General features: G+C 49.4%; 48 protein-coding genes and 1 pseudogene (2 of these 49 cut by a window edge). 17 read left to right on the plus strand and 32 right to left on the minus strand.

All coding sequences use genetic code 11. The features are described 5' to 3' along the window. The 3 genes from WFI24_RS17475 to gntK form a co-directional block, all read left to right on the plus strand. Positions 1-713, plus strand: the 3' portion of a protein-coding gene (locus WFI24_RS17475; protein ID WP_091013252.1) for a carbohydrate ABC transporter permease. The gene continues 154 nt to the left of window position 1, outside the view; 713 of the gene's 867 nt are visible here — the last part of the coding sequence; its start codon lies off the left edge, out of view; its stop codon occupies positions 711-713. 20 nt (positions 714-733) lie between these two features. Further along, a complete protein-coding gene (locus WFI24_RS17480; protein WP_036612996.1) occupies positions 734-1,561 on the plus strand; it encodes a carbohydrate ABC transporter permease in 828 nt (275 codons plus the stop codon). A 120-nt stretch (positions 1,562-1,681) separates the two neighbouring features. Beyond that, on the plus strand, positions 1,682-3,232 hold the full coding sequence (gene gntK, locus WFI24_RS17485; RefSeq protein ID WP_336762789.1) for a gluconokinase: 1,551 nt from the start codon (positions 1,682-1,684) through the stop codon (positions 3,230-3,232). Between the two features lie 227 nt (positions 3,233-3,459). On the opposite strand, the gene WFI24_RS17490 is transcribed toward gntK, so the two are convergent. Beyond that, the gene (locus WFI24_RS17490; protein ID WP_336762791.1) at positions 3,460-3,849 is read right to left on the minus strand and encodes a nuclear transport factor 2 family protein; all 390 of its coding nucleotides are present in this window, start codon (positions 3,847-3,849) and stop codon (positions 3,460-3,462) included. 399 nt (positions 3,850-4,248) lie between these two features. On the opposite strand from WFI24_RS17490, the gene WFI24_RS17495 reads away from it, so the two are divergent. From WFI24_RS17495 to WFI24_RS17505, 3 genes are all read left to right on the plus strand, one after another. Then, a complete protein-coding gene (locus WFI24_RS17495; protein ID WP_336762793.1) occupies positions 4,249-4,566 on the plus strand; it encodes an ArsR/SmtB family transcription factor in 318 nt (105 codons plus the stop codon). Between the two features lie 64 nt (positions 4,567-4,630). Beyond that, positions 4,631-5,446 (plus strand): hypothetical protein, encoded by an 816-nt coding sequence (locus WFI24_RS17500; RefSeq protein ID WP_336762795.1) that lies wholly within the window; start codon positions 4,631-4,633, stop codon positions 5,444-5,446. A gap of 117 nt (positions 5,447-5,563) precedes the next feature. Next, complete coding sequence (locus WFI24_RS17505) at positions 5,564-6,523, plus strand: MraY family glycosyltransferase (protein ID WP_145325010.1); 960 nt, start codon at positions 5,564-5,566, stop codon at positions 6,521-6,523. Positions 6,524-6,632: 109 nt separating this feature from the next. Here the strand turns inward: WFI24_RS17505 and cydC are convergent, their stop codons facing one another. The 4 genes from cydC to WFI24_RS17525 are packed head-to-tail and all read right to left on the minus strand — an operon-like array spanning position 6,633 to position 12,896. Then, complete coding sequence (cydC, locus tag WFI24_RS17510; RefSeq protein ID WP_336762797.1) at positions 6,633-8,567, minus strand: thiol reductant ABC exporter subunit CydC; 1,935 nt, start codon at positions 8,565-8,567, stop codon at positions 6,633-6,635. 1 nt (position 8,568) lies between these two features. Further along, on the minus strand, positions 8,569-10,479 hold the full coding sequence (gene cydD / locus WFI24_RS17515) for a thiol reductant ABC exporter subunit CydD (protein ID WP_336762799.1): 1,911 nt from the start codon (positions 10,477-10,479) through the stop codon (positions 8,569-8,571). Between the two features lies 1 nt (position 10,480). Next, entirely contained in the window at positions 10,481-11,536 is a 1,056-nt protein-coding gene (gene cydB / locus WFI24_RS17520) for a cytochrome d ubiquinol oxidase subunit II (RefSeq protein WP_336762801.1), read from the minus strand. Next, a complete protein-coding gene (locus WFI24_RS17525; protein ID WP_336762803.1) occupies positions 11,481-12,896 on the minus strand; it encodes a cytochrome ubiquinol oxidase subunit I in 1,416 nt (471 codons plus the stop codon). Before WFI24_RS17525 ends, cydB begins: the two co-directional genes overlap by 56 nt. A 383-nt stretch (positions 12,897-13,279) precedes the next feature. On the opposite strand from WFI24_RS17525, the gene WFI24_RS17530 reads away from it, so the two are divergent. The 4 genes from WFI24_RS17530 to WFI24_RS17545 are packed head-to-tail and all read left to right on the plus strand — an operon-like array spanning position 13,280 to position 17,586. Further along, complete coding sequence (locus WFI24_RS17530) at positions 13,280-14,572, plus strand: tetratricopeptide repeat protein (protein WP_336762805.1); 1,293 nt, start codon at positions 13,280-13,282, stop codon at positions 14,570-14,572. After that, entirely contained in the window at positions 14,569-15,564 is a 996-nt protein-coding gene (locus tag WFI24_RS17535) for a glycosyltransferase (RefSeq protein WP_336762807.1), read from the plus strand. The genes WFI24_RS17530 and WFI24_RS17535 overlap by 4 nt, the downstream gene beginning before the upstream one ends. A 1-nt stretch (position 15,565) precedes the next feature. Beyond that, entirely contained in the window at positions 15,566-16,918 is a 1,353-nt protein-coding gene (locus WFI24_RS17540) for a glycosyltransferase family 4 protein (protein ID WP_336762809.1), read from the plus strand. Continuing rightward, positions 16,915-17,586 carry a class I SAM-dependent methyltransferase gene (locus WFI24_RS17545; protein WP_336762811.1) on the plus strand — a complete coding sequence of 224 codons (672 nt, stop codon included), beginning with the start codon at positions 16,915-16,917 and terminating at the stop codon, positions 17,584-17,586. Before WFI24_RS17540 ends, WFI24_RS17545 begins: the two co-directional genes overlap by 4 nt. 195 nt (positions 17,587-17,781) lie before the next feature. On the opposite strand, the gene WFI24_RS17550 is transcribed toward WFI24_RS17545, so the two are convergent. The 5 genes from WFI24_RS17550 to WFI24_RS17570 form a co-directional block, all read right to left on the minus strand. Next, positions 17,782-19,818, minus strand: a complete 2,037-nt coding sequence (locus WFI24_RS17550; protein ID WP_336762813.1) for a glycosyltransferase — start codon at positions 19,816-19,818, stop codon at positions 17,782-17,784. Between the two features lie 89 nt (positions 19,819-19,907). Next, complete coding sequence (locus WFI24_RS17555) at positions 19,908-21,800, minus strand: glycosyltransferase (RefSeq protein ID WP_336762815.1); 1,893 nt, start codon at positions 21,798-21,800, stop codon at positions 19,908-19,910. Further along, a complete protein-coding gene (locus WFI24_RS17560; protein WP_336762816.1) occupies positions 21,757-24,039 on the minus strand; it encodes a glycosyltransferase in 2,283 nt (760 codons plus the stop codon). The genes WFI24_RS17555 and WFI24_RS17560 overlap by 44 nt, the downstream gene beginning before the upstream one ends. 80 nt (positions 24,040-24,119) lie before the next feature. Next, positions 24,120-25,274, minus strand: a complete 1,155-nt coding sequence (locus tag WFI24_RS17565; RefSeq protein ID WP_336762818.1) for a DUF6385 domain-containing protein — start codon at positions 25,272-25,274, stop codon at positions 24,120-24,122. Positions 25,275-25,318: 44 nt separating this feature from the next. Then, positions 25,319-25,816: a DUF6385 domain-containing protein gene (locus WFI24_RS17570; protein WP_336762820.1), complete on the minus strand. Its 498-nt coding sequence runs from the start codon at positions 25,814-25,816 to the stop codon at positions 25,319-25,321. Positions 25,817-26,015: 199 nt separating this feature from the next. On the opposite strand from WFI24_RS17570, the gene WFI24_RS17575 reads away from it, so the two are divergent. After that, complete coding sequence (locus WFI24_RS17575) at positions 26,016-26,549, plus strand: hypothetical protein (RefSeq protein WP_336762822.1); 534 nt, start codon at positions 26,016-26,018, stop codon at positions 26,547-26,549. 30 nt (positions 26,550-26,579) lie between these two features. Continuing rightward, a complete protein-coding gene (locus WFI24_RS17580; protein ID WP_336762823.1) occupies positions 26,580-27,161 on the plus strand; it encodes a hypothetical protein in 582 nt (193 codons plus the stop codon). 111 nt (positions 27,162-27,272) lie between these two features. On the opposite strand, the gene WFI24_RS17585 is transcribed toward WFI24_RS17580, so the two are convergent. The 7 genes from WFI24_RS17585 to trhO form a co-directional block, all read right to left on the minus strand. Beyond that, entirely contained in the window at positions 27,273-28,619 is a 1,347-nt protein-coding gene (locus WFI24_RS17585) for an MFS transporter (protein WP_336762824.1), read from the minus strand. A 69-nt stretch (positions 28,620-28,688) separates the two neighbouring features. Beyond that, on the minus strand, positions 28,689-29,867 hold the full coding sequence (locus tag WFI24_RS17590; RefSeq protein ID WP_336762825.1) for a winged helix-turn-helix domain-containing protein: 1,179 nt from the start codon (positions 29,865-29,867) through the stop codon (positions 28,689-28,691). A 117-nt stretch (positions 29,868-29,984) separates the two neighbouring features. After that, the gene (locus WFI24_RS17595) at positions 29,985-30,779 is read right to left on the minus strand and encodes an ABC transporter ATP-binding protein (RefSeq protein ID WP_336762827.1); all 795 of its coding nucleotides are present in this window, start codon (positions 30,777-30,779) and stop codon (positions 29,985-29,987) included. 2 nt (positions 30,780-30,781) lie between these two features. Continuing rightward, the gene (locus tag WFI24_RS17600) at positions 30,782-31,642 is read right to left on the minus strand and encodes an ABC transporter permease (protein ID WP_442956236.1); all 861 of its coding nucleotides are present in this window, start codon (positions 31,640-31,642) and stop codon (positions 30,782-30,784) included. A gap of 270 nt (positions 31,643-31,912) precedes the next feature. Further along, a complete protein-coding gene (locus WFI24_RS17605) occupies positions 31,913-32,962 on the minus strand; it encodes an ABC transporter substrate-binding protein (RefSeq protein WP_336762830.1) in 1,050 nt (349 codons plus the stop codon). A gap of 328 nt (positions 32,963-33,290) precedes the next feature. Further along, a complete protein-coding gene (locus WFI24_RS17610) occupies positions 33,291-33,938 on the minus strand; it encodes a helix-turn-helix transcriptional regulator (protein ID WP_145324748.1) in 648 nt (215 codons plus the stop codon). Between the two features lie 12 nt (positions 33,939-33,950). Continuing rightward, complete coding sequence (trhO, locus tag WFI24_RS17615; protein WP_124116691.1) at positions 33,951-34,838, minus strand: oxygen-dependent tRNA uridine(34) hydroxylase TrhO; 888 nt, start codon at positions 34,836-34,838, stop codon at positions 33,951-33,953. 415 nt (positions 34,839-35,253) lie between these two features. On the opposite strand from trhO, the gene WFI24_RS17620 reads away from it, so the two are divergent. Beyond that, positions 35,254-38,253: a tail fiber protein gene (locus tag WFI24_RS17620; protein WP_336762831.1), complete on the plus strand. Its 3,000-nt coding sequence runs from the start codon at positions 35,254-35,256 to the stop codon at positions 38,251-38,253. A 51-nt stretch (positions 38,254-38,304) separates the two neighbouring features. Here the strand turns inward: WFI24_RS17620 and WFI24_RS17625 are convergent, their stop codons facing one another. Genes WFI24_RS17625 through WFI24_RS17635 form a run of 3 tightly spaced genes read right to left on the minus strand, consistent with a single transcriptional unit; the run spans position 38,305 to position 41,693 of the window. After that, complete coding sequence (locus WFI24_RS17625; RefSeq protein ID WP_336762833.1) at positions 38,305-39,411, minus strand: TolB family protein; 1,107 nt, start codon at positions 39,409-39,411, stop codon at positions 38,305-38,307. Positions 39,412-39,471: 60 nt separating this feature from the next. Then, positions 39,472-40,986, minus strand: coding sequence for a sensor histidine kinase (locus tag WFI24_RS17630; protein WP_336762835.1), 1,515 nt, complete (start codon positions 40,984-40,986; stop codon positions 39,472-39,474). Beyond that, complete coding sequence (locus WFI24_RS17635; RefSeq protein ID WP_336762837.1) at positions 40,983-41,693, minus strand: response regulator transcription factor; 711 nt, start codon at positions 41,691-41,693, stop codon at positions 40,983-40,985. Before WFI24_RS17635 ends, WFI24_RS17630 begins: the two co-directional genes overlap by 4 nt. Before the next feature lie 392 nt (positions 41,694-42,085). On the opposite strand from WFI24_RS17635, the gene WFI24_RS17640 reads away from it, so the two are divergent. The 3 genes from WFI24_RS17640 (at position 42,086) to WFI24_RS17650 (ending at position 43,301) form a co-directional block, all read left to right on the plus strand. After that, the gene (locus tag WFI24_RS17640; RefSeq protein WP_100528243.1) at positions 42,086-42,415 is read left to right on the plus strand and encodes a hypothetical protein; all 330 of its coding nucleotides are present in this window, start codon (positions 42,086-42,088) and stop codon (positions 42,413-42,415) included. 178 nt (positions 42,416-42,593) lie between these two features. Beyond that, the gene (locus WFI24_RS17645; RefSeq protein WP_336762840.1) at positions 42,594-43,016 is read left to right on the plus strand and encodes a sigma-70 family RNA polymerase sigma factor; all 423 of its coding nucleotides are present in this window, start codon (positions 42,594-42,596) and stop codon (positions 43,014-43,016) included. Between the two features lie 84 nt (positions 43,017-43,100). Next, the gene (locus tag WFI24_RS17650) at positions 43,101-43,301 is read left to right on the plus strand and encodes a helix-turn-helix domain-containing protein (RefSeq protein ID WP_100528241.1); all 201 of its coding nucleotides are present in this window, start codon (positions 43,101-43,103) and stop codon (positions 43,299-43,301) included. Positions 43,302-43,382: 81 nt separating this feature from the next. Here WFI24_RS17650 and WFI24_RS17655 read toward each other — a convergent pair. The 11 genes and pseudogenes from WFI24_RS17655 to lspA all read right to left on the minus strand — a co-directional run bounded on the left by WFI24_RS17655 (position 43,383) and on the right by lspA (position 56,184). After that, positions 43,383-44,278, minus strand: a pseudogene (locus tag WFI24_RS17655) (helix-turn-helix transcriptional regulator). Between the two features lie 177 nt (positions 44,279-44,455). Beyond that, positions 44,456-45,865, minus strand: a complete 1,410-nt coding sequence (locus tag WFI24_RS17660) for an MATE family efflux transporter (RefSeq protein WP_145324756.1) — start codon at positions 45,863-45,865, stop codon at positions 44,456-44,458. 237 nt (positions 45,866-46,102) lie between these two features. Then, positions 46,103-46,966 carry a carbohydrate ABC transporter permease gene (locus WFI24_RS17665; protein ID WP_336762931.1) on the minus strand — a complete coding sequence of 288 codons (864 nt, stop codon included), beginning with the start codon at positions 46,964-46,966 and terminating at the stop codon, positions 46,103-46,105. A gap of 54 nt (positions 46,967-47,020) precedes the next feature. Then, entirely contained in the window at positions 47,021-47,902 is an 882-nt protein-coding gene (locus WFI24_RS17670; RefSeq protein WP_336762843.1) for a carbohydrate ABC transporter permease, read from the minus strand. Between the two features lie 38 nt (positions 47,903-47,940). Beyond that, positions 47,941-49,263 (minus strand): extracellular solute-binding protein, encoded by a 1,323-nt coding sequence (locus tag WFI24_RS17675; protein ID WP_336762846.1) that lies wholly within the window; start codon positions 49,261-49,263, stop codon positions 47,941-47,943. Between the two features lie 117 nt (positions 49,264-49,380). Beyond that, positions 49,381-50,169 carry a response regulator transcription factor gene (locus tag WFI24_RS17680; protein WP_336762848.1) on the minus strand — a complete coding sequence of 263 codons (789 nt, stop codon included), beginning with the start codon at positions 50,167-50,169 and terminating at the stop codon, positions 49,381-49,383. Continuing rightward, the gene (locus tag WFI24_RS17685; RefSeq protein ID WP_336762850.1) at positions 50,159-51,919 is read right to left on the minus strand and encodes a cache domain-containing sensor histidine kinase; all 1,761 of its coding nucleotides are present in this window, start codon (positions 51,917-51,919) and stop codon (positions 50,159-50,161) included. Before WFI24_RS17685 ends, WFI24_RS17680 begins: the two co-directional genes overlap by 11 nt. 335 nt (positions 51,920-52,254) lie before the next feature. After that, positions 52,255-53,082: a carbohydrate ABC transporter permease gene (locus WFI24_RS17690; RefSeq protein WP_336762852.1), complete on the minus strand. Its 828-nt coding sequence runs from the start codon at positions 53,080-53,082 to the stop codon at positions 52,255-52,257. Continuing rightward, positions 53,082-53,948: a carbohydrate ABC transporter permease gene (locus WFI24_RS17695; protein WP_336762854.1), complete on the minus strand. Its 867-nt coding sequence runs from the start codon at positions 53,946-53,948 to the stop codon at positions 53,082-53,084. The genes WFI24_RS17690 and WFI24_RS17695 overlap by 1 nt, the downstream gene beginning before the upstream one ends. 24 nt (positions 53,949-53,972) lie before the next feature. After that, a complete protein-coding gene (locus WFI24_RS17700) occupies positions 53,973-55,163 on the minus strand; it encodes an ABC transporter substrate-binding protein (protein ID WP_442956237.1) in 1,191 nt (396 codons plus the stop codon). Between the two features lie 529 nt (positions 55,164-55,692). Continuing rightward, a complete protein-coding gene (gene lspA / locus WFI24_RS17705) occupies positions 55,693-56,184 on the minus strand; it encodes a signal peptidase II (protein WP_336762858.1) in 492 nt (163 codons plus the stop codon). A gap of 228 nt (positions 56,185-56,412) precedes the next feature. Here lspA and WFI24_RS17710 point away from each other — a divergent pair, with 228 nt between their 5' ends. Then, entirely contained in the window at positions 56,413-56,892 is a 480-nt protein-coding gene (locus WFI24_RS17710; protein ID WP_336762860.1) for a heme-degrading domain-containing protein, read from the plus strand. 75 nt (positions 56,893-56,967) lie between these two features. Here the strand turns inward: WFI24_RS17710 and WFI24_RS17715 are convergent, their stop codons facing one another. Continuing rightward, on the minus strand, positions 56,968-57,671 hold the 3' portion of the coding sequence (locus WFI24_RS17715; RefSeq protein WP_336762862.1) for a nucleoside hydrolase. It continues 244 nt past the right edge of the window; the window shows 704 of its 948 coding nt (coding positions 245-948); its start codon lies beyond the right edge, outside the window; it ends in the stop codon at positions 56,968-56,970.

The following is a 57,671-nucleotide window of genomic DNA, read 5'->3' on the forward strand; positions in this document are numbered from 1 at the left end:
AATACATGCTGACCGATGCCGAGTTCTGGCAAGCCGTGGGCAACACGTTCATGATCTGGATCTATTCTACGATTCCGATGCTCTTCTTCGCCCTGATTATTGCCTTTCTGCTGCATGCACCATTTGTGAAGTTCCGCACCCTGTTTCGGGTTGGTTATTTCCTGCCGAACGTCACGTCCATCGTGGCGGTGGCCATCATCTTCGGTGCCTTGTTTGCCAACAATTATGGCTTTCTCAATTATCTGTTACAGTCGGTCGGGCTACCGGTTGTGGAGTGGCTAAATGCACCATGGGGCATCAAAGTCGCAATCTCCTCCATGGTGGTCTGGCGCTGGACCGGATATAACGCCGTCATCTATCTGGCGGGATTACAGAGTATCCCGCAGACATTATACGAAGCGGCCAAGATTGACGGCGCATCAGCGATACAGTCCTTTTTCCGAATTACGATTCCGATGCTGCGTCCTGTGATCCTGTTTACGGTCATTACATCAACGATTGGCGGTATGCAGCTGTTCACCGAGCCGCAAGTATTGGTAGGTAACGATGGTGGTGCGGGTGCAGCAGGTATGACGATTGTACTGTACCTCTACCGTGAATCCTTCATTAACAATTACTTTGGATATGGGGCTGCTGTTGGCTGGGGTATGTTCCTCATTATCGCCCTGTTCTCGATTGTGAACTGGAAGCTTGTTCAAGGCAAATCATCCTGATGTGATAAGGGGGAGCGCACATGGCGACCAAACACCTCAAATCGCTGGTGTTGTATACCGGTCTTATCGGGGGCATGCTCATATCCATGTTCCCGTTCTATTGGCTGATTGTAATGTCCACCCGGACAACGTCCGATATCTACAAGTTCCCGCCCCAGCTCTGGTTCGGGGGTGAACTGTGGAATAACATCACGAGGGTGTTGCAGCAGATTGATTTCTGGGGAGCTTTTCTGAATACGTTGTTTGTGTCAGGCCTCGTAACGATCCTGGTGCTGTTTTTTGACTCACTGGCGGGATTTGCGTTTGCGAAGTTTGAATTTCCCGGCAAAAAGTGGCTCTTCATCCTGCTGCTCGCCACCATGATGGTACCTTCACAGCTGTCGCTGGTGCCTTCCTTCGTACTGATGGCTACGTTCGGCTGGGTCGGTTCCTTCAAAGCCCTTATTATTCCGGGCATGGTGAACGCCTTCGGCATCTTCTGGATTCGCCAATATGCCACGGAGTCCATTCCGAACGATCTGCTGGATGCAGGCCGGATCGACGGCTGTAATTTCTTCCGTCTCTATTGGAACGTGGCGCTGCCAATCTTGCGACCTGCCTTTGCTTTCCTCGGCGCGTTCACCTTTATTGGAGTATGGAATGACTACCTGTGGCCTTTGATCGTCCTGACAGATGAACGCAAGTATACGTTGCAGATTGCGTTGTCTCAATTGAACGGACTGTACAATACAGACTATGCCATGGTTATCGCGGGTACATTGCTCGCCGTTATTCCGCTTATCGTCATGTTCCTGTTCATCAGCCGCCAGTTTATCTCGGATATCGCGGCAGGAGCAGTGAAGGACTAAGATTGTGGCATTTTGATCCATCCCTCAAGTCTGATATTCTTATCTATAGATGAAATACAGATGCCATATAAGTTGGATGAATAGCGCCACCTTATATATTCAAGAAAGAGGGATGACAAAATGGCTTCTTCACCCTATATGATCGGCGTAGATATCGGCACGACCTCCACCAAGGCCGTCTTATTCGAACAGAACGGAACCATTGTGGCTCAAGGCAGTGCCGATTATCCGCTGCACACCCCCACACCTGCGATTGCGGAGCAGGATGCGGAAGATATTTTCAAAGCAGTCATCGAATCCGTTAAAGAGGCCACGTCCAAAGCGGGAGTGAAGCCTGAGGATATCCTGTTTGTATCGTTCAGTTCAGCGATGCACAGCATCCTGCCAGTCGATCAACACGGCAAACCGCTGATGCGGGCCATGACATGGGCAGATAATCGTAGTGCCGAGTGGACTGAAGTACTCAAATCGGAGATGAATGGTCACGAAATCTATCTGAGAACAGGCACGCCGATTCATCCGATGTCCCCACTCACCAAGATCATGTGGCTCACACGGGATCAACCGGAACTGTTCAGACAGACACATAAATTCATATCCATGAAAGAATATGTCTTCTATAAATTATTCTCTGAATACGTCATCGACCACTCGATGGCCTCAGCCACCGGACTCATGAATCTGGAGAAACTCAACTGGGATGCAGAAGCGCTTCATGTGGCGGGTATTACGCCGGAGCATCTATCCCGACTTGTACCGACCACACATGTGCTGAAACAGGGATTGCATCCGGAATACGCCAAGGAGATGGGCATTGCGGTCACCACACCATTTGTCATCGGAGCCAGTGATGGCGTGCTCTCCAACTTGGGCGTGAATGCCATTGACCCAGGCGTCGTGGCCGTAACCATTGGTACTAGCGGAGCGATTCGTACGGTCGTGGACAAACCAGTGACCGATCCAAAAGGACGTTTCTTCTGTTATGCGCTCACGGAGGATGCATGGGTCATTGGCGGACCGGTGAATAACGGCGGTGTTATTTTCCGCTGGATTCGGGACGAGTTTGCGGCTTCCGAGGTGGAAACGGCGAAGCGACTTGGCATCGATCCGTATGAAGTGCTCACTCGTGTCGCCGAAAATGTACCTCCGGGTTCGGAAGGTCTCTTGTTCCATCCGTACATGACGGGTGAGCGGGCTCCGCTCTGGAATCCGAACGCACGCGGATCGTTCTTCGGTCTGACGCTGCACCATAAGAAGGAACATATGATTCGCGCTGCACTTGAGGGTGTATTGTTCAACCTGTACACCGTCATGCTGGCGATTGAAGAAAAGATCGGTCGTCCGAAAAAAATCCAGGCGACTGGCGGCTTCGCCCGCTCCGAGTTGTGGCGACAGATGATGGCGGATATTTTCGATCAGGATGTCATCATTCCCGAAAGTATTGAAAGCTCCTGCCTCGGCGCAGCTGTGCTGGGCTTGTACGCCCTTGGCCGCATCGATTCCCTGAGTGCCGTCTCCGGCATGATCGGATCAACACATCGGCACCAGCCTGACCCGGAAAGTGTCCGCGTGTACCGTGAACTGCTGCCGATCTTCATCCGCATCTCCCGCAAATTCGAAGAAGAGTATGCAGATATCGCTGCTTTTCAGAATAAGACGATGCAAAGGTAAGAATGACGTGAATGTACGTTTATGAAGACCCTCCCGCCATGTTTTAGACATGCGGGAGGGTCTTTTTCATGTACATATCTTCATGTACGGTTTTTATGTACCAATTCTCTTGCAGAAACTGTGTTATTGGATAGATAAAACCTTCGTCCTCAGTGCCTTTCAAATTAGCTAAGTATGCCACACAAAAAAAGCCACACAGTTCGAAAGACTGTATGGCTTCTGCGCTATTACTGATTATACTTGCTGAACGCATTCTGATCGGCTTGCACATTCTCCAGGTACACGATCTGCCCTGCATCATTCACACGAGCAATATCAATGCCTGCTTTGGCATATACGGTTCCGTCAGCCGCTTGTCCGCATACCGCCCAATTGGTTTGGTAGCTGCCATCAGGCTGTTGCACCCACGCGTCCCACATATGTTTTACGTCTTTATTGTACTCGTAGAAGGCCTTCATAAAACCGTCGAATCCTGCTCGACTGGTGCCGTTAAGCACAATCTCTGCGTCCGGTGTGAAAAGAGATAACAAATCCTCCATGGCACGCTCGTCTGTACGTGAAGCATCAAATAAACGGAAATAGTTGTTCAACAGTGTAGTGGTATTTATAGTACTCATTCATATTCCTCCTAGAATAACAAATCCGATTTCCAATCTTTCAGTTCGAATATTTTCGAACTAAGCGAAAAGAAATGTAACACAATTCTTATACTGCCTGCGAGGAATATATAAGTTGAGACCGACTTTTACACTAACACGGAGAGTACAGAACCAATCTGAAGAAGCGAAGCGTGCGCTTAAAAGCTTTCTGAAAGAAAGCTACATCGGAAGCATACACTATCCCCAGATTTTCTTTATTCCCTTGGACCATGGGAATAAAGAAAATCTGGGGATAAGAGCGATCGAAAGATGGTACTGCAATCGGAGTAAACAAGTGTAATAGTTACAGTTCAACTTCTATAGTTCGAAATTTTTCAAACATTGAAAGAGAAAGCCGAATGTGCTAACGTCATAGATATGAGAACTCCAACGATACCTATGGCTTCGGAATTCAAGCTGACCACGGTCTGCAATGCATTGGGTGATCCAATCCGCATGAAAATTGCACACTGTCTGGCCAGCTCTGGCGAGAAAAACTGTTCCGCCTTCGAAGTAGACCATATTTCCAAATCCACGTTGTCCCATCACATCAAAATTTTACGTGAAGCTGGCGTGATCCAGCCGCGTATTGAAGGTAAACAGCACTTTTATTCCCTACGAAAGGAAGAACTAAACACACGTTTTCCAGGACTAGTCGAGATGATTCTGAATACATCCGCGGAATACGCACATTGAGCAGGTCTGAGATAGAAGAATCACAATGAACATAATCGCAATTCAGATACAGGAGGCTCAACACATGGACAAAAAAGCAGCAAAGATACTGCTGAGCACATTCTGGGGAGGCGGCGGCTGGAAAACAACTTCCGCATCCTTCTCTGGAGATGAATTTGAATATGCCAAGAGCAAAGGCGTTATGTTCGACCCACTCACGATCACGCATGATGAGATTGTCCAGCGTCTGTACGCCATGCATCAGGATGACTCCTTCAAGGAACGCGTGATTTCGGCCTTTCTACATAGTCTGTCCACCAAAAAAGTCTACCTGCGCAGCGCATTATCCAGCTGGGCTTTAACATCGAGCATGCCTTTACACACCTACGCGGAACGCCCTGCCCTTCACGCTAATACCAGTGCCTGTGGAGATTGCAATTTCCTGCGTTTGCAGTCAGACATGGAATATTCCAACGTAGACTTGAACGTCCTTAATTTTGAACGGATCAAATGGGGTGGCGTACGTCATGGTTGGTTACTCTACTGCCTGATGGATCTGGAATTACTGCTACAAGACAAGGATGCAAACTATGAAGTAACACCTGAAGATCAGGCTATCCTTGTAAATCTTCTTGAAGCAGCACAGACAGAAGATCCCAAGGACAGTGCACGTTCACTGGAGAAAAAGTGGAAAGATCTCTTCCCTTCCAGCAAACAGGAGCGGGACGCCCTACTGGAAATTTGGGCCGCAGCCGGTATACTAATCCCTGGAGATAAACCGAGAAAAGGCAAGGGGGGCTCCAATGATTTCGTCTTTGCAGCAACTTGGCAAGGCGATGATGGATATCATGTAGAAACTGCATATCATTATTTCGGCTCCTATCTTCCTCAAAAGCAATAGAATCCGATTTCTGCTCACCTTTGGGTGCGTCTGGTTACAATAATGACATCGACAGATTTCCTGTTTAACTCGTATAATAAGGGGAAATTGGTAGATGGGAGTGAAACAAGCGAGTTTATGGTATACATACTGGCTTTTATAGTGTCTTTTGCTGTCGTGGTTCTGCTTATTCCGCCGCTTGGTCGACTGGCTCATCGGCTCGATTTTGTGGACAAGCCCCGGGAAGATGTGGAGCGTAAGCTGCACAGGCAACCTATCCCCCTCACGGCGAGTTACGCGATATTTACTGGATTTTTCCTGACATACATTGCTCTGACGAAAGAAATCACATGGGAAACGGCGGCCCTGGTCGCTGGTGGTATGCTTCTGCTAACGATTGGTACCGTCGACGACTGGTACAAAACAAAAGGCAAAGATTTTCCTGCCCTGCCCAAGATGCTCGTACAGGTCTCTGCGGCAGTACTCGTATTTGCTTCTGGAATTGCGTTCACCGGATTCGTGAATCCCTTCAACGCGGAATATGTCATGCTTCCAATCTGGCTGCAATTCATTCTAACGATCCTGTGGATCTTCGGGGTGACAACAGTCATCAACTTCTCGGACGGCATGGACGGACTGGCTGGCGGATTATCGGCCATCTCGGCGATTACCCTGTTCATCGTGGCCCTTGCCAAAGGGCAAAGTGATTCTGCACTCATGTCGATCATTCTGGTCGGTGTGACGATCGGTTATCTGAAATACAACAAAGCTCCTGCCAAAGTGTTCATGGGCGATGCAGGTGCTACGTTCCTCGGCTTCATTCTGGCGGTTATTGCTCTGGATGGTGCATTCAAACAAGCAACCATGCTGTCCATTTTCATTCCGATTTTGGCGCTGGGTGTACCGATCTTTGATAACATCTTTGTCGTTATCAAACGCTTCATTCAAGGTAAAGCGATCTACCAGGCCGATGCGAGTCAAGCCCATTATCGGCTGCTGCGTGCAGGATTGAATCATAAACAGGTTGTTGCTGTGCTCTATCTCGTCAGCACTTGTCTGTGTCTGTCCTCCATTATTTTAATGTTGGTGGAAATGTAATTATCCGCAACGAAAGCGGTCATATCGAAATGTAAAAAGAGACGAGTCCAAGATTCCTTGGCTCGTCTCTTTGCTATGCTTATATGGTTCGGCGCTAACAGGCTCCCACTTATCTCGAAGCTACCGGTGGCAACGGTTGTGCCTGTTGCTGCGGACCTGTCCATCCTGGCCGATCGAGTTCGATGAGACGCCGGTATCGCTCTTCCCCAGTCAGCAGTTGTTCGTGAGAACCCTGCATGGCAATCTGTCCATTTTCCATAAAAATAAGTTCGTCCATCTGTTCCGCACCAATCAGGTGATGGGTGACCCAGATCAACGTCTTGCCTTGCAAGCTGTCCAGGATGGTCCGCATCAGTTCGCGTTCCGTCACCGGATCAAGCCCTACGGTTGGTTCATCCAATATAATAACAGGTGTCTCCCGAAGCAGTACCCGGGCCAGAGCGATCCGTTGCCTTTCCCCACCGGAGAAACGTAGACCCGTTTCCAGCATCGGCGTATCATATCCCTGCGGCAAGGATTCGATCAGACCGGATAAACCTACTTGCGCAGCCACCTGACGAATCTGCTCATCTGTTGCATCCGGACGTCCAATCCGCAAATTATTCGCTACCGTAGTGTCGAACAGGTGCGGGCTCTGATTCAGCACTGCGATAACATCAGTGACACTTTCACCCAAGGTCTGCACAGACATATTATTGATCAGAACTTTCCCCGCAGACGGAAGCAAAGCCCCCTGAATGAGTTTCAACAATGTCGATTTGCCGCCGCCGCTTCGTCCAAGGATAGCTAGACGTTTGCCTTGTGGCAGATGAAGAGACACATCCTGTACGGCATAGGAATCATCCGCTGCATAACGGTAACTAACGCGATTGATCTCGATGTCTGCTCTTAATTTTGGCGGAATGCGAAGACGAATTCGTCTATCCCAAATATCATTCGCAGCTGGCAAGAACTCCGATGGCTGTCCAGCCAATCCGTTGCCGTTTTTTACTGCAGAGATCGATTCGCCCGTCCCGTCAACATCATCCGCCCCATTCTGCACCGGAAGATGCTCTTTCCCTTCCAGCTGTTTCAAGCGGTCCAGCGACTCCCGGTACTGTGGAAGGTGCTCCGCAGCATCTCCTACTGGCAGGAGCGTTTCCGTGAGCGGAAATAACACCAGTACAAACGCAGCAATCATCACAGCCGGCAATTGTCCAATAGAGGCGGCATTTCCGGCCCATAACGTAACCGATACCACCAGCAGGCCAATGACAGACTGGGCCATCAGATCACGCCAACGTGTCCAACGCCGCAACTTGCGACGAATCGCGTCGACCTCTTCCTCCGCCTCTTCCTGCTGCTGAACAAATTCGGCTGCTCGCCCACTTGCAAGCCAATCTCCCAGTCCAAGCACACCGTCGGTCAGACGGGTGTACAACCTACTGTTTTCCTTTTTCAGCCGCACACGCCATTTCCTCATTACTTTCAGGGAAATTGCAGGTAGCGCGGCAACGAGAACTAACATATACAAGCCCATCCACACCGCGAATACCAGATCAACACTGCCAAAGGCAATTACAGCCCCACCATACATCACAAGCGCGGTAACGGCGGGAAAAACGGTACGCAGATAGATATCCTGCAGCCGCTCCACATCATCGGCGAGTGCTCCAAGTACATCTCCGGTCTGCATTCGAGAACGCAAGAACAGGGCCTGTGGCTCCAGAATGCGATACAGCTTCACCCGCTGATCGGCTAACACCCGCAGTACGGCATCATGTCCTGCCAATCGCTCGATATATCGAAAGACAGCTCGGAATATTCCAAATGCACGTACACCTACAATGGGGACATATACCATCAGAATATTTTCGGGACGCAGCGCAGACTTGGAGATCAGAAATCCGGAGGTGAACAGCAACAGCACCGCACACAAGGCAGCGCATGTGCCCAGCGCAATGACTGCAATGAATCTCCAGCGGTACTGTGCCACATACGGAGCGATCCAGCTATTTTTTTCTTTTTTGTTACGGACGTTCTCCATATGTTCATCGGACTTCATTTTATATCGCCTCCATCTGGGCCTGAATCATCTGATAATATACGCCTTGTCGTGCCAGCAACTCCTGATGTGTTCCCGTCTCTGCCACCGTGCCGCCGTCCATGACAATAATTCGATCCATATGCGGCATCCAGTGCAGACGATGGGTTGCCAAAAATACAAGTTTGCCATCAAACAGCGGCAGCATCGTCTGTTTCAGTTCATACTCCGTTTCCACATCCAGATGTGCCGTCGGTTCATCGAGCAGCAGAATGTTCCGTTGACTAAGCAAAGCTCTTGCCAGCGCCACCCGTTGCTCCTGCCCACCACTGAGTTGTCTGCCCCCAGCACCAATGGGCTCATGCAGTCCACCGGGTAATGAGGTAAGAAGCTTGGTTAATCCGGCAGCGCTAACTGCCTTCGCCACTTCCGCATCCGAAGCCTCCGGCATGTAGAAACGAACGTTATCCGCCAGACTTCCGCTGAAGATATACGGATGCTGCGGGATGGCTGCTGTCTGTCTTCGCCAGGATTCAAGCATATCCTGTGTCACAGGTTGTCCGTTAGCTAATACTTGGCCTGAAGTAGGTAGCTGAAACCCAGCCAATACGTCAATCAACGTGGACTTGCCTGCTCCGCTGGCGCCGATAATACCGATTTTGCCAAGACCTGTAATCTGAAAGGTAACATCCTTTAACGAATATGGGCCTTCATCATCGTGTCTTACCTGTACATCCGTTAGTGCCAATCTGCTATTCTCATTCCAGGAGGTCACCGAGGAAGAGGAAGGAACAAGATCATTAGTAATAGAAGCAGGATCAGGATCAAGATGTCCCGCAGTCATTTTGTCGTTCAACACGACGCGTATGGTCGAAGAGCTCGCTTTCCTTTTACCCAAAGATAACGATGATGTAGATCCCGTCTCGTCTTTTGTCGTGTCCGTATGCACAACAACATTCGCATAGGCTTCTTTCTGTTTCCGTTCAGCGGCTTTCCCACGTTCAATCATCTGATTAATGGCTGCTCCTGCTTCTTTGCCATCCAATGTGGCATGGTAATCGGCGCCGAGCATACGTACAGGCAGGAAATATTCCGGGGCAAGAATGAGTACCGTCAGTGCAGGACCAAGCAGCATATGTCCCTCCGTTAGACGCAACCCCAAGCCAACTGCCACCGAAGCAACAGACAGCATCGTGAAGAAGTCGAGTGCAAACGAAGAAAGAAAGGCCATACGCAGCGTAGACATCGTCGCCTTCCGATACCGCTGACTGACCCGCAGAATAGACCCTTCGTGTGTTTTGCTCTGCCCCAATGTTTTCAGCGTTTCCAGACCCCGCAAGGTATCGACAAAATGGTTAGCGAGTGCTTTGTAGGATCTGAATTGCCCGTCTATCTTCCGCTGCGCAGTGAGGCCAATCAGAATCATGAACACGATCAGAATCGGGAGTGTCAGCATCAGAATAACGCCGGACATCAGATCCAACTTGAATACGTACAACAGAATGACGATAGGGGTAAACCCCATGCCCAGCATGCGAGGAATGAATAGTTCCAGATACGTCTTGTATTGGGCTGTTCCCTCACGTGCCAGCGTAACCAGATGGCCTGTGCCCTCCGTCTTGGCATAACGCGGTCCAAGCCTGAACCACTGCTCCACCATCTGTCTGCGCAGATCGGTTCCTGTCCTCTCCGCATATCGTGAGGTCACGAGTTGTAACCAGAAGGATAGGGCATAGCGGGCGGCAAAAGCAGCCAGGAACAGCAGCAGTACAGGGTACTGCTCCGTTACGGATGAACCTTCAAACAATGCCGTGATGGCCTGTGCCAGCCATTTGGCTTGCATCATGATCGTCATCGCCTGTAGCAGCACCAGCGCTGAGGCCAGCGCAAGTACCGGCCGGATGCCCGGCAGCTTCATCAGCCCCCGTCCCATATCAGTACTCCAGGTGGTGCTGCTCGTTCAGACGTTTGCGGAAGATATAATAACTCCAGATCTGATAGCCGAGAACAAACGGCAGCAATGTGCAAGCTACAATTGTCATTACTTTCAAAGAATAAGCACCGGATGCCGCATTGTACACAGTCAGGTCATATGCCGCTCCAAAGGAACTCACCATCACTCTTGGGAACAGTCCGATAAATACCGAGGCAAAGGCAATTGCAATCACTGCCCCTGTCATACCGAAAGCCCAGCCTTCACGCTTCTGACGAACGAAGTAGGCCGCAAGTGCAAGCGAAACTGCGCCAAGTACAACCATGATCCAAAGAACCCAGCCGCGTACAGCGAACACATCGGTCATGAAATACGTCATTAACGCGTAAACAGCGAGTAGTGCAGCCAGCGGCAGCATCAATTTTTGTGCTGTCTTCAAGGCACGCACTCTGAGATCACCTACTGTACGTAGTGATGCAAACAGCAATCCATGCACCAGACACAGCAGCGTTACGCTCAAGCCCCCAATTACAGTGTACGGATTAACGATATCGAGGAATCCTGCACGCAACTGCATCTCCCCATCAATGGGCAGACCCTTCATCAACGTGGCAAAGACAACCCCGAACAGGAACGGCAAGAGCGCGCTGGAGACCACAATGATGATGTCCCACGTTTTGCGCCAGCGCTGCTGTTTCATTTTACTGCGGAATTCGAAGGCAACTCCGCGACCAATCAAGGCGAGTAACACCACTACAAGTGGCAGGTAAAAACCACTGAACAACGTCGCATACCAGTGCGGGAAGGCAGCAAACATCGCTCCCCCTGCCGTAATCAGCCATACCTCGTTGCCATCCCAGAACGGACCGATCGAGTTGATCAGGGTCCGGCGTTCACGGTCCGTTTTGGCGATAAGGCCTGTAGACATCCCCACACCAAAATCAAAACCTTCCAAAAAGAAGAACCCGACAAACAATACGGCAATCAGCAAAAACCACAACTCACTTAGTGACAACGGAATAACCTCCATCCACGCCGAACGGATCGGCCGACTCATCGTGATCTTCCGGCTTCTCGACCGCAAACGGTCCTGCCTTGATCTCACGTACGAACAGGTAAACCATCACGATTCCGAGAACCGTATACGCAGCGGTAAAAGCGATGGTCGAGAACAGGATCATTCCTGCGGATACATTCGGTGAGACCCCGGCTTCGGTTGTCATATAACCAAATACTGTCCATGGCTGCCTTCCAACCTCGGTCATAATCCAACCTGATGTATTGGCGATAAACGGCAAGGAGATGGCAAATACCATCAGACGCATAAACCACTTTCCAGCGACCTCGAGCTTCTGGCGCATGGCCAGGAACGTACCGTATAGCGCCAACGCAATCATCAAACCACCCGCAGCGATCATGATGCGGAAACTCCAGAACGTTGTCCGTACCGGCGGAATGTAGTCCCCCGGTCCATACGTCTGTTCATACTCAGCTTGAAGCTCCTTCATGCCTTTGACACTGCCGGAGAACTTGCTATAAGACAGATAACTGAGTAACCCTGGGATTTTGATCTCACCCGTGTTCTCCTGTTTGTCCGGATCGATAAAGGCGACCACCGTCCATGGCGCCGGATCTTCTGTCGTCGTCCATGTGCCTTCACTGGCTGCCATCTTCATCGGCTGTGTCTCCACCAGATATTGCGCCTGGAAGTGTCCGGAGAAAGCCACACCGAATGAGGAAACAAGCGCGATAATGATCGCAATATTGAACGATTTGCGGAAGATCTCTACATCCTGCTTTTTCATCAATTTGTAAGCACTGATCCCGGTTACCACGAAGGCTCCTGTCATCAATGCCCCAAAGATTGTATGCGGGAACTCGACGAGAAGTTGACCATTCGTAATTAGTGCAAAGAAATCATTCATCTCGGCTCGGCCGTTGTTGATCTCAAACCCGACGGGATGCTGCATAAATGAATTGGCTGCCAGAATCCACAGCGCGGACAGGAATGTGCCGACGAACACCAGCCAGATACAGGCCAGATGCACTTTTTTGGACAAACGATCCCACCCGAATATCCACAATCCAATAAATGTAGACTCCATAAAAAACGCCAGTAGGGCTTCTATAGCCAGTGGCGCACCGAACACATCCCCGACAAATCGGGAGTACTCTGACCAGTTCATGCCGAACTGGAACTCTTGCAGAATACCTGTGACTACCCCGACGGCAAAGTTAATTAGGAACAGCTTGCCCCAGAACTTGGCCATCGTTTTGTAGATCTCCTTACCCTTAACAACGTACAACGTCTCCATAATCGCAACCAACAGTACAAGACCGATGGATAGCGGCACAAAAAAGAAATGGAAAATCGTTGTAAGTGCATATTGGATACGCGATAACATAATCGGATCCATACCGTTACCCCTTCTTTCTGTTCACTTCGCAGTATGCGTATCTGGCATTGAAGCTGCACCTTCGCTGTCTGTCCACCAAATACGTTGATGAACGTATTGTGCCAGATTACCTATTTTATACATGTGAGAATTATCACAATCTACGTGTTTAGAGTGAAAAAAAGTGACCTCGGTCACACAAAAGATAAAATTCAGCCTATTATCACAGCTTGCCCACTTCATCTATTCATGGAAGATACTCATGTTTGGGATGGAATGCCCATATGTTAGTCTCAGGCATATCATGCGAAGTACCGTGAGGGCTTTACATATAAAGTGAAAGCATGAAGCACATGCAAAGAGAATGAACCACCATAATACAGTCAAGGTGAGGTGAAGCATTCATGGAAAAACCTGCGCCATTACCAAGTGTAGATCCCGAATCCAGCCCGATTGAGGACAATACAGCCCAGTCGCCTGTCCGGTATATTCTCTTCCCTCGCAAAGGGGGCTGGTCCTCCTTTCCTTATCCCGATATCGCTGCTCTGCTGTCGATCGAGGGAGATGTCTATTATGTCAGCAGCCTGACGCAGACAGAGGATGTACCTGCGGCCATCACCGTCATCTCCCTCCCTGAAGCTGAACAACTACTGCTGGAACCTCGCACCGTAGCAGTGGTCACCCATCCCTACTGGCTAATGGCTACAGCTTCACTGGAGCCTGAGCTATGTATCGCCCTGCTCCCTGAGCCTGCTGGAAACGAAGCAGAATCTCCACTATGGGAGAGCAGTATTTCCAAACTGGTCGGTATCGCCGATCTGGTAGGTACCTCCTCCGAAACACGGTATTTGAAGCTGTTATTCCAAGGCGTACGCGCCATCTGGCTGGGCGGAGAAGACCCTACACCCGCGGGTACGATGCAAAAGGATGATCTCGAAATACCTCTCCGGGACTACGAACTGTTCTTCCTGCATGCGCTGCGGCAGATCCTGTCAGGAACGCTGGATAGCGTCACCCTGCTTCAATGCAGTGTACGTGCCGACTTCTACCGCCAGTTAAGAGCCAAAGCAGGGGCACATGAGACGATATCCTTTTTGTTGGCAGCCTATGAGTATCTGCTTGAGGATCCACGAGCCACCACATCACTTCAGGAGGCCTTCACCCACGCGGTTATGAACGGTCGCAGTGATTGTGTAGTCTCCCATTATCGATTCCTGTCTGCCATTCATGCCCGGGCCGGGCAGTTGGAAGACGCTCTGCTAGTGTATGGAATCAGTGCAGGCGACGAACAGGAACGGCATCATTATGAACAGCTATGTCGCTGGTTTGAGGCGGGAGAAGATCAACTTGTGCGAGCGGAATTGCTACGTATTAACGATGATTACGGATACGCTCTTCGTATCCTGGACGAACTTGGCGGAGAAACCGCGAGACATTGGAAATTCCGCATCTACCGGGAGACTGGGCGTGTGGAAGAGGCACTGGCTCTCGTGCACGCAGTCGATATTCAGGATGATGCCAGTCGCCGGGATTATCAGCAATTATCGGGAAGTGCGCTGGCACTGCGAGGGGAACGACACGGGGCCGTCCGACATTTCCTCGAGACAGCACTGGAGGATGAAGATGCGCTGGCCCGGATTGTCGAGTTGGAGCTGTTGGATCATGCTGTGCAGCAATTGCTTGGGGAGGTGCCATGATGCTGGACCCGAAGAAGCGTAGACAACAGGTGAATGGGCCGATGGTGCACAGGGATATCCGAACCGAAACCACTTTCACGCCAACGGAAACAGTGGATAGGTCACATATAAACGTATTGGAAAATGGCGATCACACGCCAGATCACGCACAACAATCACATGGCTCCCGAAGCCAAGTGCATCTCTGGACTGACGCACAAGGTCAGTTGGATCAGGATACTGCTGCAATAGACGAGGAAACGAGCGTATTCAAAGAGCCTTTCTCCATTCGTCGGGTTCGCAAAAGCAAAGGCAACAAGCTCACCGCCATGCTCCAGGTTCGCAATGAACGCGGCCGATACCTTGAAGAAGTATTGCATGATCTGAGTGAGTTCGTAGACGAGATCGTTATTGTGGACGATGCCAGCACAGACGGAACCCCGGATCTATGCAAAGCCTACCCGAAGGTAGTTCGTCTGGAGGTGCTGGAGAAACCGTTATTCGCCGAGGAATGGCGACTTCGCAATACCTTATGGCAAGCAGCAGCGGGAACACATCCCGACTGGTTGCTCTCGGTTGACGCGGATGAGTTATACAGCTCAGAGGCCAAGAAAGCCATACGCGCTCTGATTAATCAGGAGTATGCTGACTGGTTTGCATTCCGTTTCTACGATATGTGGGGCGGCCGAACCCACTACCGGGAAGATGATCTTTGGTGTCTGCACAAACGGCATACCGCTTCACTTGTACGGTATATGCCTGGATATCCTTATTTTTATCCACAGCAGAATCATCATGTTCCCCGTCTTCCCTTGTCCTGTACTGTATTGCCTGGGGTCAGCACGGAACTGAAGGTACAGCATCTCGGTTGGGCTGGCTGCCTGGAGGACCGGGTTCGTAAATATTTGCGCTACAAACGTATTGATCCGAGCGGTGAGTGGGGCAATCTTGCACATTACGAGTCAATTCTTGATCCGGAACCTCGGCTGATTCCCTGGAAGGAGGGACAGTGAGATGGGCGTGGTGAGTATTCTGACGCATAGCTTCACCGATGGATACAATCGGGAGTTCGGGCGGGTATTTGGCGGTGGACTGGAGCGCTACATTCTGGATCTGTGCAGTGTCATCCGTGGACTCGGGCACATTCCCGAGGTTCATCAGCTCTCCTATTTTGAAGCGTTTCAGACGCGGACGGAGCAAATCGATGTATTTGGCTATGCGTACGACATGAACGATGTGCCCGAAGCCTTCGACCGGATGGCAGCCGCAGCGCGCGGCCCAGTGATCTATGCCAGTTGTCTGTGGCAACCTATCACCTATAAACCCGGCAGTCTTGGCATCTGTCACGGCATTAACTGGGATCGTCCCGGACTGCCACTGGAGACCAAACAGCAAGTGGCGGAACATATTCAGTTGGCTCTGGATGGACTTGTACGTATTGTGTCTGTCGATTCCCATTTTCAGACCTTTTGCCGGGCTGCATGCACCTATACCGATCCAAGACAGGTTGTCCTGATTCCCAATGCCGTGGATACGTCCTATTTCACACCAGCCCCGCCAACGCGCACCTTGGAGCAGGAACGTGAAGACGAATGGCTTGCTGCTTGGAAGAGCGATCTGGCGAGTCATGAGGAGAATGTTGGTGCAGTTATATCAGGCGTGCAGGTTGCAGAGGGCAAGGGTAAAACGAGTGTTGATGGAGCGGACAGTGGGAAGCATGAAGGAGATTGCGACCGAGAGGGACCGGTTGAAAAGAAAGCTGTGGATGCTCGTGTAACCTCAGCCCGTCCCCTTCGCATTATATATCCGCGCCGCATTAGCATGGAGCGGGGCATTATTCCGATGATGCTGGCAGCAGATAAACTGCTCGGAGCCTTTCCCGATCTGGAGATTGAATTTGCAGGGGAACTGGTCGAAGGCAGTACGGTTGGGAGAGCCTTTCGTTATTGGCATCGTACACATCCACATGCAGATCGAATTAACCAGCGCACGTATGATTTTCGGGATATTCGAGAGGCCTACCATCAGGCAGATATTGCCGTAATTCCAACGGTTTTCTCAGAGGGTACCTCCTATGCCTGTCTGGAAGCGATGAGCTGCGGACTTCCCGTGATTGCGTCCAATGTTGGTGGATTGAATGATCTGATTCAAGACGGATTTAACGGGCTGCTGGTACCTCCTGGCGAGCAGGAATTGACTGCCGCACTGGTACGTCTCGTTCAGGATCGAGCCGAGCGTGAACGACTCGGGATCTACGCGCGCGAGACCGCACTGTCCTATGATCTTTCCAGGTGGCGGAGCCGGTGGAGTACGGTGTTGGAATCTTTTTTGGCAGAGACAGGATTGAAGGAGGGAATTCGGGGATGATGGATACGCCCAAGGCAACGGAATTCATGGAGTCAAGATACATTCGGCAAAGTGACCCTAAAACGGACACACTGGTCTTCCCCCTGCATCCGGCATGGTGGAGCCGTCCTTATGAATATGAATGGGCCCAGCGTTTTGCACGTCCAGATGATGTCGTCCTTGATGCAGCCTGCGGCATCTCCCATCCGTTCAAATTCTGGCTTGCAGAACACTGCCGTGAGGTTCATGCTTGCGACTGGGATGAACGTATTTTGTCTGAAGAAGCGATCAGGCTGGATATTGCTGCGGATTTTGGCGAGCAGGCCGCTCAGATTCTGCCGGAATCGGCTCTCGTCAGGTTACATCGTGCGCAGGCCAATCTGGCCCAGCTTCCGTATGAGTCCGGTAAGTTTGATCGGGTGTTCTGTATCTCCGTCTTGGAACATCTGGATACGGGCACGATGCTGCGGGCTTTTCGTGAATTCGCTCGGGTGCTGAAACCAAACGGACAGTTAATCGCTACCTTCGATGTGCCCGAGATGCGGCCAGATTTACTGGAGACGATCATGGCTGTTACCGGACTAACCATTGAAGATAAGCTGAACGTGGAAGAACCGGATGATGCCATCTGGTCTGACATGTACGGCACGCCGATCCGCTGTTTTCGAGCGGTGATATGCAAAGGTTGAGACTGGTTGCATGGCATTGAGTTAAGGCAGGTGGAAAATGGAGGGCTTGAGGGCTGATCCATTGCAACGGAACAATGCACGGTTCGGGAAATACTCCGATTATCGACAGCTCCGTTGCTATTTCACGTTCAATCGGAGGATAGCTATAGAAGCATATGAGATACATGGGAATGGGAATTAGGATATAGAATCAGATCAAAGGTGTACCAGTAGCATATTGCATTGGTTGGTGTATCCCTTGGCAACGTCTGCGCCGGGTGCTGTCAGGCGCAGCAGAGTTTGCAGGCCCGAAGGGATTGCCGTTGCCGGGCGACCTGAGGCGGCAGGTTGCCGCGCAGTGAGTTGGGCAGATTCGGCCCAATCAAGCGCCAGGTTCTGCCGCCCGGCGAGCAGCGCGAGCGTGCCCGCAAGGAGCGCGTGAGCCGTGCGCTCCAGGGCGGGCACTTCGTCCGCACGGGGCTGCTGCGCGCCTTCAGGCGTGCCGCATAGCGCAAGCAGCCCTTCGCGGACGCTCGCGGGTGCGCGCAGCAGCCCGCAGCGTGCCGCAGGCGGAAGCGCTGCGAGCAACGCCAGCGCACCGCGAGGCGGCAGGGCCTGCAGCAGGCGCAGCCATGCGGCCCAGGCGCCTACGCCGGCGAGCGCTTGCGCAGCGGCGAGCACGCCAGGCGCAGGCGCGGCCGGGCCGGCGGGCGTTGCGCCGCGGGGCGGGCTGCCGCAGCTGCACGCCGTGGCGTTGCTGCGAGCCGTGGCCCCGCGCAGCAGCAGCGCCTCGGCGGCGCGGGCCGCTGCGGGCAGCGCTGCCTGCTGGCGAGCCGCCGCTCGGGCGTTGCGCCCGCCGGGCTGTTTGCGGCCCAGCGCCCACAGCGCGAGCGCCGCCTCTGGCCCGTGCTGCGCATGCGCCGCCCAGGGCTGCAAAACTGCCCGAGCCGCGGCGTCCTCGCCCAGCTGGGCGAGCGCAAGCCCGGCGGCCAGCGGCTGTGCCCGCAGCGGGGCAGCAAGCGCAGCCGCATGGCGCAGCAGCCACTCCGGCCGATGCGCAGCCAGCGCGGCCGGGATCATCGCTTGCCATGCCGCAGGCGGCAAGCTTACCCGGGCGGCTGCGCTGGCAATGGCATGCGGCCGTCCCGTGGCAGCAGCCAGCAACAACAGCCGCTGCCATGCTGGCAGGCTGCCGGGCTGCACGCCCAGAGCAGCCGTGTACGCCGCTGCTGCCTCCGTCCAGCGGCCAGCCCGTTCATGCGCCATGCCTTCCAACGTCAGGCTGCGGTAAGTTCCCGCACCAGAAACCGATGTATATCGGTTGGCTGTGGAAGCAGCGGATTTAGCCTGTTTTAACCAGTTCAAGGCCATATCCTCTCTCCCTTGATCCATTTCCAGTACAGCACCAAACTCCAACAAATCCGGAAAATCCTCATACATGGGCGCCCATGTTTCCACCACTGCACACGCCCTCTCCGGGCTGCCCATCTCTCGCCAGGCGTAAGCCGTTTTCAGCACCAGATCCGAGTGATATCCGCACTCAGGCGTAAGCTGTGCCAATAATGGCTGTAACAACCGGAGTGCTTCATCATACTTTGCTTGCTGAAACCACTCTGCAGCCAAGGCATATATTAGTTCCGGTTGATCGCCCTCCTGATTCAACGCGGAACGAATCAACTTCATATTCCGTACACCTTTATTTTTGTCGACGATTGCCTGCTCCAGATATCCGTAATGAATGACCTCAAGTCCAGAATGAAGCACACCTTGCGGAGCCAGGGAGAGGATCGAAGAAGCAATTTCCTCATGAATCCTGCCCTGAAAAGCAATTCGCGGATCGTTTCGGAACAAGCGACACACTGCATCCGTCACACACTCTTCACCGGACACACCCAGCAGACTTGTGACCTGTATCCAGTATCCCCACACGTCATGCCTGCTCTCAGCTAACAACTGCATAAGTTCTGCCTTCATCTGTGTGGTCTGTACCCATACTTCATCCGCATCAAGTACCAGAATCCACGGATTCGTGGCAGCAGCGAGGGACAGGTTACGGGCTTCACTGAAATCTCCGTTCCATTCTGAGCGGATAACCACGGCACCATGGAGACGTGCTATTTCAATTGTATCGTCTACTGATCCTGTATCCACGATGATGATCTCATCCACGATATCCCTGACTGCGTTCAGGCACTGCTGGAGTGCTTCACCTTCATCCTTCACGATCATGCACAAACTAATCCCTGTGTCCATATGCATCACCACCCCTCACCAACGGAGTTCAGTCCCATCCAGTACCCATCTGCATTCTCACTTTAACTCTCGCACCTGCTTGATACTGTTCAACTCTCGAACCCATCCGCTCCTGGCAGTTCAAGCCGAATATGTTGAACAACAGGCCAACAACGGTGTCGATTTCCATTCGTATGTTGGGCGAATACCTCCAGATGATGATCCGCAGCACTAACCAATCCTTTCACCAGCGAACTGGTTCCTGCGCGGGAATCCGAAGCCCCAGGGAACGACTCGATTTCGTTCACATTCAGATTCTCTTTCTCTTTCTCTCCCACTCTAACGCTCTCCCCAACAGATAGATCATCTCCAGCCAATTGCTGCCGACACATCTGAATCAGGCTGTGCAATTCTTTCCATTGCCCGGACTGGACGCATCCCTCCATCATCAGTCCGAGCGCCTGCCAGCCATCATACTCTGCTCCTGCAACCGTTCCGCTCACGCTGGATTCCTCATTCGTTCCTTCACCCAACTGCGAACTACGCTTCAACCACAAGGTCAATGGATCGTCTCCACTGACTTCCTTCCCCTCGATCCATTCCAACCGTTCGAGCCATTGGGCAGACGGGACCGCGAGCAGCCCCTTTTTCCGCTTTACAGGTTCCAGCTTCAGACGCGCCTTGTTCCATCTTCCCCGCTGGATTTGTAGCATGGCTTCAGCCACGGACAAACGCTCCCTCATCTCTCCGGAAGGTTGTGAGGATAAGGCCGATAACAATTCTAGAGCCGCATCATAACAACGACTTTGCTCCAGAATGCCCAATACTTTATGTGTAGCCTCTTTCGAACCGAGCGCAAAACGCTCCGTCACAAGCTCCGGGATCTGATGTTCCTGCCCGGAGACTCGCATAATTCGGAATATCCGATAGAGCGGCGGTAACAGACTGGATTTGGCGCGTACCGCTTCCACGTAAGCATCCACCGCACCTTCCAGATCAGCCCTTCCTTCCAGTAATCGTCCTAATGTATACCATGTCTGATAGGTTCCGATGCCTTCTTCGGTATGATAGATGGCTGGAGGTGGCCCCATGCGGACCGCTTCACGCAGCGACAATTCAGCCCGATCTGCATCACCCAAAGCGTCTGCACACATCCCGCGATGGTGCATCAGATCGGTGTACTCTGGAAATAGTTCAAGCGCTGCATCAATTCGATCCAGTGCTTCCTGCCAGCGATTCAGGTGCTGGAGACAACGAACTTCATATTTGAATAGCAAATGCGCGTAACTGGTCACGGTAGGATCAATCCCCATCCGAGCCACACCAAACATCTCCAACGCCCGCTCCGCTTCCCCCACACGCAGATACTCAACGCCCAGATTATAGTAATGGAACGGTTGATCCGGTTCTTCCTCCACCGCTTGTTGCAACAGACGAACATTGCGGTTCACCTTATCTTTGCGCTCCACAATCGCCGTCTGATACCCGTAATGATGGATGACCATGTCCGTCACATGAAAAACAGCATCTGGATTCCCACGGCAAATCGCCGCCGCAATCTGCTCATGAATCCGCCCTTGGAATCGATGCTCCGGAGCATTACGAAAGAGACGCAAGACCGGATTCACGGTCCCCCCTTGCTGACCCGTACCTGTGTAGTTATGAATATTTAAAAACAATCCGTCACATCCGCTGACCGTCGTCCAGCTTCTGATCTGCTCCCGCGCAGTCGCATCGAGCGCCTCGTCCGCATCGAGGAAAAGAATCCAGTCGCCGGAAGCCCGCTCCAGGCCAGCATTCCGTGCTGCGGCAAAATCATCGCACCACTCAAATCGGACAACCACCGCACCATGTTGCTGCGCAATCTCCGCGCTGCGGTCCGTCGAACCAGTGTCCACTACAATCACTTCATCCACCGCTCCCTGAACACTGGCAAGACAATGGGGTAGTAATTCTTCCTCATCCTTCACGATCATGCATAGGGAAATCCGTTCCGCTCGCAAGCTGATTCCTCCTTTCCTTCGCATGGAACATCGTACGCCATGGGATGCCTTCGGCTGTTCGCAGCCTTTGCTCCAGTGCAGTATGTTGTGCCGCAAGGGACCCTGCCGAAGGGGAACGAACCAGCTCCTGTCGAATTGCTTCCATCGCTATCTGCAAGTAACATACAGCTGCTCCAGCTCTGGCCTGTTGCAGATCAGGTATACGCTCCAGCGCCTGCTCGAACAGAGACAATGCCTGATCAGGGTAACCTTTGGCAACCAATGTTTCACCCAGCCAGAATAACCCTTCTGCATCAAGCTCACTCTCGGTCATGCACTGAATCAGGATGTTCGCGGCTACCAAGGTGTACCCGTGACAATATAGCAGGCTTGCCAACTCCCGCCGTACCGTTACGGATGTTCCCTGATGCTCACGCATCATGATTGCCCGCAGCTCATGCAGTTGCTCAGCAAGCGTAAGCTGCCCTGTCTTTATGGCCTGCTGCACAATTTTCTCCGCCACCAGCTGTGCCTGCCGACCCCATTGTAGAAGCTTCTGTTCTTCTGACTCAGGTTCCATGTAGCGTGGCTCTTTGGGCAACTGATGCAGCAAACGGTCCATGACCTTCCATACATCCTTTTCCTCTGGATACGTAGTTGCGAGGAAAGTCTCGGTTAATCGTAATCCATTGGCCCAGCAAGCCAGTGCCCAATTCATTCTGTGTTCTGCCTGCATGCTGACCCCATCCATACCCTCAGCGTTCCAATGTTCTTCCGCCAGTTGCAAGGCATCCGAAACCCTGTTCGCACATAACAACCAATGTATTCGATCCACTACATGGATACGAGCGCTACGCGCAATGGAATCCAGCATATTCAATGACTGCTCATATGCCCCGCAGCCTGCGAGAACATGAATCACATGCACCAGATGATCCTCATTCGTCACGGCGCATGGATGGGACATTTCACCACGAACCAAATCACCGTGCCCTGACTCTCCGATCCCTCTACATCTGGCGAGCAATGTTTCTGCTATGTTCTCATCCGTTTCTCCGGACTGTTGCAGCACATCTGCCAACCCCGCCCATGCCGGAGCATACACAGACATACTATCCAGAGCCAGCCCGTACAGATGTGCGGACTCATTCAGGAAGCCCCGTTTCTGTGCAAGTCTGGCCATGGCGGTATACGCTCTGTAACTGTCAGAACCCGCTTCCGTTACATATGACGCGTCTAACGTGCTACCGCTATTCCTCTGTCCATCACTATCCAGCGCCACCCGGCAATCGGTCGCTCGCGCATAGGATTGGTATGCACGTTCCTCCAAACCTTGCTGCTCCAACGTCTCCCCATACAACAGGTGCAGATCAGCATAAGATGGGTAACGATGCCTTTCCACAGCCAGAAGCGCATGCGCCTCTTCATATCGTTCCAATCCCACAAGGACTTTCCCATAATCTCTAACCAGTGTAGGACGATATGGCGCGTGCAACTCTGTCAGGCGCAACGATTCACCGAACGCTTCAGTTGCCTGTTCAATCTGACCAAGCTGGCAATAGGTCACGCCCAGATTATACAGGTGAAAAGGCTGTTTCGGATCATCCTGTAATTCACGCTTAATCAGTTTCAAATTACGTCTTGGCTTATGCTCCTCGGCAATCGCGGAATCCAGATACCCATCATGAATGAGACATAGTGGAGCAAGCGGTTCAGTCTCAACCAACAAATGTTCTTCATCTATATAGGTCTCGCTCTTATCCATATCTCCAGCCTCATACCGGACAGGCTCGCATGGGCCACTACGAACCAATTGCTCATGAATACGCCCCTTGTATCGATATCCCTGATGAGCACGGAACAGTCTCACTGGCTGAGAGATAACGCTCTCTTCTACACCTTCACCGTATCGGTTCTCTATAGTTATACGCAATCTTGTAATGCTTTTATGGACTTTAGGCAAATAATTCAGTAGTTCTTCCAACCCCTGCGTAACATACTCATCGGCATCTAGACACAGGACCCATTCGGTGCTCGCCAGAGGTAAACTGATATTCCGCGCATGTGCAAAGTCATCCTCCCAACGGGCGTGCAGCACCGTTGCTCCGTATGATCTGGCGATCTCGGATGTACGGTCGGACGAGCCTGTATCGGTAATAAAGCATTCCGTGCCGATATGCTTCAAGCTGTCGAGACAGCGGGGCAGGTGATGTTCTTCATTTTGCACAATCATATGGATTCCAAGTAAACGGTTCTGCAAATGTAACCACCTCCAATACGAAAAAAAGTACATGAAGTCCACCAAAGGAACTCCATGTACCTATATGACAAATGAATGGGTTATGTGCCTTGTCCATTGAAGAACACATCAATCGTACTTGGTGCACCAACTAGGCTGGAGCGGTAGGATAGACGTGTATATTTGAGAAAACGCTGCGGAACCAATACATCCACTGACCCGGACAAAATGCCCGTTACTGTCGTCACATCCGTGTACCAGTTCGAACCGTTCGCACTGATCTCAACGCGAGCATCTACCCGGTTTACACCCGGTCCCCTATTGTATACAAAAAAAGAATACGTACCAAATACACTGGTGGTCACTGCTGGAAGTGGTGTAAAGGTGTTAGCCGTCGGGGTGCTAATGAGCTGTGACTCCTGAAAACTCTTCTGTGAAATGGACGTCACACTGCTGAGTGTCCCTGCTGTGATGGTTGCCCCGAGTATACCTGTTATCGTACCCGCTGTGATAGTCGCGCCAAGTACGCTGGTGATTGTTCCGGCTGTGATCGTCGCACCTAATACACTCGTGATTGTACCATTCAGTAAGTTCGTTAACGTACCTGCTGTTACCGTAGCTCCGAGTACACTCGTGATCGTACCCGCTGTGATCGTTGCTCCCAATACACTAGTGATCGTACCATTCAGCAAGTTTGTCAATGTTCCCGCTGTCACCGTGGCCCCGAGCACACTGGTGATGGTTCCCGCTGTGATCGTCGCTCCAAGTACACTGGTGATCGTACCATTCAGCAAGTTCGTCAGTGTCCCTGCAGTTACTGTGGCCCCGAGCACGCTGGTAAGTGTACCATCAAGCAAGTTCGTGAGTGTTCCTGCTGTTACGGTTGCCCCGAGTACACTTGTAATGGTTCCGGCCGTGATGGTCGCGCCCAATACACTGGTAATCGTACCATTCAACAAGTTCGTCAACGTACCTGCGGTCACTGTAGCTCCAAGCACACTGTTGATCGTACCTGCCGTGATGGTCGCTCCGAGCACACTCGTAATTGTGCCGTTCAGAATGTTGGTAATGGTTCCGGCATTAATCGTAACAGTGGTCAGACCGGAGATGTTACTGATTGTTCCATCCAAAATGATCCCAACCACGTTCCCGCTCGTATCGGTTCTAACGGGCTGGGCTGTGCCTGTACTATCCTGGCCGAAGATCAACGTCCTCAGATTATCCGGGTTCGTATTAAACGTTGTAAAGTTAGGCATGTGCCTCGTCCTCCTCCCTGGTCAAATCTGTGTAATCTACTCCCTTACGGCATACGCTGCGCCTGAAAGTAAACATCGAGCCGGGTCGGCTGATCCGGTTCAACGGATCGAATTGTAAGCCGGGTATAATGCAAAAATCGCAAGGGTACCAGCGCTTTGGTCTGTCCTCCCGCGATCACCTCCTGGCTGTCCACAGCATAGTCCACGGCATTGGGACTGATCTGGATCTGGACAAGAGCCGGATGTTTGCCGCGATTGACAATGCCATAGGTATACATGCTGAGGGATGAGGTGTCTTGTGCCGGGAGTGAGTGTATGCTGTTACTGGTCTCGGCTCCGACATACGTATGCTCTGTAAAACAGTGAATAGCACCAGGGAGTTTCGTACGTGAGGAAGCACCCTGCTTGAACCGGGGACGAGTGATCCGGGAACAAGGAGGTTTCAGCAATTTAGCGCGGCAGGAAAGACGGGAGCGGCGGCGACTGACATATTTAGTTGGTTGCTTCGTTCTCTTCTTGCTTCGCTTCGCTGTTCGACTCATCTCGATTTCCCCTTAAAAAATGTGCTTACGCATCGTATGCCCGGATTGGAAATACGGGCACGGCAACCGCCGTTATTTCCAGATATACGGTTCAGTCCCCAATCCATTCTTCTTCATTACACATACACTGCAAGTACAATGAAATGCGATTCAACCGGATTATTTCTCAAAATGAACTGGTCTATGGGAGGTGGATGAGATGACCAACTATAATGTATTCAACCAATCCAATGGTCCCCTGTTTACTCAATTAACCAATACCTTCTCAGCACCTGGAATTGAAGCTTCCCCAGACAGCGCTGCTGCTGCTGCCGGAAGTTTCTTTGCCCTAACGACCAACAATTCCTCGATTCCTTCCAACCAGAACCTTCTACTACAAGTCGTGAATGCAGTAGGCAGCGGAAGAACTTTGCGAATCTCCGGCCTCACCGGAGGAACTACAGCAGCAGCTACCCTGGTCATCTACTCTGGTGGAACGGTAACTGGTGGGAGCACACCTGTACCCGTCAATACACTACTTGGAAACACGAACACCAGTGTAGTTACCACAAGGCAGAATACAGGTACATTGGGTGGTGCCTTCACGAGCCTAACCAGTATCCCGCTGACAGCAGGTATGTATTCACTCAATCTGAACGGCTCAATTATTGTTCCACCGGGACAAACTTTATCTATTAGTGTAGGCACAGGGAGTCAGACAGGAGCCATTAACCTGTTCTGGTGGGAATTCTGAGTGTGATTATAGTAGAAGGTGGTGCAACCAGTGCCAAACAATAATGTATTCAACCCGTTAAGCCAGCCCGTCTATACGTCGAATACCAACACATATACCTCTCCCGGCATTGTTGCCCCACCTGAGAACGATGCCGGCAATACAGGCAATCTGTACAATGCAGGTTCCACCAATTCCACAACACTGGGATTGCTGGGAGGAAGCGTGATCGCTACCGTACAATTGGCCAATCCAGCGGGAAGCGGAAAAACCCTTTATGTATCACGGCTCTCTGGTGGAATTACGGTCTCACTCAATCTGTTATCTTCCTTCAGCGGTTCCATGAGTCTGAGCGCGAATGGAACACTGACATCACCCACCACACTCACACCGGTAAACAGTAACCTCTCCAGCAGTAATACCAGTATTGCAACGGTACGATTCTCAGCGGCAGCTCCATCAGGTGCTACCTCATTGATGGCGATGCCTTTGCAAGCAGGTCCTTTTCTATCCAATGAATCTGGAAGATACGTCGTTCCTCCAGGTCAGGCAATCAATCTCACTGTTAGCGGTTCACTTTCGGTTGGAGGACTAATGGCCTCCACGGCTTATTTTGCCTGGTGGGAAGTGTGACCGCTCAATATCCGACATTCCAGCACAGCAAACAGCCGCCTTCGGTGACTATCGGAAGCGGCTGTTTGTCTGACTGTAGATACAATGTTGTTAGGAATCGGGTCAGAGCAGTCAGGCCGATTCCTGCGGAACGATCTCTTTGGCTTCAGACATGGAGGGCTGCTTCACCCCCCACAAGATACGCTGCAGCAGTATGCCGGCCAAACCAATGACTAGTGTAGCGAGACCGATATACTGAAAAGTGGGACTCGGCCCTGTGGCACGAATCAGGGCACCACCGGCAATCGGTGCAATAACAAGCACCACACTGGATAACGAGTTTTGAATACCAAAGACACGTCCTACATAGGCAGGAGGGGTTTCCTTTTGCAGCAAATAATTCAGTGTTACCATAAAGAGCCCATTGCCTATCCCGATGCAGAGGCCCCAGATGATGACCCAGATTTCGGGTGTATCTGGGCCGATCCACCCCAAGGCAGCGATTCCGGCACCCACGAACAGATATCCTCCACCGAGCCCCCACCCATACCCCATTCTCGGCAGCCGATTTATCAATAGAATGATGACCACGGCTCCAGCACCTGCCGATGAACCTAACCAACCTAGCAACGATTCATTACCCGGCTTGATCTCCCGGAACAGGGTCGTAAACTGATAATCAATCATGAGAATGGCCATGAGTCCAAAACAGCCAAACAACATCGTACTTAGTACGACACGGCTGCTCCGTATAAACCGCCAACCTTGCTGCCACTGGGTAAACAAGGATTCTGATGCACCCTCTGTGCCATCAACACTTCCGTCTGGTTCAACAGGCTCCGATTTCTCCACCAACCGCCGCAAAGGCCACAGCACTGCGCCCGACAACAGACGGGTACAGGCATTAATGACAATACAGATCTGTGGTGAAAAAAAGGCCAAAATGACTGCGCCCAGAAGCGGTCCTGCCACTTTCGAGCACTGGCTCACAAAACCGTTCAGGGAAGATGCCTGGAACAGATGCTCCTCTGCCACCACCTGACGGGTTAACGCCTGCTGGGCTGGAACATGGAATACATTCATCATGGCCCGCAGGGCAAGAAGTGGAAGCAACCATACTGGGCTTGGCGCAAACAGAATGGCAATGGTCAGGGCAACCGTAATCACATCACACAGCATCATGATCCTCACTTTGTGAAGTCGATCAGCCAGTGCACCTGCAACGGAGCCCAGCAATATACCCGGGACAGCCATACATACTGGAATAAGCGCAATGATCAGCGGGTCCGCACCCCATCGGTAGGCCACCATCACCTGGATGGCGAGTGTATCGAACCAGTCTCCAAACGTAGCCAGAGAGTATGCGATAAACATGCGGACAAACCGGAGGTTGGTCCATAAGCTTTTGGAGGGTTCAGCAGATGGAGCTGGTACTTCGGTAGATTCATTGGATGTGGACTCATTTGAAATGACGGTCATACATGTACTTCCTCCCTTGATTACAGCCAATTGTGGTCTGTATGTTCCTTGGCTGTAATCATAAGGGAGTTATATCAGAGGAAGATCAGAGGATGGGGATACAGGAGCCAAAAAGTGACGTACCTTATCTACAATTTGTTGTCCATATGCGGGAACACCGTAACTTTTACCGATCTCTGCATACACTTGACGATATTTGCTGCGAAGTCTGCCTTCAATTCGATGGTGCTCCAGGAATAGGAGGATCTGATATGCAGCATTCAGATATAGTGGTGCGTTTAGCGACATTTTCAACACATCCAGACCGTCATCCATTCTTAACTCTGCCTCACGAATCCGTCCCTGTCGAAGCAACCATAGGCCTTCCATCACCTGAAAACGTCCGATCTCTCGCAGATAGGGTGCATCCTTCAACCCTCCTCGCAGGACTGCCATCTGAACCTCAACAGCTTCGCCGTTGCCACCCCATAGTTCCACATACAACGCTGCAAGTGCTACAGGCAGTCTGAAATTCTTGAGCTCGTCTGTCTCTATTACACGGTACGTTTCTTCCAGCTGTGCTTTGGCCCGTTGATATTGGCCTACCTCTACATAGACTTCGATTATGTTCAAAATGCGGAGTTCCCGAAGCTGATCGGCAGACAAAGCAGATGAATTCAATGCCTGTTCATACATACGTAAGCTTACGGATGGTTCAATTAGCGAGTGAACATAGATTAATAACCAGTACAAGCGTTCTTCGAAAGCAACTTCTTCCGTTGTAAGCAGCCATGCCAGATCTCCCTGTATAAAACGGATATACAACTGATAATAAGGCACAATCTGAATGCCGAGTGCTTCCTGCTGTTGCACCAGGGTCTGTATGGCGTTTCCCTGTCCAAACAAGTGATATTTACGAAGTAATCCGTGAATGGCTTCCTGCATTTCTGGGTCCTGAGCAGAAGGGCTAGGAGGTAGAACGGACTTGTTTTCCTGCACAGCAAGCCGATAACCGTATCCCCTTACCGTATCCAGACTAATCTCGTCCCAGTGCTTCAGTTTCTTGCGCAGACGATAGATATGATCATCCACGGTGCGTTCAACCGGATATTCCAGCGGCCATACCCGGTCCAGTAATTGACTGCGAGTGAAGGCTTTATCCTTGTTTTCATACAAAAAACGAAAAAGTGCAAATTCCTTCGCCAGCAGACGAATGGATTCCGTTCGCCTTGTTACCGTATATGTCCCCTCATCCAATTGCAAAGACATGCTTGGTTCCTCCTATATATTCTTCTCATCGTGTGTTCAACATACCACAAAAACCCTTTGAGAGAACGCAAAAGGTTTCTGTCGTGTATCTATTCTTCGAACGAGCTGATTCTTGTCTTAACCGAGTACAACACGATCATCTGCCATTTTTTTGCCGCTAATCCGTTCGAATTCACCAAGCAACTCAGGTACCGTCAACGTACGCTTGCGCTCTTCGCTGACATCCAGAATAATTCGGCCTTTGTCCATCATAATCAAACGGTTACCCAGTCGAATCGCCTGTTCCATATTGTGCGTTACCATCAGCGTAGTCAATCTCATCTCACGCACAAGTGTCTCTGTCAGTTCCGTGATCAGTTCGGCACGTGAAGGATCAAGAGCCGCCGTATGCTCATCCAGCAGCAGAATCTGTGGCTGGGTAAACGTCGCCATCAGCAGACTGAGTGCCTGCCGCTCCCCGCCTGACAATAAACCGACTTTCGCGTTAGGCCGCTTTTCCAGTCCGATTCCCAGCTTCTCCAGTTGCGTGTTGAAAATCTCGCGTCTGGCACGGGTCACGCCAAAGCCCAGTCCACGCCCCTTGCCACGTTTGTATGCCATCGCCATATTTTCTTCAATGGACATATGCGGTGCTGTTCCTGCCATCGGGTCCTGGAACACCCGGCCAATCCAGCTGCTGCGCTTGTGCTCAGGCAAGTTTTTAATTGAACGGTCATTGACCAGTACATCACCCATATCCGGCTTCATCACACCCGATATAATGTTCATCAGCGTCGATTTCCCGGCTCCGTTACTGCCAATCACCGTCACAAAGTCTCCCGGATTCATCGTCAGATTCACACCAACCAGCGCGGTCTTCTCATCCGTTGTACCTGGGTTGAACAGCTTGGTTACTTGCGTAATCTCCAGCATGATCACATACCTCCCTTCGCCTGTTGGCCCCCGGATCGCATCAACTCTTCTGTTCGTCTGCGAGCCAGACTTCGCTGCTTCATGGAGCGCTGCATCGTTGGGAATACAAGAGCGATAATGACGATCACAGCGGTGATCAGTTTCAGATCAGATGTATCGAACCACTCGACTTGAAGGGCAAGCGCGACCACAATCCGGTAGATGATCGAACCAACGATCGCTGCGAGTGTGGCCCAGAATACCGTTCTTGCTCCAAGAATGGCCTCACCGATAATCACCGAAGCCAGTCCGATGACGATCATACCGATGCCCATCGTGATGTCCGCAAAGCCGGATTGTTGTGCAATGAATGCGCCAGACAGGGCAACCAATCCATTGGATAAGCTGACACCTACAATCGTAGTCACATCCGTATTTGCACCAAAGCTGCGAATCATGCGTTTGTTATCACCTGTCGCGCGTAGCGCCAGTCCAACATCTGTTTTCATGAACAGATCGAGCATGATTTTAAATACCAGCACGACGATGATAATTAGCACCATGACATGTTCGCCCGAGAATGGATTATCCATGCCCATAATGGATTTATTCGGTGCGCCAAGGATACGCATATTAATGGAGTAGAGCGCGATCATCATCAAAATCCCGGATAACAATCCGTTAATTTTGCCTTTGGTATGAAGCAGACCTGTACATGCCCCAGCCACCATGCCTCCAGCCATTGCCGCCAAACAAGCGAGCCAAGGAGAGAAGTCATTGGATATCATAACCGCCGCGATTGCGCCTCCTGTTGTAAAACTTCCGTCTACGGTAAGGTCAGGAAAATCGAGTATGCGGAACGTAATATATACACCAAGTGCCATCAGTGCGTATAAAAGCCCCAGCTCGATTGCTCCTTCAATTGAATTCCAGCTTATACTCACGCTACTTCCTCCTGTCTATCGAAAAGAATGAGGCGAACCCGTTGCACGTTCGCCTCGCATCCTTACTGCCGGATAACGATCCGGTCCAATTATTGAATCAATCTCATAATTCATTAAATTATTGTTTCTGTAACTAGATATAGACAAATTGAATCGTTTTGATCTATATCTACCCTTGATTGAAGTAACTAAAGGTATTATGAATTGATTCTATTGAATAATGTTGTTGTCCTGATCTTGCACTTCTGCCTTCATCTCATCCGTAACCGTGATGCCTTGGGCTTCAGCCGCTTTCAGGTTCAGGATCAGATCCAGTTTGTCCGGAACGGTGACTTTCATGTCGCCCGGTTTCGTACCATTCTTCAGAATGTCCGCAGCCATCTCACCAACCTGATATCCATGGTCATAGTATTTGAAGCCAACGGTTGCGAAAGCTCCTTTTTCAACGGTATCCCGGTCACTGGAGAAGAACGGAATTTTGTTGCTGTTCGCCGTTTGGATAATAGTGTCAACCGCACTCACGACCGAGTTATCGAGCGTGATGTAGAACGCATCTACTTTGCCAACAAGGGAATCCGTTGCCTGTTTGACTTCAGATGTATTCGTAACCGGTGCTTTCACCAGCTTGATATTATGTGTCGCCAGTGCTTTTTCTGCGTTATCTGCCATAACCACCGCATTCGGCTCACCTTCGTTAATGACCAAACCTACCGTTTTCACATCAGGCAGATTTTTGGCGATAAAGTTAGCCAATTGCACGATGGCCTCCGGATTCGTGTCCGATGCACCTGTGATATTTCCGCCCGGCTTATTCATATCAGTCACCAATTTGGCACCCAGTGGGTCCGTTACCGCTGCGAACAATAATGGCTTGTCCTTCACTTGTTGAGCCAAAGCCAGTGCAGATGGTGTTGCGATACCGAGTACAAGATCATTTTTGGAATCACCCGAGATTTTCTGTGCAATGGACAGGTTGTTCGTCGAATCACCTTGCGCGTTATTGTAATCGATTTTGAGGTTCTTGTTCTCTTCAATGCCTGCTTCCTTCAGGGCTGCGATGAATCCTTCACGTGTAGCATCCAGAGATGGATGTTCAACAATCTGCGAGATGGCAATCTGGTATGATTTTTCCTCGCTGCCTCCACCTGTTGTAGTCCCCGATCCTTCGGATTCCGAACCTGTACCGCTGTTATTTCCGCAACCTGCCGCAACGATCATTGAAGCAACCATCATCAGTGACATCCAGAATTTCTTTTTCATGTGTGAGAACCCCTCTCCATCTTATAAAATGTAGTTACCCTTACCATATCGCCATTCCACTGGCACGATAGGGCGGGACAAAACGAACGCTTCAACGCATTGTTGCTTTGATCGACAAAAGCAGACAAATACAGACTTTCCTCATGCGACTGAAGTCCATGACCCGTGTTGCTGTAATATTGTTTCCCTAATATTAAGGTGCGTCCCGTTTTCCGTCAATGGTTGAACCGCTTCCAAATTAGTTTCATCGTATGATTGTGATAGAAAACATTACATAACGGCAAAAAAGCAACCCGCAAGTTATGCGAGTTGCCTATGTCTTATTCAACTAATTCCCCGACGCTTCGCGAATCTCATACTTGCACCTTTTGCCGCCATCGGCGTAACATTCGGTACGCTCCACCTCAGCTTGAAGCAACGAGCGGAACAGTTCCAGTTCACAGCGACAAGCTTGCTTGTAGACACTCGCGACTTGTACAATCGGGCAGTTCATTTCCGTAATAACGTAGGTTCCATCTTCTTCTCTGGACGCATCCGCCATATATCCGTTGGCATTCTGAATACGCGCGAGTTCCTCCACCCGTCCGGCCAGATCCTGGCCCTCCATCTGTGGTAATCCGCTGCGAAGCAGCTTGTCCCGGCGACTCTCGAACAACGTATCCACCACACCGCTCCCGGCTGAGTCAGACAACTCTTCAAGCAGTTCCAGCGTCAGGGACGAATATGATTTTGGAAAATAGCTGTCCCCGCGCACCGTTAGATGGTACACCGAGGACGGACGTCCAGCCGTAGCCCGGGCTTCCCCAACCTCAATCCAGCCATCCTGCTCCAATGCCGTCAGATGACGACGAATGGCCATGCCGGTCAGACCGAGCTCAGCGGTCATTTCCCTCGCAGTCATTGTGCCTTGCTGCTTCAGCATGAACAAAATCCGTTCACGCGTCGTTCGTTCCTCTTCGCGCTTCACGATCAGCACCTGCTCTCCTGCTTATGCGTGTACCGGTGCTGCCTCCCGGCAAGCATCCGAGCAAAAGCGGTTATGCGTCTCTTCGCAATCCTCACAGCTTACGTGCTGCAGGTTGCAGGTTGGACAATTAATATATCGGTCATGTGTCGTTCCACAGTGATAACAGCTGGCAATGACGATATCTTCTTCTGTCCGGTTAATCGGTACAGAGATCCGCTCGTCAAACACGTAACACTTGCCATCGAACAGATGGCCTTGCACTTCCGGATCTTTACCGTACGTGACAATACCACCGTCCAGTTGAGCCACGTCCTGGAATCCTTCATTGATCATGAACCCGGTCAGCTTCTCGCAGCGAATGCCGCCAGTGCAGTAGGTAATGATCGTTTTGTCCTTCATGTCACCCAGGTTCTCCCGAATCCACTCCGGAAACTCACGGAACGACTCGACATCTGGACGAATGGCCCCGCGGAAATGACCGATTTCGTATTCATAGTCATTGCGACCATCAATAACGATGACGTCATCACGTTGCAGATGTTCATGGAACTCTTTCGGTGAAAGACGTTTGCCGCTAATCACATTTGGATCAAGGTCTTCGTCCACGCGGAACGTAACCAGCTCTGCTTTGTGACGAACAAAGATCTTTTTGAACGCATGCTCTTCCACATCATCAATCTTGAACACCATGTCGCTGAACAGCGGGTTGGCATGCATGTCTTTCATGTACTGTTCTGTCTGTTCAGGCGTTCCGGATACGGTACCGTTAATGCCTTCGGATGCGATCAGAATACGGCCTTTCACACCCAGGTCCTTACAGTATTGCAGATGCTCTTGTGTAAACGTCTCAGGGTCTTCAATCTTCACGAACTTATAATATAAAAGCACGCGGTACGCGCTGTTACACATGTATATCACCTGTTCCTATTCCATGTTGTTATTAGCCGGATCATCCGGCAAGACGACTACGTTGCACCCTTACTGTTAAAAAGAAAATAAACAGCCGCCCGAAACATCGTCTCGAACTGCTGCCTGACATTCGACTTTTATTCCTGCATTCTAGTTTATCGGAAGCGGAATAGCTTAGTCAATATAAATGTATAGAAAGGGATGAAAGATATGGAACATTTCAACCATAAATGATTTGTCTCTGGAAAATTCAAAAAAATATTTCGAATTTGAACTAAAATCGTATTCATTTTTGCTTTCATATCCATTAAACTATGCTCATCATTATATGGCTTACCACTATGAATTAGGAAAGTACAGTGGACGGGAATAACCATAACGTAACATATTTAAATGGAAAATGGGGAATGAGATCGTGCGTCTAACACTATTCAAAAAAGTAAGCATCCTGTGGTTGGTATTCCTGCTCGGATTCAGCGGTCTATGGAATACGTCAGGGTTGATACAACGGGCTCAAGCCGCCGCAGAAAAACCCTTCATTGGAGAAATTCAGTTATTCCCTTACAACGCCGCTCCCGACAACTGGATGCTAGCGGATGGACGAACACTTCCATTGGATCAGAATACAGCTCTGTTTTCATTACTAGGCAATAATTATGGCGGAGATGGAGAAACAACCTTTGCATTACCTGACCTCACGGATGTTTCACCCGAGGGACTGGGATATTACATAGCTATCACTGGAACCTTTCCACCTCGTAATGAGGACTACGATGTTATCAAAAATGCTGTGTTTGGTGAGGTTCGCCTGTTTCCTTACTACTTTACACCCCAGGGGTGGTTACGTATAGAGGGTCAGTCTCTCCATATCTCTGATTACACTGAACTTTTCAATATGATTGGCACAACCTTCGGTGGAGATGGGACGGAAACCTTCCAATTACCTACATTACCTAAAATTAAAGGCGACATCATGCATTACGCTGTATTTATGGATTCGACATACCATGCCGAGATTGACGGTACGGGAGGCGAGTATACAGGTGAAATCATTCCCATGCTGGTTAATCTCTCGCCTGCACACTGGATACTTGCAGATGGATCTTCACTGCCTATCAACCTAAATCAGGCTTTATTTAGTCTATTAGGCACCAAATTTGGGGGTGATGGCCAGGTGAGTTTCAGAGTACCTAATCTGAACAACACACCATCCGCATTGGTGTATTATGTTGTCCAAACAGGCAAATTCCCTCATTTTGGAGGTGACATTCCGCCCTATGCAACAGCAGATACTTACACTACCAGCCAAAACACAGCTCTGACTGTGCCATCACCGGGATTGATGGCCAACGACAGTAATGCTTCTACCGCCTCTTTAAGCACTGAACCGCTGAATGGAACCGTGGAACTTGATTCTAACGGTGCATTGGCCTACACTCCGAATACCAACTTTGTAGGAACAGACCATTTTTATTACACTGTCGCCAATCCATGGGGTTCGAGTAATGTTGCATTAGTTACCATAACTGTTGAACCAGGCACATCTCCAATAGTCAGCGGCTTAGCTGACGATGGAATATATAATCAAACGGTAATCCCCACTTTTAATAGCGGTACGGCACTTCTGAATGGTGCTTCATTCACAAGCGGCACTGCAATTACAGCCGACGGAGAATACACCCTGGCAGTTACCAATAGTGTGGGTACGACAGCGATTCACTTTACGATTGATACCCAGGATCCAGTCGTCACGGGTATTGTGGAGGACGGGGTATATAGCGTCAATCCAGTAATTACCTTTAATGAAGGAACCGCCACACTGAATGGTTCCCTCTTCCTTAGTGGAGATACAGTCCGATCCGATGGAGAGCATGTATTGATTGTTACAGATCGTGCAGGCAATACCACAACCATTCCATTCCGCTTTTATGCGCCGCGAACCATGACCTTTAATAGTAACGGCGGTACTAATGTAATGGAACAAAAGGTTCCTTACGGTGACAAGGCTATCGCTCCACCTGATCCAACCAAAGCAGGGTATACCTTTGCTGGATGGTTCACGGATTCAGATCTGAGTCAGGCTTTTGATTTCAGCAGTACAACTGTAACCACTGCTCTCACCCTGTATGCGAAATGGACGGCAAACTCCTATACCATTAAGTTCGAGCCTAACGGTGGTACAACCGTTGCAGATCACTCAGTCAATTACGGTCAGAAACTTTCAGCACCTGCTTCGCCAAGCCGTTCCGGCTATACGTTTGCAGGCTGGTATGCAGACCCCGAGTTGAAGACTCCATTCAACTTTGCTCAAACAGAGATTACAGCCGATCTGATCTTATATGCCAAATGGAGTGTTAATTCCACGCCACCATCAGGTGGTAATAATGGTAACAGCAGCGGCGGAGGCTCTGGTAACCAGAATAACAACGGGTCGAGCGGTAATCCTTTTCCACCTAACACAACTAATTCGTCCGCTAATGGACGTTTAACACTTGCAGCAGGGCAGGCTGGGCAAGTGAGTTTGGGTGATGGCATCACTGTAACCATCCCATCTGGAGCAACTAATCAAGAAATGAAGATCACGATTGACCAGATTACCGATTCTTCGGACTTGCTAACTAATCAGACTAAACTAATCAGCCCGGTATATGAGTTACTTAAGAATGTTCAACAGAACTTCAATAAATACGTAACCTTGAATCTGACATTTGATACATCAAGCTTGCCAACCAATCACCAGGCTGGACTATTCTACTTTGATGAACAAAATAAATTGTGGATCTCTGCGGGAGAAGCTTCAATTCATGACAATCAAGTCAACGTAGACGTAGACCATTTCACCAAATTTGCTGTTTTTGCGGTTGAACAACCCAAGGTGCCAGCAGAGATTGCATTTAGCGATGTCGATGGGCACTGGGCGGAAGATTTCATTCAGGAAGCCGTCCTTGAAGGTATCGTGAGTGGATTTTCCGATGGGTCCTTCAAGCCTAATGCATCCGTTACGCGTGCAGAATTTACGGTGATGCTAATGAATACACTGAATACAGAATACACAGAAGCGGCAATATCTTTTACCGATCAGGCAAAAATAGGAGCTTGGGCGCAGTCTGCTGTAGCTCGTGCCGTGCAAGCAGGGTTTATTCAGGGAGACACTGAGGGAGCTTTCCGCCCCAATGATGCTGTAACCCGTGCTGAGATGGCTGTCCTGGTAGCCGGTGCGCTTCAATTAAACGCGATAACTGGCACAAGCTCAACCTTTGCAGACGAGGCACAGATTCCGCTTTGGGCCAAAGCAGCTGTCGCTGGCATGCAAAAAGCCGGGATGCTGCACGGTAAAGGCCTGAATACCTTTGCTCCAAGTGATAAAACCACGCGTGCAGAAGCGGTCAAACTACTGTTGAACGCAAAACATTAGTGTATATATCTAAAAGCCTGTTCCTTCCGGGAACAGGCTTTTCTGATTGTTTTATTCCGAGATCGTAATGACCGAGGTTACAAAGTGATACGATTCATTCTCCAATATCGCCTGCGATAACAGAATCTTATTGCCTTCCGGGCTCCAGGCGAGTGGGTCAGAAGCATTGTCCATATCCGCCGAGATCTGGAACTGTTCTGCCGACTCCGTGTTGGAGACGAACAGTCCTTTCTCACTATCATTCTCGGAATTGATCGTATATGCAATCTTGGAATCGTCACCTGACCAGCTTGTCCCAAATATCTGTGTGCCTCTGGCGAGCGTTGCCTTCTCATTGCCTTCCAGATCGGTGAGCACCAGCGCCCGTTTGGTATCCGCCGTTCTTTTCACAATCGCAAGCCTTGTTCCATCATTAGAAGGAATGACCCACTCCACGCTTTTCAACACCTGTTTCACTTCACCCGTCTTCGCATCGTATGCATTCAGCTGGCCATCTTCACCCGTAATATAATAGATCCTACCGTTTGAAACCTCGATGCTCCGTACATTGAAATTACCCGTCTCCACCAGCACCTTCGTTGTACCATCCACACTTGCCGAGATGAGATCACCCTTCATATTGGGAAAAACAACATGTTCATTATCCAGCCACGCGCCTTCTTGGATAAATCCGTCCTCCTTGCCAGCAGGGGTTGTCTCCCCATTATGCAGGTTCAGGAAGTAGCCTTTGCCCGTATTTTCCTCCGGCTCCCGGTAGAACAGGTACTGACCATCCGGTGACACCAGCGGTGCACCCAGATTGGCTTCACCTTCCTTGAGCGGCGTGTCTGTACCTTTGGTCAGATCATACATATATAAGTTATGCGGGTATCTTTCCTGGCCTTCAACCGTGACTGGTTTCAAGGACTTGTTCTCCTTGTCGGATACAATCCAATCATCACTAAGCCATGTAATCCCGCGCATATTCGGCAGCTTATCAATTTTCTCCAGCTTGAAGCTCTGGTACACAGACGTGTTGGTATTATCTTTCACTATAATATCGGTGCCCGTTTTCCCACCTTGTGCGTTGCCCCCCGGCTCTGTCGTTCCCCCGCATGCTGCTGTCGTTAGCAGGGCAATGGCTCCGAACGTGCCCAAAGCTGCTTGTTTCCAATTCATGATGGTCCCCCCTGGTTTCTCTTGCTATAGACCAAGCATACACATCGCATACTTCCAAAGTTATTCAGACTTGTTTCGAACTTGTAAACTTGCATCAGCCAAAGGAAATATGAGCTGGAACGTCACACCTTCCCTATCCTCTGGATCGCCCGGATTACTTGGTAGCAAGGTGATTGTACCGCCCTGTTTCTCAACAAACTGCTTCACGAGAGATAGTCCCAGTCCAGTTCCGCCCGTTTTTCTGGCCCGGTCTTTGTTCACGGTGTAAAAAGGTTCAAAAATCTTCTCCTGTGCCTCTGCCGGAATCGGCGTACCCGAGTTATAGATGCGAATGACCGCTTGGTGATCTTGCATCCGCAGTTCGTTCTTCACCCGAATTACACCATCCGGGACGTTATATTTGATGGCATTATCCAGCAGATTGATGAAAATATGCATAAGACTTTCCCGATCACTGCGGATCATCGCAGGTTCAAGCTCCAGTTCCATGTTTAACCCAAATTTCTCGGCTTTCCCCCGCATGCGGCCACATGCATCTGCCAACAGAGCACTGACCTCGACATCTTCGGCCTGGTTCTCGAAGTCGTACTTCTCCAGGGCAGATAAATGTAAGACTTTCTCGACCATCTCGTACAACCGCTCGGTTTCTTTTCCAATATTATTCGTGGCATCATCAAGCAGTTGCGGATCATCCTTATACATGTCGAGCAGCTCCACATAGGCTTTGATCGACGTCAGCGGCGTCTTGAACTCATGGCTGATGTTACCGATATATTGTTTCTGCTGCTGTTCCAGCGCCTGTAGCTTCTCAATCGCCAGTTGCAGCTTCTGCTGCTCCGCATGCATGGCTGTGATATTTTGCTGAATGGATGTACTCATATAATAGATGCCCTGCCCAAGCTCGCCCAGTTCATCCTTGCGTCTTACCGGAGACTCCGTAATGTAGTCACCTTCCCGAATGGAATCTGCGGACTTCTTCAGCCGGGTAATAGCGACGGCAAACCGATTGTAGAACAGATACCCCAGAATGAAGCTCAGCGCCACAACCGCAATCCCCGCCCACATGAACAATTGAAGAATACGGGCATAGAAGTCTTGGTAACTCTGGACCGGATACTGCATCCATACGGCACCCATCTGCCCATCCGGACCGTCCAGTGGTGCGGCGTAGAGCAGGGTGTCCCCTTGTTCATGATAGGCAATTTTATTTTGCAGCGCATAGCTGAGCGTATCCTGAACAATCTCACTCTCCCCGGAGCTGATCGATGAACCGACTTGTTGGCCTTTCATATCATAGAGCGCTATCGGTAGACCAGTCGAGTTGGCCAGTTCCTGCGCAAGCCTGCGGCCGTTTTGTTGTAAAAAGGCTTCCTGTTCCAGATGAACCGATTCGGTATAATAGGACTGTCTTACGTTCAGATTGACCAGCCGTGTCTGCTGGGACAGAATCCCCTCGATCTGTGACTGCTGATTGCGTTCAATACCTCGCAGTACAAGCGAACTGAGCACCACCACTGTCAGGATGAGCAATGCCGCCAGAAAAACACTGAATTTCAGCTTGATGCTGACTCTCATACGGCCCCGCCTGTTTCAGGCGCAGCAGCTTTGTAGCCGATCCCGTATACGGTCTGCAATTTTTGCTGATCCGTATCTCCGATTTTTTTGCGCAAACGCTGAATATGAATGTCCACGGTTCGGGTTCCACCCGCATACTCCATCCCCCACACCCGATCCAGCAGATCGTCTCGCGTGTACACCCGCTCAGGATTGGACATGAGAATGGTCAGCAGATCGAATTCCTTTGGTGTCAGATCCAGCTTCTCCTCATTTACAGTCACCGTGCGGTGAGCAACATGAATACGCAGATCGCCATTCACGATAGCTTGGTTCTTCGAATCATCAGGGGGTGGACTGCTCTTCTCGACACGGCGCATGAGCGCTTTCACCCTTGCAAGCAGTTCACGGATCTCGAATGGTTTGGTCATATAATCATCCGCGCCCATTTCCAGGCCGACGATTTTGTCCACGATATCATTTTTGACGGTCAGTAAAATAATGCCGATATCCTCCCGGTCCTCCAGCCTGCGACAGACACCGTATCCATCGAGCCTCGGCATCATCACATCCAGAATCATGACCTGTGGGTGAAACGATGCGACCTTGACCAAAGCTTCTTCACCGTCACTCGCAGTCTTTACTTCATATCCTTCGCGCCGCAGCGCGTAAGCAATGGCACTGACGATGCTTGATTCGTCATCTACCACGAGCACCTTTTTATTCATGGAATTCATCCTCTTTATATATGTCATGAGTTGGTTCATGGGTCTATGTTAACAAGGTCCGTGCGAATTGGCTATGAAGGACTCAAGGGTTTAAAAAAAGCATGTATCCTCTCAGCTTGGACTCGGCTCTACTTTCTTTATACCTCAAACATGAAAAGGAAATTGAAAACCTTATGAAGTAAACTCCGATAAATGCTGACCCATATAGTTCAACTTTAATTTTCCTGCTTGGTAGAGACTGCAACGCGACAAATTACTGTGGAACTATTATCTGATAAATAAAATATTTATTGTGGTTGTTTTTTTTCGAGTTCGCATCTCTTTATCTTATTACAAGGCCGCTCTTATCCGGAAAGAACGTTCTTGAAATTAAATATTAAGGGGAGATATTAATGGCAGAAGCAGTATGTACCACTTATGGAGCAAGTCATAGAATGTATTTACAGGGGGCAGCTTATGTTGCAGATAGTACTGGCAAGCTTTTAACTAAACAGTTTCCTGGACATAGCGGATTCTTCAAATGTAAGTGTGGTGATCGATTTGTTGCAGAAGGTGCACCAGAATCCGGTGCGGTAATTGGCAACTATGTTACACAAGGAGGTATTCTTGCAGCAGAATCCAAACAGGGCGTTGCTGCAGTTAAAGTTAATACCAGTATGATTAGAAACACGACTGCTCGAACTCTTTCAGGGTTCACATTTTATAATTCCAACCCAAATTAGTAGTAATTAATTCAATAAAAAAGGTAACTCATCTAAATGATGGGTTACCTTTTTTATTTATAATTAATGTATTTAATTCCTAAATTAACAAGCATTTTTTACAGAAAAAGTGTATAATAAAATAAGAACACATGTTCCTAACTCGTTGTACACACTTCATTTAAAAGGAGGAAAATTTATGGTTGACACAAAAAGTTTACAGAATAGTATGAAAGCTGAGCTCGAGAAAAAATTTGTTAGTTACATATCAACTCTCCTACACTTCAACTCAATAAACTTTGATAAAAAAATTCGAAAACATCAAGATAGGTTTGCCTTAATCATGGATGATGTTGAAGAAAGTGATTTAAATCATACGAATGATGAGTTGTTTAAGCACGAATTATATGGATTAGAAAACCAGATTAGTGACCCCAATTTACACAAACTTTTTTTGAAACTATCGCATCGCGAAAAGAAGATATTAAACCTCTCTTATGGTAGAGAGGAGAGAGATATAGAAATTGCTCAAAAGTTGGGCGTAAGCCAACAAAGTGTTTCAAAATCAAGAAAAAATGCATTGAATAAATTACGAAAGTTTCTTTACTCAGAGAAAAGCTAATTATCAACTCATACATCTTATCTAATCTTTGCACAATCACTAGACTCTAATCTCAGCATTAAAAAAATTAATAGGAGGTAAATAATGAATAATTCATATGAGATGTACGATCTACTGACTGAGGCAAAATCAGGGAGTCAGACTGCAGTTCTGGAAATTATCCAAAAGTTCGAGCCAAAAATTAAAAAATCTCTTCGTCAGACAAACAATCAAAACAGGGAAGACTTAAGACAAGAACTAATTACTAAATTCCTTGAAGTTCTATACTCCTATGAGATTAAATAATCTATTGGATTTTAATCGTATCTCAGGTTCAATTTTATTTATATACAGTTCATAATCATTATGAACTGTATATAAATATGCTTACTCCTCAAATGACAGATTCAGCGGCTCGTCCGACATCTCGTACTCTGTCTCCATATGCGTCAGCGGTGTGTTCAGATCCACTTCCTCAAAGCGGAAGCTATCGACCCACACTTTTCCTTTACCGTTCAAAATAACCCCAAATGAAATGACTGCGCTGCCTTCCGGCACATCAAGCACAATGTTGTACTGATTCCATGGCTGCGTACCCGTAATCGGTCGATCATGCATGTTATCAAATTGAAGTACATCATGGACGTTATTATCCACACGCATCCATAATCCGCAGAACGCGTCCACACGCTCGGTCTTCACAAATCCCGATAACTTCATCCGCTTACCCACATACTTGTCCGCCCTGAACTGCTGCATCATCGTTGCAAACTCGTTAGGCTCCATCGGCGTAACGGCCTTCAAATATCCTGAAGCTTTCCCCTGATGCACTTCGGCAGGATCAATACCCATCTCATAATTCTGCGGGTGACTTCCGGTTAACATCCATCCTGTAATTGCTGACGTCTGATTCATCTGTAGTTCTCCTCCTCTGGTTCTTCCTTCGAATAATTTCAGATCGAACAGTTTGCGGAAACGTCCTGGTGGCATGCCATATAATTTGCGGAATGCGCGGGTGAAGGCTTCCTGACTCTCAAATCCACATGCCAGGGAAATGTCCAGAATGCCTGCATCCGTGGTTCGCAGGGCCGTGGACGCCAGACTCATCCGGCGATTGCGGATATAATCCACGACGGTCATGCCCACCTCATTACGGAAAATTCGATGGTAGTGATATGGCGACAACAATGCCTCGGATGCCACTTCTTCCAGCCCAATCTCTCATGCAGATGAGTCTCAATATAGAACAAACTTTGCTGAATCATTGCACGGTAACGGCTCAACTGAAGTAAAGCCCCCTTCCATATCCTTACTATACGTGAACGATGTCATCGCCGTTTTGATCATTTTTGCTAACTTGGATTCTATTGACTCTACCGGGAACGCAAAAAAGAGCCAATCACGGATTGAATCCTTTCCGTCATTGACTCTCCTTTTATTTATTCACACATCATTCTTCCTCAGACAGCCGGTACTGGCTGTGCACCCGACTCTTCTTCATCATGCTCCACCAGTTCATGTTTCTCCCAAGCTCTACTCTTCCAGCGGAAGTACATAATGACCGCGCGGGTCCACTCATCCGCCGCAATGGCAAGCCACACACCCGCGAGCCCCAGATGAAGCTGGAATATAAGAAGGTACCCCAGTGGTAGACTCATGCAGACCATGGAGATCAGACCCATGTATACCGGGAACTTTGCATCCCCTGCTGCACGTAAGGAACCTATAATTACAATATTGCAGGTACGTCCGGTTTCGAGTAAAAGACTCAGCAAAATCACTTGAGCGCCCAGCTTGATAATTTCCGGATTATCCGTAAATATGCTCATCAGCGGCACACGGAACAGAATGATGATTACATCAATGATGACCGTAGCCAGAAGCGCCCATTTTACACTGTCAAAAACACGTTTATACGCATCGTCTTTGCGCCGCGCACCCACAAGCCGGCCTACAATGATGGATGTCCCCATACCAATTGCCATGCTGAACAAGTAGATATAGCTGGAGATATTACCCGCGTACTGCTTGGTTGCCATGGCTTCTGCGCCCAGATAGGTCACATATAGCGTGAACACGAGCTGGCAGGAATGATATACCATCGATTCCATCGCAGACGGAATGCCAATCCGCAGAATTTTGCCAATAAAATGTTTGGACAACTTAATGTAGTATTCGAAATCCACCCGCACCTCGCTCACACGATACAACAACCAGAAGAAGATCAGCAGGCAGATAAAACGACTTCCCACCGTGGAGATGGCTGCCCCTTCCACACCAAGCTTCGGCAGACCGAAGTGACCAAAGATCAATGCATAGTTACCAACCACGTGAATCACGTTCATGAATACAGCCACGTACATCGTTTCTTTGGTGTAACCATGTGTACGGATGGTCGCAGCCAGTGCATTAATGAGTGCCTGGAGGAAGATCCCGCCACCGACGATATTTATATACGAGCGGGCAAAATCATAAATTTCGCCTTGAATGTTCAGGAGTGATAACAGATGTCCTCCGAACAGAAGGAAGATTCCGCTCAGGACCAGCCCCACAATAAGGTTCAGTGTAATGGCATTACCTGTAACCTGTGCTGCTTCACTTAGCTTTTTCGATCCAATATATTGTGCCACTACAATCGCAGCACCATGACCAATGACTTCCAGTACAAGTATAGCGATAGAAATAATCTGGTTGGCTGCACCAACGCCGGAGACCGCGTTATCGGACACCGAGCTGAGCATGAGCGTATCTACGCTCCCCATCAACATAAATAAGAAGAGTTCCAAGAAAATAGGCCATGTCAGCCGAATCAGATTCAGATCCTTGGCATCAGACCGAAGGGACTCTTTGGTTGAGGATATTGCTGTCATTTTCTCACCTTTCCCATGTGGGCTTTAATTCTTAGGGTATGTTAGCACAGGTGGTTTGAAAATGCAGTAGTTTTGCGAAAATAGTTGAAAGTTTTTTGTAATACCATAAATAGGAATTTTCACTGTTTTCATCAGGCCCGTCTTCCGTACGCTTAACAAAGGTTTCAGAAGACAAAAAAAGGACCCTTCCAACTTGCCTTTTAAGCAAGTAATGGAAGGACCCTAACCCTCAACCTTTTAACCTTTAACCGAACCCGCAGCAATCCCCTCCACGATTCGATTACTCAGGATGAGAAAAGCAATCAGGATCGGCATAATGCTAATCATCAGCGTCGCACCAATGGCTCCCCAATCCGTTGTATATTGACCGATAAAGTTCTGTACCCCAACGGTCAGGGTTTTGTACGAATCTGTACTGATGAACGTATTAACAAAGATGAATTCATTCCAGTTATAGATCATGTTGATAATCGCCGTTGTGGAGATGACCGAAGACGTCATCGGCAGCACAATCCGGAAGAAAATCCGATGCACGGAGCAACCATCCATCACGGCGGCTTCTTCCACTTCCCGAGGGAGCGCGTAGTAGAATCCGAGTAGAATCATAATGGTAATTGGCATATTAAATGCAATATAGGACAGGATGACTGACAAAGGATGATCCGTTAGATGAAGCTTCAGGAACAAGCTGAACAGCGGGATCAACGTGGAGTGTACAGGGATCATCAGACCCACCATGAATAGCCCCAGCACCAGCGAACGACCCTTCCAGCGCATTCGTGTAATGGCAAAGGTCACCAGACTGGCAAACAGCACGGTGACCACCACCGAGACCACCGTAATCCATACACTGTTGAAGAAGTATAAGCTGATATTGCCTTCAGTCCATACCTTGACATAGTTCTCCCAACGCGGCGTAGCAGGAAGGGAAAAAGGCGCCATGTCGAATACTTCCTGATTATTTTTAAGCGAGAATAACAGCAACCATACCAAGGGCAGAATTTGCAGCACAGCTACCAGGGACAAGAGGAAATATAGTAGAACATAGCCAAATCTTCTCAACCATGCCGAACCTCGGCCTGTCCCCGGGTAAGTTGGCAATCTAACGGCCGTATCCGTCTTCACCGGGATGGACCTCCTTTCATTTCACTTACGTCAGGAATACTGAATCGTATCTTTGGATGCTGTCGCTTTACGAAGCAACCAGGTAACGAGCAGACAGATCAAGAGCAGGAAGAAACCTACAGCACTGCCGTAACCAAAGTCGAAGCTGCGGAACGCCTGACGATACATATAGGAGGCCATCACTTCGCTGGAGCCATTCGGTCCGCCATCGGTCATCACGTAGATGAGATCGAAATACTTGAGCGAGCCCACCACAGCGAGCACCACGGTCACCTTGATGACTTCTGTAATTAGCGGCAGCTTGATTCGAAAAGCGATCTGCCACGGGCTTGCCCCGTCAATCCGGGCTGCTTCCACCAAGGATTCAGGGATATTTTTAAGCGCCGCATAATAGATCAAAATATAAAAGCCCGCATACTGCCACAGAATTGGTACGAACAGTGCATACAACACCAGGGATGGCTCCGCCAGCCAGGCTGGTGGATTGCTGAATCCGATCGCTTCCAGGAATGTATTCAGCACCCCGTTGCTGGGATGATATATTTTCAGCCATAGCTGGGCGATGGCTACGGAAGACAGCAGCATCGGGATCAGGTATATTTTTCGAAACAAGTTCGCGCCCTTGATCTTGCCCGACAGCACCAGCGCAATCATGAGATAACCGATCAGGCTCAGCGCGGAGAACAAAGCAAGTAAAAAGGTATGATTCGCACTCTGCCAGAATGTTCCGTCCTGAAGCAATCTGGCGTAATTATTCAATCCAATAAAGGTCATTGCACCGATCCCGTCCCATTGCATCAAACCATAATATCCGGTAAGCACGATCGGGATGTAGACCAAGACCAGCAGCAGAAGCAGTGCAGGAAGCACGTACAACGCAGCAACGAGACGGTTGGACATGACTTTGTCCATCACATTATCCTCCCTTCAAGCGTTCAGGCATGTGTACGTCAATTGCCTTTATCAACCGCAGCCTGATGATTCTTCACAAAGTCCTCTGGTGTAACTGCTTTGCCAAACAACGCCTGAATCATGTCCAGATGTGCCTGAGCAGCTGCCGGTTTCATCTGCACGTCTGCAAAGAGCGTAAGACTGCTGGCCTGATTCAATTCGTTCAGCAGGTCTGTGTAGAGCTGTGGCAACTGCACTTGAGCCGTATCCACTTTGGTAGCCGGGATGACGCCTGCTTCAGTCACCGAGCTCTCGCCCCATTTTTCCACAAAGTATTGCACGAACTTCTGCGCTTCTTCGTTCACTTTGGAGTTCTGGGCCACGAACAGTCCTACGCCTGGACCACCTACCCAGCTGTTAATGTCGCTCTTGCCGCCTTCAATCGTAGGGAATTTGAAAAATCCGATCTTATCCTTGAATTCCTGTGGAATGTCCGGGTTGGTTGTGAAGTTCGGCAGTTCCCAGGTGCCCATCAGGTACATGGCAGCTTTTTCGTTCATGAATTCGGATTTGCCCTCATCGTTAGACAACCCGTTGAAGCCTTTGTTGAAAGCATTCATATCCACCAGCTTTTGTACCTCGGCAGCAGCTTGAGTCAGAGCCGGATCGTCAAACTTGCCAGAGCCATTGATAGCCTTCTCCAATGCATCTCCACCTAACCGATTCGCCAGATACATGTACCAGAGCGAGCCCGTCCAGCGGTCTTTATTACCCAGTGCGATCGGTACTTCACCGTTCTCTGTCAGTGTCTTCAGCACACTCAGGAATTCATCGTACGTTGCTGGCGGTTGTAGATTATATTTGGCAAAAATGGCCTTGTTATAATAAATGGGGGAGATATTCAGCTCAATGGGTAACGCATATGTTTTGCCGTCTATTGCATATGCTTCGGTTGTGCCGGCTATGAATTTCTCACCCAGCGAGCCGCTCAGCAGATCATCCACCGGTGCGAACAGATTGCCTTTCACATAAGGCTCCAGAAATCCAGCAGCCCAAGTTACACCAATATCAGGAAGCTCATTGGATGCGGACAGGATTTTCAGTTTGTTCTTGTATTGTTCATTCTCCAGCACTTCCTGCTTAATGGTCACATTCGGATGATCCGTCTGATACTGCTGAATGATATCGTTGACCAGTTTGTTCTGCTGTGCGGAACTTCCTGCTGGCCAGAGGTGCATGAATTTGAGGGTCACTTTTCCATCTGTTCCATTGCCGCCCGTTTCACCCTCTTGATCAGAACTTGAATTGTTGCATCCGGATAAAATTACTGCGAGAACCAGCGTCCATGACAGAAGCATGGCCATCGTCTTTTTGCTCATCATCCCAACCCCCTTGGTTTTTTCGGTTAATGTAACCGCTTTAACCAAATTGTAGCACGCACCCAACACACCCATAAGACTAGGACGATTTGGAAAAACTCCACTTTTTTGAGGTAATTGTTACCTTGTATTATTGAGGGAGTGACGATATTTGCTTGGGCTAAGCCCCTCCAGACTTTTAAATACCTTGATAAAATACTTATCCGTCTGATAACCGACCTGTTCCGCAATCTCCGAGATCGGCATAGTCGTCTGCACAAGCAACTCCTTGGCACGCTGAATGCGTTTGCGGGTAAGATATTCACTGAAATTGATTCCGATCTGCTCCTTGAACAATACGCTGAAGTAACTGGAGTTTAGATGGAGTAAATCAGCAATCTCACGCATGGTCACATGTTCACCCAGATGAGTCTCCACATAAGCCAAAGCTTCACTGATCGGGCTATTGAGCCTCTGTTCCCCGCGCTCCTTGGCATCCAGAAGCTTGGGGTCAACCATTTCCTGCATTGTTTGAATGCGTCGCTGTTGTTCGCTGAACTTTAGGGCTTTCTCGACGGTCTGAAGCAACTGTTCCTTATCAATGGGTTTCAACATATACTCCACGACCCCCAGCTTAATAGCCTGCTGGGCGTACTGAAAATCGGCATGCCCCGACATAATCAGGACAACAGGCTTGTTCGAAAAATGCTGAATGGCTTCAATCAGAGACAAGCCAGAGAATTCCGGCATGCGAACATCCGTTATTAACAGATCTGCCGGTTTTTTCTTGAGCCATTCCACGGCCTCGACGCCACTTTCTGCAGTCTGAATGTGATTTCGTCCTGCCGACCATCCTTCCAGTGTTTTGCGAATACCCTCTCTTGTACGCGGCTCATCATCAACGACAAGAATCGTTTTGTCATGAATCATATGCACCCTCCGTTCCCTTGGGAATCTCAAAGCAAATGACGGTCCCTTCCCCAACCTTGCTCGTAATGGAAAGCTTGCAACGTTCGCCGAGTTGGCTGCCAAAATAAAGCTTCAGCCGCCGATGTACGTTGATCAGACCTACGCCTGTACCCTTATTGGATACAGCGGGACCGCCATGTAAGGCATGAATGACAGATTGAAGCCGGGATTCATCCATCCCGGGACCATCATCCCGAACCTCAATGCGAACCAGATTCTCCTCGGTCGAAGCCACATGGACGATTATCTTTCCCGGGCCCAGTTTACTTTCAATCCCATGAAGAATCGCATTTTCGACCAAAGGCTGTATGAGCAGTTTCGGGATGTGGACATTACGCACCGCATCGCTTAGCTGAATCTCCCATTGCATTCTTTCTCCCAACCGCATCTGCATAATTCGAAGATAACGCTCGGCGTGTTCCAGCTCATCGGCCATCGTAACCCATTCATCCTGCTGGGAACTGGAGATAATGTAGCGAAACAACCGGGACATCGCTACGACCATACGTGCCATCTCCTCATCTCCCTTCTCCTCAAGGGACCAATAGAACGCTTCCAGTGTATTGAATAGAAAATGGGGGTTAATCTGAGATTGCAATGCCTTTAATTCAGCCCGGGACTGCATGACTTCCTTCTCATGAACCACACGTGTTAATTCGTTCTGCCTGTAGACCATCTGATTATAAACCTCGTTGAGTTCATTGATCTCCATCGTAGAGCTGACCATCAGATTGGGCTTCATCGCTCCCGGCTGTGCACCGCGCATGGCTCGCATTAGCCGGATTAACGGACGTGTAATCATCGTGGACAGAAAGAACGACATGATGAGGAACAGAATAACACCTATCATTCCCGAAACGAGCAGCGCTGTCCTCAAGATGGACACACCTTCCGTTGTCTCCCGCAGCGGTGTCAGGACAGCAAGTGTCCATCCGGTTAATTCAGACTTTTGCCGAACGACGATATAGGATTGCTCTCCGTTCTGGACGACAGATCCGCTGTACAGTATGGCTTTTGGGTCGAGATTAATCTTCGGATCAGAAGTCACCACCTCCCCTTCTGCGTCCAAGAGCATGATGGAGTCCTGCGAACCATCTGCCCCATTCGAATCATTGAGTTGAAAAAAACTCCGCTGCATCCGCACCACAACATAACCTCCATGTTCGAAAGAATGATCCAGCAGATTAATCCTTCGAATCGCCAGAAGCACTCCCGGATCTTCCGGATCAGAGCCTGCCCATACCAGTCTGCCTTTTCCTTCATCCGCTTGGGTGATCCAGCTACGCTCCACCCTGAGATCGAGGGATCGGTCATCCATCGGAAAGATGCGATTATAACCCGTAGTGTATATCTCCATACTTTGTGCGCCATTGATGAAAGATTGATAACTACCTGCAATCTGCAAGAGAGCTTGACGCTGATTAAAGGTGGCCGGTTTGCCTTGCTTCTCATCGCTGAGCAGACGCTGTACATATGAATCATCCGCCACCTGGGCTGTCAGGGAGTTCACCTGTGCAATGAGTGCATCCATTCTGCCACTGGCTTGGACTGCGGTTTGATGAATATGTTTCTCGGCATTGCTTTTTAGCAAAGCGGCCACCCGGTCATAGGCAGATATGCCTGCGAGCAGCAGAACAATGAGCATCACCATAACGAAACCAATGAAGATCTGATTGCGAAGTGAGTTAAAATGTCCTTTTTTCCCCTGCAACTTTCCCATTCTCCTCTCTCTGCATGTAAAAGAAACCGCCAACCTACGCCTGTGCTCTTGAAGACTGGGTACAAACGATGCCGGATTCATCCACGTATTCAGTTCACTCGTTAAAGCGCTTGCAAAATTGAACCTCAATCTTCTTCTCTTTTAGTCTTTGTTTACCGTTTAAACTAACGACTAAAAAATAGCATAAATTTACAGGTTAATCAATCCACCTGAAAAGCTTTCGAACGCTAAATGCCAATGATCAAAAAAAAGAGAGGGGACTGTTAAAGTCCACCTCTCTTATCTGTATCTTTTGCATCTATTCTATTCTTTCTCACATCTATCCGTTATTTCACGGACCCTTGTGTAACTCCGTTGATGATCCACTTCTGTGCGAACAGATAGATGATAATCATCGGCAGCAACGCGAGCAGGTAGGATGCAAACGCAAGGTTAAACTCGGTATTGAACTGCCCTTGGAATACATACTGTACCAGCGGCAGCGTGTACTGTTCCGGATCACTGATAATAATGAGTGGCAGCAAGAAGTCGTTGTACGTGGACAGACAAGTCAGAATACCGACCGTGGCACTGATGGGTGCCATGAGCGGGAAAATGATTTTCCAGAACGTGCCCCAGGTTGTCGCCCCATCCACAAACGCCGCTTCCTCCAGCGCTACCGGAATGGACCGGATGTATCCAACGTACACAAATACGTTAAATGCCAGCCCATATACCGTGTGCAGCAGGATCAGACCTACCAGATTCGTCATTTCCAGCGATGCGGTCAGCTTAACAATCGGCAGCATGATGATTGGGAATGGAATGAACATCGCGCTGACGAAGTAATAATAGAGCCCTTTGAAAAACTTGCGTTTCTCCATATTCCGCGCAATCGCATAGGCCACCATCGAGTTACTGAGCAACGTCAAGAGCACAGTTGATGCGGTAACGATCGCACTGTTACGGAACGATTGGAAGAAGTTCGTCATGTCGATGGCCCTCTCGAAATTCTCCCAGTGAAGTGTGGTCGGAATAGCAAAGACCGATTGGGCCATCTGTTCCGGATTTTTCAAAGCAATCGTAACGGTCATATACAATGGGAACAGGATAAACAGGGTACCCAGCACAACGAGCAGCATAACGAGCCAATTGATTCGTGTACGGCTTCTCATTACAGATCCATCTCCCTTCTTTGCAGGAACCGGATTTGCAGAATTGAAATCACCGCAATAACGATGAAGTAAATAACCGAGTTCGCAGATTGATATGCATATTCGCCGCCTTCAAATCCGCCGGTGTAGATCAGATGGGAGATGGACTGCGTCGCCCGTCCGGGACCACCGTTGGTTAAGGCTACGATTTGGTCGAAGACCATAAGCGAGTTTTTCATTGCCAGCACCATATTAATGGTGAAGAATGGGGCAATAAGCGGGAAAGTAATACTCCAGAATTCACGCCATTTGCCTGCGCCGTCGAGGTTGGATGCCTCGTACAGTGTCGTTGGTATCGTTTGCAGACCAGCCAAATACAGAATCGTATTCAGGGCCACCGATTGCCATACTGCAACAATGACGATACCGATCCAAGCCAGACTCTCACTACCGAGAATGTTGGTGGATAGCGCATTGATGCCCAGATTTTGTCCCCAGATCGGGAATACGTTGGAGAACAGGTAGTTAAATATGTAACCTACGATCAGTACACTCAGAATATTGGGCAGGAAATAGATGCCGCGGAAAAAGTTACGGAACTTGATCTTGGCATTCAGCCCAAGTGCAATGAGCAGGCTCAGGATATTGGTCAGGATCGTCACTACGATCGCGAACTTGAACGTAAACCAGTAGGCGTTACCTACATTGTCATCTTGGAACAAGTTGAAATAGTTTTTGAAGCCAACAAAATCATATTCTTTCCCGAATCCGTTGTAATTCGTAAATGAATAATAGATGCCCTGGAGGGCCGGCAGTGTCATAAATACGAAGAACAATACTACCGCCGGAACCGTCATCCAGTAATAAGGTGTGATACGCTTGTTCATATTCCATCCTCCTTCAGACAAGGCTTAACGCCGGTTCGCGACCTTGTCCCATTCTTTGTCGAGTGTATCTAGATAGTTGTCGATGTTTTGGTTCTGCAAAAAGGACTGTACGATGGAATTCAGCTGCACGGCAGCCGGAATATAGTGATCGGCAAAGTCAATGACCTTGCCCTGCTCAATATAAGGCATCAATTCCTGTACGGCAGGATCATCCTGCTTCACGCCTTCTACCGCAGAGAACAGCGTCTGTTCGTCAATGTATCTTCCGATATTTTCAGGATCTAACAGAAACGCAATAAACGTCTCTGCCTGCTCGCGATTAGGCGTGTCCGCCGCAATGGTAAACAGGGAGTCGATCCCGTTCACCAGCTTGATCTCGCTTGCATCGTTGCCCGTAGGGAATGGGAAGAAACCGATGTCAACATTCGGGTTCGCTTTGCGAATCTCCGAGATGGCCCAGGTTCCCTGGATGTACATGAAGGCTTCACCGTTAGCAAAAGCACGGTTACCGTCCGAATAGGCTTTACCAAAGTTATCGCCGTGACCGTACTTCATGAGTTCCAGCTGCTTCTCAGCTACCTCGCGGTATTCCTCCTTGAACGTCACTTTGTTATCGCGCCGCTCTTGGTAGAAATCAATACCAACCAGATTGGAGCCAAGTGCATTGAAGGGCAGGCTCGTCTGCCAGTCATCCTTGTATGTGAAGTAAAATGGAATCTCACCTGCATCCTTGATCTTTTGGGCTGTCGCAATGAGTTCATCCCACGTCTTGGGTACGTCCAATCCCATCTCCTTAAACAGCGTTTTGTTGTACATGATGCCGTTTGCATTAGTCGCGTAAGGAATACCTGTCACTTCGTCCATGCCTGTGAGATCCTTCAGCATTTGTATGTAATTCGGATCAATCGTCTGGAGTAATGAACTGTCCGTCAGACTGGTAAAAATATCACTCTGAGCCAAAATGGAGTAGGTGTCGGTTGCCCCCATGGCCATAATATCCGGGATATCGTTTTTGACGACACGGGTCTTCAATACCGTCTCTGCATCGGGCGGATTCACCTGTGTCACCTGAATATCGTCATGCTCCGCGTTGAACGTCTTTATCAATTCATCAAAGGTTGTTTTGGCTTCAGGTTTGTTCTGGAAAAATTCAATCTGCACTTTGCCATTCGCACTATCCCCACTGGTACAGGAAGATAGAAGTACAGCCATCATTCCACACAGCAACATTGTCCCGAGAGCCTTGGTAAGCGTTGTTCTCATGTTGTACCTCCCTCAGCTTAATAAATTGAACTAATGTGATTTACACGCTGTCACTCCGATTGCAGTACCATCTTCCGATCGTTGTTATCCCCAGATTTTTTCGATTCCCTTCCTCAAAGGGAAAATCCGGTTTTAGCGTATGCTTTCGAAGCAGCTTTCTTTCAGAAAGCTTTTAGCTACGCTTCTTCAGATTGGTTCTGCACTCTCCGTGTTCGTGTATATCTTAGTTTCACTTTATATACGTAAGAATTTACCCATTCAGATGGTGAAATAACCATTTGGTTAATCCTTCCAAAACTAACTTCAATCTGAATGGATGATATAAGTCTTTATTATTTCTAAAACGGTTTCGGTAGAATTGAATCAAGGCAGTTCTTCCCATGACCCGAATCGGGCATAACAAAAAGGACACTGGATGATATCCAATGTCCCTCATTTATTAAGCTTATATTTAGCCACTGTAACGTATTTATCCAACCTATTACGAACGCTCAACCTTCGGCAGAGCATTGCGTAAACGCTTGGCCCGATAACTCTGAAATGCACGAATCAACATGCCAATAATGATCATGACCACACCCACATTAATCGCGACATCGGCGAGATTCAGAATCCCCCGCCCTGACGGAAACACGAGGAAATCCGTTACCCGGGCATAGATAAATCGATCGATCGCATTTCCCAAAGCCCCGCCAACCATAAAACCAGCACCAGCTTGCATCCAGAAACCGCGAATCTCACCTTTACTCCGGTAATACAGCATGCCTGCTATGAACAAAACAGCGATCACGCCAAAGAGACGTGCATTCCCTTGAAACAGACTGCCAGCCATTCCGCTATTCTCGTAATGCTGCAATTGCATGCCGGAGTCACCCAGTCTCATCACGTCACCGACTTCCATATACATCCTCACTGCGATTTTGGTTCCCTGATCCACCAAAGTTACCAGCAGTGCTACAAAATAAAACAGCATCGTGCCTCTCCTCCTGCCTACTGAACGACAAATTATTTTAACTTTAAGAGTTTTGTATATTAGGTTCCCTTCACTTTAACACAGCCGATGTATGGTCTCCAAATAACTGGTCTTTAACTTGCATAAAAAATCTACTAACCTCGTTCAGACTTCATCGAGAAGGGACTACACCAATCCATGTCGAATGTAGACATCAATAATCATATATGTAAAGGGGCTGCCTGTAATTTGAACCTGACCATGACAGAGAAATTAAAGGAAATGCATCAGGAAGAAAAGGACTTGGTATTCAGCACATTTGATTCTGAAATGGCACTTAGACTTGGTCTGCATCTGGTCGAGGAAGCGAAACGTCGTTCACAAGCCGTAACCATTGATATCACCCTGAAGGGACATCGCCTCTTTTTGCACGCCATGGAAGGCACTCATCCCGACAACGAAGACTGGATTCGCCGCAAGAACAATGTAGTCAATCATTTCTCCTCTAGCTCTTGGCATACGGCCCTACGCCTTAGAAACGCGGGCCAGACCCTTGAGCAAGACTTCAATCTGCCTGCATCTGATTATGTCCTGGCTGGAGGGGCTTTCCCGCTGATTCTGGAAAATGAGGGACAGGTCGGCACCATTACAATATCGGGTTTGCCTGATGAGGAAGACCATGATCTGGTCACGACTGGCATCCGTTCGTTTTTGTTGCAGCAAGGTTAGATTAAAATGAGCAAAAAAATCCGTACCTGGAAAAGGCACGGATTTTTTCTTGTTCCTGCAGTTTAATTACTGCGTTTATTGGATCGCTGAGAGAACATCCAGCAGCATGGATTTGAATTTGGGCCGGTCAATGGCCTCACATACACGCACATTGGGCTCTTTGCCAAAACGTCCGTTGATATCGACCACACTGTATCCGCGTGTCAGCTCTCCTGCCGCTTCCACATCCACATAATATTGACCTGACTTGGTCATGATGGATTCATCCGCAGCTACAGCCATCAGCAATGTATCGGGATGAGTGGTGCCATTCAGTTTATGTACCGACTTGTTGAACTGCATAACCACTTTGTTAATGGCTGTGAAGAAATCAGCACCAGATGTACCGAGAGCTGCAATTTCTGCATGATCGTCATCATCCATGACTGAATATTGCGTGCACATCTCCCAGCCTACCATCGTAATCGGAATGCCGGCATGCAGTACAATTTTCGCTGCTTCCGGGTCCACGTAGAAATTATACTCCGCTGCCGGTGTGATATTGCCCAGTGCATTATTGGTTCCGCCCATGATGTACAGGTGAGCAATCTGCGGAATAATGGTTGGGTCCTTCTGGATCGCCATCGCAATATTAGTCAGCGGGGCAATCGCCAGAAGTTCAATTTCACCTGGATATGCATGCACCTTCTCAATGATAAAATCAACCGCGTGCCCGCTCTCGGGACGTTGATCCGCCTTCGGGAAATGCGCGCCGCCCATGCCGTCATCGCCATGCACAT

The organism is Paenibacillus sp. USHLN196 (assembly GCF_037144955.1).
Taxonomy (GTDB): domain Bacteria; phylum Bacillota; class Bacilli; order Paenibacillales; family Paenibacillaceae; genus Paenibacillus; species Paenibacillus xylanexedens_C.

What these genes read in the sequence shown, in the direction of transcription:
- WFI24_RS17480 (WP_036612996.1), top strand. Translation starts at nt 734, where the DNA reads ATGGCGACCAAACACCTCAAATCGCTGGTGTTGTATACCGGTCTTATC.
- gntK (WP_336762789.1), top strand. Translation starts at nt 1,682, where the DNA reads ATGGCTTCTTCACCCTATATGATCGGCGTAGATATCGGCACGACCTCC.
- WFI24_RS17490 (WP_336762791.1), bottom strand. Translation starts at nt 3,849, where the DNA reads ATGAGTACTATAAATACCACTACACTGTTGAACAACTATTTCCGTTTA.
- WFI24_RS17495 (WP_336762793.1), top strand. Translation starts at nt 4,249, where the DNA reads ATGAGAACTCCAACGATACCTATGGCTTCGGAATTCAAGCTGACCACG.
- WFI24_RS17500 (WP_336762795.1), top strand. Translation starts at nt 4,631, where the DNA reads ATGGACAAAAAAGCAGCAAAGATACTGCTGAGCACATTCTGGGGAGGC.
- WFI24_RS17505 (WP_145325010.1), top strand. Translation starts at nt 5,564, where the DNA reads ATGGTATACATACTGGCTTTTATAGTGTCTTTTGCTGTCGTGGTTCTG.
- cydC (WP_336762797.1), bottom strand. Translation starts at nt 8,567, where the DNA reads ATGAAGTCCGATGAACATATGGAGAACGTCCGTAACAAAAAAGAAAAA.
- cydD (WP_336762799.1), bottom strand. Translation starts at nt 10,479, where the DNA reads ATGGGACGGGGGCTGATGAAGCTGCCGGGCATCCGGCCGGTACTTGCG.
- cydB (WP_336762801.1), bottom strand. Translation starts at nt 11,536, where the DNA reads ATGAGTCGGCCGATCCGTTCGGCGTGGATGGAGGTTATTCCGTTGTCA.
- WFI24_RS17525 (WP_336762803.1), bottom strand. Translation starts at nt 12,896, where the DNA reads ATGGATCCGATTATGTTATCGCGTATCCAATATGCACTTACAACGATT.
- WFI24_RS17530 (WP_336762805.1), top strand. Translation starts at nt 13,280, where the DNA reads ATGGAAAAACCTGCGCCATTACCAAGTGTAGATCCCGAATCCAGCCCG.
- WFI24_RS17535 (WP_336762807.1), top strand. Translation starts at nt 14,569, where the DNA reads ATGATGCTGGACCCGAAGAAGCGTAGACAACAGGTGAATGGGCCGATG.
- WFI24_RS17540 (WP_336762809.1), top strand. Translation starts at nt 15,566, where the DNA reads ATGGGCGTGGTGAGTATTCTGACGCATAGCTTCACCGATGGATACAAT.
- WFI24_RS17545 (WP_336762811.1), top strand. Translation starts at nt 16,915, where the DNA reads ATGATGGATACGCCCAAGGCAACGGAATTCATGGAGTCAAGATACATT.
- WFI24_RS17550 (WP_336762813.1), bottom strand. Translation starts at nt 19,818, where the DNA reads ATGGACACAGGGATTAGTTTGTGCATGATCGTGAAGGATGAAGGTGAA.
- WFI24_RS17565 (WP_336762818.1), bottom strand. Translation starts at nt 25,274, where the DNA reads ATGCCTAACTTTACAACGTTTAATACGAACCCGGATAATCTGAGGACG.
- WFI24_RS17570 (WP_336762820.1), bottom strand. Translation starts at nt 25,816, where the DNA reads ATGAGTCGAACAGCGAAGCGAAGCAAGAAGAGAACGAAGCAACCAACT.
- WFI24_RS17575 (WP_336762822.1), top strand. Translation starts at nt 26,016, where the DNA reads ATGACCAACTATAATGTATTCAACCAATCCAATGGTCCCCTGTTTACT.
- WFI24_RS17585 (WP_336762824.1), bottom strand. Translation starts at nt 28,619, where the DNA reads ATGACCGTCATTTCAAATGAGTCCACATCCAATGAATCTACCGAAGTA.
- WFI24_RS17590 (WP_336762825.1), bottom strand. Translation starts at nt 29,867, where the DNA reads ATGTCTTTGCAATTGGATGAGGGGACATATACGGTAACAAGGCGAACG.
- WFI24_RS17595 (WP_336762827.1), bottom strand. Translation starts at nt 30,779, where the DNA reads ATGCTGGAGATTACGCAAGTAACCAAGCTGTTCAACCCAGGTACAACG.
- WFI24_RS17600 (WP_442956236.1), bottom strand. Translation starts at nt 31,642, where the DNA reads ATGGCACTTGGTGTATATATTACGTTCCGCATACTCGATTTTCCTGAC.
- WFI24_RS17605 (WP_336762830.1), bottom strand. Translation starts at nt 32,962, where the DNA reads ATGAAAAAGAAATTCTGGATGTCACTGATGATGGTTGCTTCAATGATC.
- trhO (WP_124116691.1), bottom strand. Translation starts at nt 34,838, where the DNA reads ATGTGTAACAGCGCGTACCGCGTGCTTTTATATTATAAGTTCGTGAAG.
- WFI24_RS17625 (WP_336762833.1), bottom strand. Translation starts at nt 39,411, where the DNA reads ATGAATTGGAAACAAGCAGCTTTGGGCACGTTCGGAGCCATTGCCCTG.
- WFI24_RS17630 (WP_336762835.1), bottom strand. Translation starts at nt 40,986, where the DNA reads ATGAGAGTCAGCATCAAGCTGAAATTCAGTGTTTTTCTGGCGGCATTG.
- WFI24_RS17635 (WP_336762837.1), bottom strand. Translation starts at nt 41,693, where the DNA reads ATGAATAAAAAGGTGCTCGTGGTAGATGACGAATCAAGCATCGTCAGT.
- WFI24_RS17640 (WP_100528243.1), top strand. Translation starts at nt 42,086, where the DNA reads ATGGCAGAAGCAGTATGTACCACTTATGGAGCAAGTCATAGAATGTAT.
- WFI24_RS17645 (WP_336762840.1), top strand. Translation starts at nt 42,594, where the DNA reads ATGGTTGACACAAAAAGTTTACAGAATAGTATGAAAGCTGAGCTCGAG.
- WFI24_RS17650 (WP_100528241.1), top strand. Translation starts at nt 43,101, where the DNA reads ATGAATAATTCATATGAGATGTACGATCTACTGACTGAGGCAAAATCA.
- WFI24_RS17660 (WP_145324756.1), bottom strand. Translation starts at nt 45,865, where the DNA reads ATGACAGCAATATCCTCAACCAAAGAGTCCCTTCGGTCTGATGCCAAG.
- WFI24_RS17670 (WP_336762843.1), bottom strand. Translation starts at nt 47,902, where the DNA reads ATGGACAAAGTCATGTCCAACCGTCTCGTTGCTGCGTTGTACGTGCTT.
- WFI24_RS17675 (WP_336762846.1), bottom strand. Translation starts at nt 49,263, where the DNA reads ATGATGAGCAAAAAGACGATGGCCATGCTTCTGTCATGGACGCTGGTT.
- WFI24_RS17680 (WP_336762848.1), bottom strand. Translation starts at nt 50,169, where the DNA reads ATGATTCATGACAAAACGATTCTTGTCGTTGATGATGAGCCGCGTACA.
- WFI24_RS17690 (WP_336762852.1), bottom strand. Translation starts at nt 53,082, where the DNA reads ATGAGAAGCCGTACACGAATCAATTGGCTCGTTATGCTGCTCGTTGTG.
- WFI24_RS17695 (WP_336762854.1), bottom strand. Translation starts at nt 53,948, where the DNA reads ATGAACAAGCGTATCACACCTTATTACTGGATGACGGTTCCGGCGGTA.
- WFI24_RS17700 (WP_442956237.1), bottom strand. Translation starts at nt 55,163, where the DNA reads ATGATGGCTGTACTTCTATCTTCCTGTACCAGTGGGGATAGTGCGAAT.
- lspA (WP_336762858.1), bottom strand. Translation starts at nt 56,184, where the DNA reads ATGCTGTTTTATTTTGTAGCACTGCTGGTAACTTTGGTGGATCAGGGA.